Source organism: Pseudomonas syringae group sp. 243L2 (assembly GCF_032587875.1).
Classification (GTDB): Bacteria; Pseudomonadota; Gammaproteobacteria; order Pseudomonadales; family Pseudomonadaceae; genus Aquipseudomonas; species Aquipseudomonas amygdali.
The window spans coordinates 225,813-269,906 of sequence record NZ_JAWHPL010000017.1; the positions used below are offsets into that span (position 1 = coordinate 225,813).

The window sequence follows — 44,094 nt, forward strand, 5'->3', positions numbered from 1 at the left end:
CGGCTTGCGGCGAATACGACGAGCTGGCGTTGGCCACCAGCGCCTGCCAGGCAGGACTGGTTTCCGGGCCTAGCTCATCAAGGAAAATCTGTTTGGCGCTTTCCTGCAGAAACAGCTCGTACAGCGCAGCGTCAGCCGACGTTGCGCTGAGCTTGCCATCAAATGCCATCAGGCGCGTGAACGCTTCGCGGGCCTTGTTGCGATCCGCTTCCGGCAGGGCGTCGATAGCCTGCTTGAGCGGCTTGCTCATGCCCGGTGCCTGGAACATGGTCTTGAGTTTGGCCGCGAATGTCGTGGTCTGGTCGTACTGCATGGCGACGGTGCTGCGCAGGTCCTGCTTGCCGCTGTTGGCCAGCTCGGCAATGCGCTCGGCGCGCTCCGGGTAGCCCCACGAGTTGGAGAGCTGCATGCCGTAGCCTTTCGGAATGGTGCGCTGGTTGGCCGCCGCGAGCCAGCCCTGGCGCGGGTCCTGGTCGTAAGGATGGAGCATTGAGTCGGCGAAACCGTCCCAGTCATATTTGCCATCCCAGCCCGGCGAAGGCAGCAGGCCCTGGCCTTCACGGCGGTTCGGGAAGCGGCCGGTGACCTGCCAGCCAATATTCGAGGTATCGGCGAAGATCATGTTCAGGGTAATCGCACGAATCTCGCGGCTGGTATCGAACGCCTTCTCGACGTTGGGTGCACGGGACAGATCAAAGAACGCATCCAGGCTCTTGTCGTCCTTGAAGTTGGGCACTTGCAGCGCCAGGCTCAAGCCATTGCCGGGCGGCGTTGCGCTGGCATTGAGCAATGCACCATGACGCGTCTCGTAAACTGTTTCACGAATTGGGCTGCCGCCTTTGACCAGAAAGGTTTCCTGGTGAGAGGCTGCCGGCACCCACTTGCCATCCGCCATATAAGAGACGCGGTTGCCTTCGCGCTTGATTTTCTCCAGAAACAGGTCCTGGTTGTCGCCCTTGACGTTGCTCATGCTCCACGCCAGCTTGCCGTTGAAACCGCTCAGGACCAGCGGCAAGCCTGCGATGGAAACACCGGACACCTGATATTTCGGTGCCCGGATCTGCACGAAGCTCCAGGCGGAGTTGAGCCCGGCAGGCAGTTGCATGTCGCTGGCCAGCAGGCTCTTGCCGCTTCGGCTGCGTTGCGGCGCGATGGCCCAGTTGCTGGAGGCTGCAACACCAAGCATGTTCAGGTCCGAGAGCTGCAAGGCGATCTTGTTCAGGTCGCTCAGGTCGTTGACCTGATTATTCAGGTTCAGGCCCTTGAGCTTGTCGGCTTCGGCAAATGGCAGTTCTTCGTCAGGGTAGGTCGGCAGCAGCCAGGCAAGTTTGTCTGCCCCGACTTTCTGCGCCAGCACCAGTGCCGAAAGCTCTTCCTGCAGGTTCACCGACAGGCTGAAATTGAGCAGGCTGAAGATCAGCGCCGAGTCTTCCGGTTTCCAGTATTCCGGCTTGTAGCCCGAACTGGCGACATCGGCCGGCAGCTTGTCGCGGTAGCGGAACAGGTAAGCGTTAACGCCGCGCGCATAAACGTCGAAGAAGCGCTTCAAGCGAGGCGAGGCGGCGTTATACAGGTCGCTGGCGTTTTGCTTGAGGTTGACCGAGCGCATCAAACGGTCGACTTCCAGCGCGTCCGCCCCGGCCATTTCCGACAAACGGCCCTGCGCAAGCAGGCGCATTCCGAGCATCTGACCGATGCGATCACCGGCATGGATGTATCCGAGGGTGAACAGCGCATCGTGGTACGTACTGCTTTCTATCAGCGGCATGCCCATGTTGTTGCGGCGCACGGAAACGTTTTGCGCCAGCCCTTTGAGCGGGAACGTCCCGGAAGCAGGCAGTACGGTCTCGGGATCACCGCCGCCCAACTGGCAGCCGGCAAGGCTCAGGAAACTCGCCGCAGCGGCGGCAGCGCCGAATCGGGGTAGAAAATGACGAAGGGCTGGCGAGGCCATGGGCAAGCTCCTGGAGGGGTAACGTACAAAAGTCGCTACGTTAGAGAGCAGGCCGTCAGCGCGCAAGCGGGGAGGGCGAGTTTATTTCAGGATTTTGCAGAAGCTGGCCACACGCCTCTTGTTCCGCCGCGTTTGAAGATGCGCGCAAATGAAAACGGCCTGCTTATGCAGGCCGTCACGAAGAACGCTCAACGCTTTACGCGCCGTGGCACTTCTTGAATTTCTTGTCGCTGCCGCACGGGCAAGGATCGTTGCGACCCACATCTTTCAGGGTGTTGCGCACCGGTTCCTGGTGGGCGTGCCCGCAGTTCGGACCGTGCACATGGCCATGCTGGTGGTCGTGATGATCGTGGTCATGGTCGTGGTTGCAATCGGGGCCATGAACATGGGCTTGCTGGTTCATCGGTTTTACTCCGCAAATAAATCTGGCGAGCATTATCCAGCAAATCGGGACGAAGCAGTATCGGCATATTTCGATTCACATATGATTGCAAATTTAAGTATGCTTATTTTTTTCGGGCGTTTTTCAGCGTCTTTGTATTCTCATGCGCAGAGCCAACCTTATGACCCGACAAGAGCGTATTGCCAAGGCAATTGCCGCCAGCGGCATGAAGAAAGGGGAAATTGCCGCACAGTGCGGCGTTGCCAATTCTGCCGTCACTCAATGGATCAGCGGCGAAAGCAAAAGCCTGCGGCCAGAAAACCTCTATGCACTGGCGCGGGCCACGGGCTTTCGTGCCGAATGGCTGGCGATTGGCGAAGGGCCTGAAAAGGAAGCCCCCTTTGACGCCAACGTTGCTCTGATCGATCAACCCAACATGTCCTTTCGTTATCCGGTAATCAGCTGGGTGTCGGCAGGTTCCTGGGAGGAAGCCGTCGAGCCTTACCCCGACGGTTTTTCCGATCGCTATGAAATCTCCGATTACGACTCCAAGGGCCCGGCGTTCTGGCTGGAGGTCAAGGGTGACTCGATGACTGCGCCCACTGGCGTCAGCGTGCCAGAGGGGATGATGATTCTGGTTGATACAGAAGCCGATGTGCAGCCCGGCAAGCTCGTTATCGCCAAGCTGCCCGCCAGCAACGAGGCGACCTTCAAGAAGCTGGTCGAGGACGGCGGCACGCGTTACCTGAAGCCCTTGAATCCTGCGTACAAAATGATCGAGTGCGGTGCCGACTGTCGCATCATTGGCGTGGCCGTGAGAATGACCGCCAGGCTATGAGCCTTGTTGTACAAGGCTTGCGGACGTTATCCGTCGCGACGTGAAGCGGAGCGCGTCCTACGAAGTGCTTGCGCAGGTCTTGCAGCTGGAATACTGTATTTATATACAGTTATTTCCGGGAGGCAGTCATGACTGGCACTCGTAATGGGCCGACGGGCGCGTCGTCTTATGAACAGATCGGCAAGCGTATTCAACGGCTGGTATCTGCGCCGAATGTTCAAAAGACCCAGTGGGTCATCGTAGCCCGACGCGACGATGAACCTGAGGACAGCTGGAACGTGGTGCTCCGGGAAATCCAAGAAACCGAAGGTATCGAGGTCGATCCTCAGCCAGACGGTTCGGTAAGGATCGGCTGGCAGCGCTATATCGATAACTGAGCGTTTATAAGGTGCTGCTCCACGTTTGATGGCAAGCGTTTCACTTTATTTTTAAGCATGCTTAATTTTTAGGTTCCAGTTTCATATACCGCCGCCGCATCGACCCGCAATACGCGCAAGGAAGCGATCAAGGGCAGGGCGGGCCCGAACGTCAACCAGGATGACCCTCATCAACCCGTTCCCTGCCATTCGAATGGCAGGCTCTCAGCGTCTGAATTTCTGTGTTCGTGAACGGCTGTATCTCTTGAGCGGAGTAAGGTCCGATGGATATCTTGAATGGTTTGGCAGACAGGGGCGAATGGCTGGTCGCCGGTCTGGTGGGTGCAATCATCTCTGGCTGGTGGCATAAGGCAGGCTTGCTCGACTGGCGTGCCTGGCTGGTTTTCTTGATCACTGGCGTGGCCTGTGCGGTGTTTCTCACCGGCATTGCCAGTGATTATCTTGGAGTGGCCGACCCTCGCAACACCACAGGCGTTGGCTTTCTGCTGGGCTCGTTTGGTGGAGCGCTGATCAGCGCAATCAATCGCGCATTGTGGGCGGCGGATATCTGGAAGTTTCTGTTGGAGCTGATCAAGGGCAAGCTGGGCGGTTAGGCCGCCTGCTTATTTGCGTTGAATCAGCTCCTCTGGTGCCACATCGCCGGTTTTGCCGATCCGTACGTTGTGCCTGAACAGCATGCCGGTCTTGAGCTTGCCTTCAAGCCGGTAATGGATCAGCTCATCAGGTTTTTTCAGCAGTTGAGCGATGTATTTCGCGTACCGCCAAAGGTTGGTACGAACAGGCACCACAAAGGTTTTCCGGCTATGCGCATCGACGAAAAACCAATCACTGAATTGGTCGTCTGCGAGCACAACGTCATTGAGCGAGATCTTGTAGTTCAGGCCGCGCACGAACAGGTCCGAGTCGTTGGGGTTATCGACCTCGAAATACAGCTTGAAATCCTGTTGTGTCAGCCTTGCCTTGACCACCTGGACTTTGAGCAAATGCACTTCCGGATCCTGGACGCTGTCAAAGCTCAGTAACGAGCATCCGCTGAGACCGAACATGACCAGCGCGAGGCTAATGATTCTTGTAATGTGCGCCTGAAAAAACATGGATGTGCTCCGTTTGACGCCTGAGTCTACCAACTCGACGGTCAAGGGTAACGCGCTTGTTGCGCTGTCTGACGCTACGCCATACTTTTTATTGACGTGCTTACCGGTGTCTCCATGAGTGTCTACGAAATTGTCTTCAGTGCCGAACTGGTCGCCGGAGCCCAGCCCGAGAAGGTCAGGGCCAACCTTGGCAAGCTATTCAATGCCGATGCCGAGCGTCTGGAGCTTCTGTTCTCCGGGCGCCGACTGGTCCTGAAAAACAACCTCGACGCGGCAACCGCTGAAAAATACCGCGCAACGCTGGAGCGTGCAGGCGCACGGGTCCATGTGCTGGAAATGAATACCCCGCTGCCCATGGAAGAGGTCGAACTGGCACCGCCGCCCGACGCTCCTACCTGGTTGCGTAAATCCCAGGCCACCCCGCAGTCGGGTACGGGCCGTCTGCAGATCAAACCGCGTGACGCGTATATGGCTGCTTTCGAAAGTGTCGATGCGCCGAATTATTCGGTGGCCGAAGCGGGGGTCGACCTGCTGCCTGCCAAACCTCAGCCCGCTGCGCCGCTGCTGGATCTTTCCCGATTTAGCCTGGCACCGGTGGGCAGCGACATGGGCCATGTCGAAAGGCCCGAGTCACAAGCTGCTCCCGATACTTCTCACCTGAAGGTCATTGCGGAGTAATGCCGCAGGCCAACTGAATCCTGAAACGGAATTATTTTCAATCAGCTCTGTTACTTTCGAACTTTCGCTCGGCTAACAGGCATTGAGAAATATTCCATCAGGAGTTGCCCGATGTCCCGTTCGTTAGACACCCTTCTGCGTCCCAGTCTGTTGGCCGTGGCGATTGCACTGTGCACGCCTCTGGTCAGCCCGCTGCTGATGGCCGCGCAGCAGGCCAGCGTGGTTGCCTATGACCTGCCTGCAGGCCCTCTGGCGACCACGCTGAACCAGATTTCCAGCCAGGGTGGTCTGGCATTGAGCCTCGATCCTGCGCTGGTTGCTGGCAAAACAAGCGCGGCGGTAAAGGGGCATTTCGACGCTGCGACAGCCTTGCGTGAGGCGTTGCGTGGCAGCGGCCTGCAACTGGTGCAGAGCAGCGCCGGGACCTACACGCTGATGGTCATGGAACAAAACGCCTTGAACCTGTCGGATGTGAACATCAATGCCAACAGCGCGCCCGCCGAAGGTTCGGAAGCAGCCGGTTATCGCAGCGAGAACATCAGCAGCGTCGGTGCACTGGGCGGCATGAAACTGCAGGACGCGCCTTATTCCATCAGCGTGACGCCTCAGGCTCTACTGAAAAACATTCAGGCCACCTCGCTGGACGATGTCATCAAGCACAACCCATTCACCCAGATGTACTCGCCGACCAGCGCCGGTTATGCCAGCGCCGTCAACATTCGTGGTTTCAGCAGCGCGGGCAGCCTGAACATCGCCAATGACGGCTTGCGCTTTACCAATGGTGCTGATGGCAGCAACTACATTGAAGAGATGGAACAGCTGGAAGTCATCACCGGCCTGACCGGTTTCCTGTATGGCCCGGCCTCGCCAGGCGGGCTGGTCAACTACGTCATCAAGCGCCCCACTTACGAACGCTATAACAGCGTCACGCTGGGCAATGCCGGTGGCGAAAACTACTACCTGCATGGCGATTTCGGCGGGCCGATCGACAGCGAAGGCAAGTTTGCCTATCGCCTGAACGTGTTGACTCAGGATGGCGAAACCGCTGTCGACATGAACAAGCGTCGTCGCGAAATGATTTCCCTGGCGCTGGACTGGAACGTCTCCGACGACCTGCTGGTGCAGTTCGACGCTTCACACAAAAAGACCGAAATTCGCGGCCTGACCAGCTATTGGTACTTTGGTGATCAGTCGTTACGCCCAAGCGCAGCCTCGCTGGACAACGACAAACTCTACAGCCAGAAGTGGTCGTTTTCCGATTATGAATCCGACAAGGCGGGCGTACGCGCCAAATGGCGCTTGAACGATACATTCACCTTGCGCGCGGCCTTTGCAGCCCAGCAGTACACTTCGGAAAACACCTACACCGGGCCGACGGTTTACAGCGCGGGTCTGTATTCGCAACCGTTATACGCCTTCGCACCGATCGAAACCGAAGAAAAGACCGGCTCGCTGTTTCTGGATGCAGCATTCGATACCGGTTTTCTCGGCCACAAAGTCACGATGGGGTACCAGGGCAACACATCTCGCCAGAAGCAGTACGAAGACCACATCCCGTACACGCCTGGTCAGCCTGGTCCGCAATACACCTCGCCAGTCGGCACGATACCGCTCGACCAGACACCTCAGGTCGGCAAACCGTCGTACTCGATTGGCCACGGCAACCAGCGTCTGGCCAATAGCTCGGAGAGCAACAACTTCCTGATCGGCGACATCATCACCTTCAACGAGCAATGGTCGGCAATTCTTGGCGTGACCAACACGCAGATCAAGACTTACGCCAACGAGTTCGTTTACGCCAAGGCTTTCGGCTCCGCAGAGACCGAGACCAAATACAACGAAAGCAAGACCTCGCCGAATATCTCGCTGGTCTACAAGCCACTGCCGTGGCTGACCACTTACGCCACCTATATAGAAGGTCTGCAATCCGGAGGTGTCGCCCCGAGCGGCGCAGCCAATGCCGGCCAGGCATTCGCACCGGAAGTCAGCGAGCAATACGAGATCGGTGCGAAGGCGACGTTGGGTGAAACCCTGTTTACCCTGGCGCTGTTCAACATCGAGAAGCCCAACGGCTACACCACGGCCTCGAATATTTACGTGGTGGACGGACGTCAGGAAAACAATGGCCTGGAGTTCAGCGTGACCGGCAAAGTCGTTCCGGAGCTGACACTGGTCGGCGGCTTTACCTTGCTGGACCCGAAGATCAAGAAAACCGGCATTGCCGCGGATGAAGGCAACGCACCGACCAACGTCGCCAAGCAACTGGCCAAGGTCTATGCCGAGTACGACATCAACCCTGTGCCTGGGCTGGCAGTAACCGGTGGAGCGTTTTATACCGGCAAGCAATACACCGACCAAAGCAACGAAAACGACCTGCCGTCCTTTACCACCTTCGACGCCGGTGCCCGCTACCGCATGCGCGTCTCGGAAAACGACCTGACCCTGCGGGTCAACGTCAGCAACCTGGCCAACAAGGAATACTGGCTCAACAGCAGCTACCTGGGCGACCCGCGTACTGTAGCGTTCTCGGCGCAATTGGAGTTCTAGGTCGACTTGTGTCCACCGGAGCGTGACCTTGACTATCGTGCGACGCTCCGCGTCGTCATGCCGTTCTGGACGCTCTGCGTCCTATCTTGACTGTGCGGTGCGGCGCAGATCTGTGACGCGGAGCGTCACGCACGGCATTCCCACGCTGGAGCGTGAGGAACGATAATCTCAACTATCGTGCGACGCTCCGCGTCGCATGCCGTTCTGGACGCTCTGCGTCCGGTCTTGAGCGTGACGGTGCGGCGCAGGGCGTCACCCACGGCATTCCCACTCTGGAGCGTGCGGAACGATCATCTCGACTATCTCAAACCACGTAAGGCGAGCAGCATTTCTTGAATTTCTGTTCGCTGCCACACGGACACGCGTCATTGCGGCCGGCCTTGAGCGGGACCGTGGAATCGATGAAATACCAGCGGCCCTGATTCTGCACGAACGACGAGCGTTCCTTGTGGCTGTTTTCACCGTTACCGTCGTGCCAGCGGGCAGTGAAGGTCACAAAAGCATGCTCGGGCTTGCCGCCGAATACCTCAGAACTTTCTACCTCCAGCCCCAGCCATGTGCTCTGCGCGCTCCACTGGGCGATGGCTTCACGGTTCAACCCGCTTTGCTGAACAGGCAACGTCGTCTGGACCAGATAATCAGTCAGCCCCAGCACGTAGGCGCTGTAGCGCGAGCGCATCAGCTTTTCCGCGCAGGGCGCAGGCTGACCTGCGTGATAGCGACCGCAGCAGGCCAGCAACAGATCGCCGCTGCCGCACGGGCAAATAGCACTACTCATAGGTCACCACCAATACTTTCCAAAATTCTCCGGGTTGGCCCAATACTTCGCGTTCAGCCAGTCGGGCACCTGTTTGTATTCGCGCAGGTCGTAGGTGAACAGGTTCAGCACTTGTTCGTCGCGGGTGAAGCGTTCGCTGGATTGCAGGGCCAGCGAGAAAAAGTCGGTCTCCTGCCAGCCGCAGGCCTGCAAGTCGGCCAGCACCGCAATGCGGCTGGCGTTAAGGTTGCGGATACCGCCCAGCAGCTCCAGACCGGTGCGCTTGGGGATGTGCTCCAGGCAATCGACCACCAGCGCCAGGTCGAAACGTTGCGCCGCCAGATTTGCGGGCAGGGGGCCGGGTTCGGCCAGCGCCACCTCGGTCTGCGGGTGTGCTTCCTGAAAGGCTTGCAACGCAGGGAACGCCTGAGCGCCGATCAACAGCAGACGCTGGGGGGCGTAACGGTCGAGCAGGGCCGCCAGCGCTTGCTGCGGCGTGCGGGATGAGTAGCCGACGGTCATCGAAAGTCCTCTGGTTGACTGACAAGACTAGCCTGCCGGACCCGCTCTGAACAGCCGTCAGTATCAGGCGAACGCCCACAGACTGACGACAACGATCTATGCTTGATCTTTTTCAATACACTGCTGGCATATTCGGCGTACAGCACGTCTACTGTGCGGCGACGAAAAGCGCGCGCAGACTGCGCTTTCGTAACGGATCATGACAAGGGGGGCAGGCGATGAAGGTGTTTTGGGGGCTGGGAAAAATCTTGATGCTGGGCTTCTGGCTGGTAGTCCTGGCCAATGCGATTATTGAAGCGCCCAGCCCGTTTGGCGTGATGATCGACATGGCCGGTGCCGTACTGTTGTTGACTCACTTGCTCGAACTGATCCTGTTCAACGGCAGCCTGCGCGGTCGCAGGCATCCCTGGCGCGACCGGGGCAAAATCATCCTGTTCGGCATTTTTCATGTTCAATCCATCGGCCGTTCGGCCACAGGGCACTCTCATGCGTAAGCTCGTTCTGCTGGCAGCACTGTTCAGCCCTCTGGCCATGGCTCAGGCGATTATTGTCGCGCCACACTCGCTCATGCGTCTGCCTGGCAACAGCAGCGTTCTGCAGGTCGAGCGCCTTGAAGTGGCCGACTACGGCACCCTGCTGATCCCGGCCGGTATCGATGACGTGAAGATCGGCGAACTGGTGCTAGGGCACGAAGCGCGGATTGCCATCGTCCCCGGTGTACAGGCGTTCAACCTCGTCGTGGTGCATGGTGAATTCGGCACCGGCAGCCAGATCACTGCGCGAGGCGCTCCGGGTACCTTCGAGAAGCCGGCACTGCCGGGGCGCAACCTGACCCTGCGTCTACAGAGCCTGAATGCCGAACAACTGTCGATCGATGCACGCGGCGGCGCGGGCAGTCCAGGCTACGCCGGGCTCGATGGCGGCACGGGCGAAGAGCCAGGCTGTACCTGGGGCCAGGCTGGGCGTGGTTACAACGGCGATAGTGGCGGCAACGGCCACGACGGCGCAGCAGGTGCGCAGGTTCGTCTGGAGCTGCCACAGAGCTTTCCGGCCGAACGTATCAAGGTGAATGTTGCGGGTGGCGCGGCAGGCAAGGGCGGTGAAGGCGGCAAGGCAGGCAAGGGCGGCGCTTCGAAGGGCTGCATCGTCTACCGCGCGGACGGCGGCAAGCCAGGCAGACCGGGCGAACCCGGCCTGCCTGGTGTTGCAGGGCCCGCGGGCAGTTTGATTCTGCAGCGCCTGTAATCTTCAACAGCTGTCATTCTTGAGAGGCAGCCCGGATCAGGCGCAAGGCCACGATCCGGGCAGTCATTACGGCAGCGCGCTTACTGCGGTACGCCTTTTTCCCAGTTCTTCCAGTCGCCGACAATGGCCTGCACCAGCGGATTACCGGTGCGGTACAGGTTTTCCAGTGCCGGTACGAAGGCACCCTGGTCGGCATACTTGAGCAAATTGTCCACTTCGCTGTAACCCGGATACGGACGGTCGAAATCGGAACCTGCGCGCACCACGGCCAGCCGGTTGACGTCTACCTTGCCTGCCTTGCTGGCTCGCAACAGGGCTTCGTACGTAGAGTTGTCCTCCTGCTGGGTGGTGCAATACACGCCTTTGCCGTCGGTCAGCAGCTTGGTCCAGACTTCCGCCCGCTCACTCAGACGCGTTCCGGAAAACCACGTGTTGCCCGCCAGCGTATCGCACTGCGTCACCTGCGGCGGCTGATTGGCCGGGGCGTAAGGGTACTTGACGCGCCAGGCGGCGGATTCCTTGCTCTCGCTGAGCGTCACTTTTTGCGACAGGGCGAAGGCCTTGGCCTGAAGTTTGGGGTTCAGCTCGAAGACTTCAGTCTTGTAGTCCAGCGGCGGCTTTTCGTTCGGACCTTTGGTGTTGATACCCAGGTAACCGGTCGGCCAGTCCTTGGGCACGTCGCGCGAATCGATTTCCCACTGCGTGCCGAACTCCACCAGATAATGCGCCCACGCAGTGGTGCCGAGCGTGCCGTGGTGCGGGTTGATGCCGGCAATGCCAGCAACGATGAAGTAGGTCTTGCGCAGATCGAATTGCGGCGACAGGGCCAGGGCCAGAGTCGATGCTGCGGCATTGGTCTGACCCATGCCGGTGACCATCAGGCAGACGTCCTGAGCGTTGCAGCGGATGGCCGGATACTCGGCGGCAAGGCCGGGCACCTGGATCTCCTTGGTCAGATGCAGCCGGTCGATCCAGTTCTGCGCTTCGGGCGCAAACATGGCGACCAGCATGACCTTGGGCGTGACTGGCGCGGTGGCTGCCCAGAGGGCAGGGCTAAGCAGGGCCAGTGTGGCGCCAAGTGTGTTGCGGGTGATGTGTTTCATGAAAACTCCTGTCGTCATAATCAGTTTCAGAACTGGTAACCCACGCCTGCGTAATATCCCCAGCCGTCGGAGCGCGCACGGAAGTTGCCTTCGCCGAAGTTCAGCTCGCTGCCGTCCTGCCAGTTGCCGCCGTTGTGGAAGTAACGACCCACCAGGGTGAAGCGCAGGTGCGTGAAGGCGTAAAGCAGCACGTTGGTGGCGACTGTGGAGTTGCCGGTGCGTGCCGGATCGTTCTTGAGGTCCGAGCCGAAATCGAAGTTGGTGAAGCCGATGTACGTCAGCGAAGCGCCGTTGTCGAATTTGCTGATCGGTACGATGTATTTGAGCTGGGCGCGATAACCATCCCATGAATATTCGTTGCTGGCACCGTAGTTCTCCCACTGGTAGCGGCCATAGAAGTTGGCCGACAGATTGACCCGCGAGTGGGTGTCGATGTCAGTGCCAAGGCCGCTGTACAGGGTGTTGGCACGGTTGGCCGAGTTGCTGCCGTGGTCGTAGATCCAGTCAAAGGCGACGTACCATTCCTTGAACGGCCCGACGGCCAGACTGCGCCCGGCCAGATAGTCGATGGAGATACGTGGCTCATGCTCCATGAACAATGGCGAGCCATGATCCCAGACGCCTTTGTCATTATCATTGCCGATGCCGAGGATCTTCGGCACGTCGACATAGCCATAGAGCTCAAACGGCCCCTTGCGGCCGAAGTACTCGTACTCCAGATAAATGTCATCGTTGGGCTTGGGGCCGAAGCTGATGTCCTTGCTGCCGATCAGCGTCAGGTCCTGGTTGAACCAGTCTGAAAAGTACGCGCCTTTGCCTTCCTTGGGCGAGGCGGGCGGGCTGAGTGCTTCGCCTTGAGCCGAGTCTTCGGCAGCGGGCTGTGCCAGGACGCTGGTGCATGGCAACGCCGCAGCGGCGGCGAACAACAGAGGCATGAGGAATCTTGAGGGCGTTGCGGATCGAGTGAATGGCGGCTGTGGCATTGAAGCTCCTTTTCGTGGGCGCGTACTGCTGATCGCAAACGTTTGCACAGCCCATGCCAAAGTGTTTCAAGATGTTGAATGGCTTGGATATCAGGCACAGAAGATGACCGATCGGGCAGGAAACTGCCCGCAAGCTGTGCGCAGTGTCACCGCCAGTGCCCCGCGATGTTCCGTTTTGCCTCAAAGGCCCGGACGGGCGGCTGCCAATATCACCACTGCCAGGCCGATAATCAGGTTGATTCCGACCAGCCGGCGAATGTGACCGAGTGCTGCTGCGCCTTCGGCCCATTGTTCGGCGTCCACGGCGCGACGCAACTCCGGCAACTGCAATGAATGGATACGCAGGAACAGCGCAACCATCACCACGTACAGGCCCATCATGATCTGCACATAGCGCGGCGCAGTTTCAAAGCCGGTGAAGTTCAACTGGATCATGCCGATGCCGGTAATCGGCAGCAGCACCACGGCTGCCCAGACCCAGACGAAGAAGCGTCGAAACACCTGGACCCACACTTTCAAGCGAGAAGGGCCTTCAAGTGCTGCAATGACTGCTGGACGCAAGACCATCCAGGCGAAAAACATCCCGCCAACCCACACCAGGGCAGCCAGCAGATGCAGCGTGTAGACAGTAGAAAAAGCGGTCATCGGACACTCCGTTCTGCGCGGATGGATTTAGCACGCTATGATAGCGCCCACTCAGAACTACTGAAAATTTATCCAGCCTTTTTAGCCGTGCCCCCGAACCGAAGCCAATGATCAGTACCGAACTCAAAACCCAGATCCAGGGCGCCTACTCGCGTTTCCTCGAAGCCAAGAGCCTCAAGCCACGCTATGGCCAGCGATTGATGATCGCTGAAGTTGCCAAGGTGCTGGGGGACATTGACACCGATGAAGAGGGCCGTCGTTCGGGCGATCCTGCGGTAGTGGCCGTCGAGGCCGGGACGGGCACCGGCAAGACCGTGGCGTATGCCATCGCGTCGATCCCCACCGCCAAGGCGGCAGGCAAGCGGCTGGTGATCGCCACCGCGACCGTCGCCTTGCAGGAGCAGATCGTCTACAAGGACCTGCCGGACCTGATGCGCAACAGTGGTCTGAATTTTACCTTCGCGCTTGCCAAGGGCCGCGGCCGTTACATGTGCCTGTCGAAACTCGACGCGTTGCTGCAGGAGAGCGACGCGACCAACGCGACTGCGCAGCTTTTCGAGGAAGAAGGCTTCAAGATCGAGGTCGATGAAGCCAGTCAGAAGCTGTTCACCAGCATGCTGCAGAAGCTGGCGGGCAATAAGTGGGACGGTGATCGCGACAGCTGGCCTCAGGAACTCGCCGATCAGGACTGGGCGCGGCTGACCACCGATCACAGCCAGTGCACCAACCGGCATTGCCCGAACTTTCAGCAGTGCGCTTTCTATAAGGCGCGCGAAGGCATGGGCAAGGTTGACGTGATTGTCACCAACCATGACATGGTGTTGGCGGACCTCGCGCTGGGCGGCGGCGCCGTGCTGCCCGACCCGCGTGACACGCTGTACGTGTTCGACGAAGGCCATCACCTGCCCGACAAGGCCATCGGCCACTTCGCTCATTACACCCGACTGAAGTCCACCGCTGACTGGCTTGAACAGACAGCCAAGAACCTCGCCAAGCTGCTGGCCCAACACCCGCTGCCCGGCGATCTGGGCAAGCTGATCGAGCAGGTGCCGGAGCTGGCCCGCGAGATCAAGGGGCATCAGCAGTTCATGTTCGGTGCCTGCGAGCAACTGGCAGATTTCCGCGCCGGTGAAGACATGCAGGGTCGCGAGCGGCCCCGTCACCGCTTTGTCGGCGGTGTGATCCCCGAGCACATCCGCGAGATGGGCATCGAGCTCAAGAAGGGCTTTGCGCGCCTGGACGACCTGTTCACGCGCCTGACCGAGCTGCTCAAGGAAGGCATGGATGGCGAAGTCAACATCGGTATCGCCAGCCATCAGGCTGAAGAGTGGTACCCGCTGTTCGGCAGCCTGCTGGCCCGCGCCCACGGTAACTGGGAACTGTGGACCGCCTTTACCGCCGAAGACCCGGAAGACAGCCCGCCCATGGCGCGCTGGCTGACCCTGGCCGACAGCGGTGCAATGTTCGATATCGAGGTCAATGCCAGCCCGATCCTGGCGGCGGAAATGCTGCGTCGCAACTTGTGGAACATCGCCTATGGGGCGCTGGTGACTTCTGCGACACTGACCGCGCTGGGCAAATTCGACCGCTATCGCATGCGTGCGGGTCTGCCCAAAGGGGCTGTTACCGCCGTGGTGCCAAGCCCGTTCCATCACGCCGACGCTGGTGTGCTGCGCGTGCCGGACCTCAAGGCCGACCCGCGTGACTCGGTGGCCCATACCGCAGCGATCATTCGCGACCTGCCCGGGCTGGTGGAAGGTTCGCGAGGCACGCTGGTGCTGTATTCGTCGCGCAAGCAGATGCAGGACGTTTTCGACGGCCTGGACCGTGACTGGCGCAAGCAGGTGTTCATCCAGGGCAACCTGTCCAAACAGGAAACCCTCAACAAGCACAAGGCCCGCGTCGACAGCGGCGAGTCCAGCGTACTGTTCGGACTGGCCAGCTTCGCCGAGGGTGTGGACTTGCCCGGTGCGTACTGCGAGCACGTGGTCATCGCCAAGATTCCGTTCGCGGTGCCGGATGACCCGGTCGAGGCCGCTCTGGCCGAGTGGATCGAAGCGCGTGGTGGCAACCCGTTCATGGAGATCGCCGTGCCGGATGCCTCTTTGCGTCTGGTACAGGCCTGTGGCCGCTTGCTGCGTACCGAAGAGGACCGCGGCACTATCACGTTGCTGGACCGACGTGTCGTCACCCAGCGTTACGGCAAGGCGATTCTCAACGCATTGCCGCCGTTTCGCCGCGAGATTTCCTGAATAACAGCTGTCGGTTGACTCGGGTCTGTTCCCAAAGCGCCCGATCGCTGGAACAATATGCGCCCATTCGGCCTGTCATCAGGCCCAGTACCGTCAGTCAGGAGTCAGCCGTTGCAGATCCAGGGTCATTACGAACTTCAATTCGAAGCAGTACGTGAAGCCTTTGCGGCGCTCTTTGACGACCCTCAGGAGCGCGGCGCTGCCTTGTGCATTCAGGTCGGCGGCCAGACCGTCATTGATCTGTGGGCGGGCACGGCCGACAAGGACGGTGCCGAGGCGTGGCACACCGACACCATTCTCAACCTGTTCTCCTGCACCAAGACCTTTACCAGCGTGGCGGTATTGCAGCTGGTTGAAGAAGGCAAGTTGAAGCTGGACGAACCCGTCGCCAGGCTCTGGCCCGAATTCGCCGCGGCGGGCAAGGCATCGATCACTTTGCGTCAGCTGCTCTGCCATCAGGCCGGTTTGCCTGCGCTGCGCGAGCAATTGCCTGCCGAAGCGCTTTACCAGTGGGACACCATGACGGCGGCGCTGGCGGCCGAAGAACCTTGGTGGACGCCGGGGCAGGGTCACGGTTACGCGGCAATCACCTATGGCTGGCTGGTAGGCGAGGTGCTGCGTCGGGCCGACGGTCGAGGCCCTGGGGAATCCATTGCCGCGCGTATTTCTCGCCCGCTGGGGCTGGATTTTCATGTGGGCCTGGCTGATGACCAGTTTCATCGTGTCGCCCATATCGCGCGCGGCAAAGGCAATGCCGGTGACGACGCTGCCCAGCGCGTGTTGCAGGCGACGATGCGTGAGCCGGCTTCGATCACTGCCAAGGCGTTCACCAACCCGCCGTCGATCATGACCAGCACCAACAAGCCGGAGTGGCGCCGCATGCAGCAGCCAGCGGCCAACGGCCACGGCAATGCGCGCAGTCTTGCCGGTTTCTATAACGGTTTGCTGGATGGCAGCCTGCTTGAAGCAGACATGCTCAACGAGCTGACCCGTGAGCACAGCCTCGGTCAGGACAAGACTCTGCTGACCTCGACCCGTCTGGGCCTGGGGTGCATGCTTGACCAGCCGACCGTTGCCAACGCGACCTATGGTCTTGGCCCCAAGGCGTTTGGCCATCCCGGGGCAGGCGGTTCGGTCGGGTTCGCCGATCCTGATTACGAGGTCGCTTTTGGCTTCGTTACCAACACCCTGGGGCCGTACATTCTGATGGACCCGCGTGCGCAGAAACTGGTCGGGATCCTGCGTGAGTGTTTGCAGTAAGTATCGGCCATAAGTGCTTGTTTCATACCGACTGTCAGTTAAATGGCTGTAACAGGAACCGTACGACGGTTTCTTTTTCCAACTGCATCTTTATGCATGTTATACCGGCGTAGTCACGTCCTTCTGTCTGATCAAAACCGTTGCGGGTTATCCATGTCGTCTAATAAAAGCCTCGTTCTCGCCCTGTGTATCGCCGTTACCGGCTGTGCTCAAACCCCTCAATCCGACTCTGCTGCAACCGGAGGCCATTGGTGGCAGTTCGGTTCAGGCAGCGAGTCTGCTGATGCAGGTACTGCTGCAAAGGCTCCGGCACCAAGCCCGGCACCTGCTCCGGGCGCCAAGGCCGCTGCGGCACCAGCAGCACCTGCCGCTGGCGCTGAAAACAGCGCGCCTTGGTACTGGCCGTTCGGCTCGAAAGATAACGCGCAGGCCAAACCTGATGCCGTGGCCGACAAGCCTGCCGACAAGCCGGCTGCGCCTGCCTTGGTAGCCAAGTCGGAAACCGACAGCAAGTGGTGGTGGCCGTTCGGTAGCGAGGGCAAGAAGGACGAGCCTAAAGCGCTGCCGATGCCTGATCCGAAAGTGACCCAGGCCTGGCTGGACGAGTACGAGCCGCGTCTGCGCGCTGCAATCAAGGACAGCCCGTTCCAGCTGGAGCGTCGCGAAGACCTGCTGGCAATCACTGCACCGGTCGACAGCTCGTTCAACCCTGACCGTCCTGCGATGCTGCTGCCCAACACGCTGGGCCCGATCACGCGACTGGCCAAGGTGGTCGAAGGCGATCAGAAAACTGCCGTGCTGATTCTCGGTCATGCCGACACATCGGGGCCTACCGAAGCCAACCAGAAGATCAGCCAGGAACGCGCGCAGTCTGTTGCCGCGATTTTCCGTCTCAGTGGCCTGGAGCGTAATCGTCTGAGCCAGCGTGGGATGGGTGCCGTGATGCCACGTGCCGCCAACGACAGCCTGCAAGGCCGTGCACTCAACCGTCGTGTTGAAATCCTCATGACGCCGCAGGACACCATGCGCGCGCTGATGGCCCGTTATGCGTTGCCGCCGGTTGCTCCAGTCATGGTTGCCACCCAGGACGTCAAGCCAGTAGCGCCAGCACCTGCTGCCGCGCCTGCCAAGAAAGCCGCCGTGGCGAAGAAAGACACTGCCAAGAAAGCGCCGGCCAAGGCCAGCACTGCCAAAAAGGCCGCGCCTGCCAAGACCACTGCAGCAGCTAAAAAACCGGCAGCGACCAAGGCCCCGGCCAAGGCGCCCGCCAAGAAAGATGACAGCCAGGCCAGTAACTGAGGCCTGGTTACCTCACGACTTTCGTCTTCACGCTCCGCGCTTTGCGTTGTGCACAAGTCCTGAATAGCCCGAAAAACAAGGCTTTCAGGCTTCTGCCCGGAGGGCGTGGGAGCGAACTTGTTCGCGAAAAGGTCGGTACAGTCTCCGAAACGTATCGTCTGAATCACCGTCTTCGCGAACAAGTTCGCTCCCACGGCCTTCGGCCAGAATCAAAAACGAATGTGTGATAACGGCGAGCGCTGAGCCTCGTAACGAGAGTTAGCTAACGTTCATGATATCTGCGCAGGAATGAAACCATGACTCAGACCCTGGCCGACATGCGCCGTGATTACACCCGCGACGGGTTGACCGAAGCGCAATCACCGGACGAGCCCTTCGCGCTCTTCCATACCTGGTTTGACGACGCTGTAAAGACCGAACAACCACCTGTCGAGGCCAATGCCATGACCCTGGCAACGGTTGATGAGCAAGGACGTCCGCATTGCCGTGTCTTGCTGCTCAAGGGGCTGGACACGCAGGGTTTCACGTTCTTCACTAACTACGAAAGCGCCAAGGGCCAGCAACTGGCTGCACGTCCATTCGCGGCCATGACGTTCTTCTGGCCAACGCTGGAGCGTCAGGTGCGTATCGAAGGCCGGGTCGAGAAAGTCAGCGCGCAGGAGTCCGATGCTTATTACCAGGTGCGTCCTCTGGGCAGCCGTTTGGGGGCTTGGGCCTCACCCCAAAGTCGCGTGATCGCAGATCGTGACGAGCTGGAAGGTCTGATCAGACAGACGGAACAACGCTTCGCAGACACCCAGCCACACTGCCCCGAGCACTGGGGGGGCTACCGCCTTTTGCCTGAGCGAATCGAGTTTTGGCAGGGTCGCTCCAGTCGACTTCACGACCGTTTGAACTATCGTTCGGTAGACGGCAGGTGGACGCGCGAGCGCCTTGCGCCCTGATTGAATTATTCGTCCGGGCCATCGTCTGAGCGTTATGCAGGTGGGCCGCTGTATGCCGCCTGAATGAACTTAAATTGCAGGATCGGGGCCGTGACAGCACCTTTGTCAGGTAGTCTAATGGCCACTGATTCCTCTGGAGATTCCCTTATGCGCAAGTCCGCTCTTCTGGTTGCTTCGTTCACTGCCATGGCATTGATGCTGGGCGGCTGTGCCTCAAACCTGACCGGTGATTCCTATTCCCGCGATGAGGCCAGGACCGTACAGACCGTCCGTATGGGCACTATCGAATCCTTGCGTCCGGTTAAAATCGAAGGCACCAAGACGCCGATTGGCGGGGCTGCGGGTGCGGTCGTCGGCGGCGTAGGTGGCAGCGCCATCGGTGGCGGTCGCGGCAGCATCGTGGCTGCGGTAATCGGCGCGGTGGCCGGTGGTCTGCTGGGTTCAGCGACCGAAGAGGGCCTGACCCGTACGCAGGGTGTTGAAATCACCGTGCGTGAAGACGACGGCAGCATGCGTGCCTATGTGCAGCAGGTTCAGGAAAACGAGATTTTCCGTGTCGGCGAGCGCGTACGCATCATGAGTGTCAACGGCACAAGCCGCGTCACTCACTGATTTGCAGCACCGCACAGCAAAACCCCGAGCCGCAATGCTCGGGGTTTTTTATTGCCAGGCGTGAATATCGTGCCAATGCTCACGAATACGATGTATCGAACGCCCTATTTCTTGGGGGTGTCGCGGCCTCTTCGCGAGCAAGCTTGCTCCCACAAGACTTATGTATAACGATGGTCATTCTGAGGTCAGCCCTCAATCCCCAGCATGTCCCGCACCAATGCTTCGGCAACCCGAATGCCGTCTACGCCAGCCGAGAGAATCCCGCCCGCATAGCCAGCGCCTTCACCGGCTGGGTAAAGGCCTTTGGTGTTCAGGCTTTGCAGGGTCGGTCCGCGGGTAATGCGCAGCGGGGCCGAGGTACGGGTTTCGATGCCGGTCAGCACCGCATCGTGCAGCGAGAAGCCTTTGATCTGCTTGTCGAACGCAGGCAATGCTTCACGAATGGCTTCAATGGCAAAGGCGGGCAGGGCGTCGGCCAGGTCCACCAGTTTCACGCCCGGCTTGTATGAGGGCTCAACGCTGCCCAGTGCTGTCGAGGCCCTGCCAGCGATAAAGTCGCCGACCAACTGCGCCGGCGCTTCATAACTGCTGCCGCCGAGCAGATACGCATGAGACTCCAGGCGTTCCTGCAACTCGATACCGGCCAGCGGGCTGCCGGGGAAATCCTGTTCCGGAGAAATACCGACCACAATGCCCGAGTTGGCATTACGCTCGTTGCGCGAATACTGGCTCATGCCATTGGTGACCACGCGCCCCGGCTCTGAAGTGGCGGCTACGACAGTGCCACCAGGGCACATGCAGAAACTGTAGACCGAGCGACCGTTGCTGGCGTGGTGCACCAGTTTGTAGTCAGCTGCGCCCAGCTTCGGGTGCCCGGCGTATTTGCCCAGCCGCGCGCGGTCGATCAGCGACTGCGGGTGCTCGATACGGAAACCCACCGAAAACGGCTTGGCTTCCATGAACACGCCACGGCCATGCAGCATGCGGAAGGTGTCGCGGGCACTGTGGCCCAGCGCCAGAATGACGTGCCGGGATTCGATCTGCTCGCCACTGTCGAGCTGGACGCCCAGCAATTGGCCGTCCTCGATCATCAGGTCGGTCACGCGCTGCTGAAAGCGCACTTCGCCGCCCAGCGCTTCTATCTGATGGCGCATGTTCTCGACCACGCCAGTCAGGCGGAACGTGCCGATATGCGGCTTGCTGACGTAGAGGATTTCTTCCGGTGCACCGGCTTTCACGAACTCGTGCAGCACCTTGCGGCCAATAAACTTCGGGTCCTTGATCTGGCTGTAAAGCTTGCCGTCAGAAAAGGTCCCGGCACCGCCTTCACCGAACTGCACGTTGGACTCGGGGTTGAGCACGTTTTTGCGCCACAGCGCCCAGGTATCCTTGGTGCGCTGGCGCACCTCGGTACCACGCTCAAGGATGATCGGCTTAAAGCCCATCTGCGCCAGCAGCAGCCCGGCAAAGATACCGCATGGGCCGAAACCCACGACGATCGGGCGCTCTGTCAGCCCCTCGGGAGCGTGACCGACCACTTTATAGCTGACATCAGGTGCCGGGCCGACGTGGCGGTCATTGGCCAGTTTGCGCAGCAGTGCCTGTTCATCACTGACCTGAAAGTCGATGGTGTAGATAAAGCACAGCTCGGATGACTTTTTGCGCGCGTCGTAACTGCGTTTGAAGAGGGTAAAGTCCAGCAGTTCGCTGCTGTCGATGCCCAGGCGCTGCAAGAGTGCAACGCGCAGGTCTTCTTCCGGGTGATCGATCGGCAGCTTGAGTTCGGTGATTCGTAACATTAAGGGGTCCAGTTTTCGGGCCGCAGATTCAGCCCGACAGCACTACAAGACCGGCGATTATAAGCGCTGAACCCCTTTGGCGGCGAGCCTGCCTGATCACTCGTCGCGCGAACCGCCATAATAACCGCAGCCACGCTGGGCCTGGCCGTTGATACGCAGTTCGGCCGTCAGGTGTTGTACCGAGCCATTGACGCTGTCAACGCAGCGTTGTGGCGCCACCCAGATCTCGATGCGCTGGTTGTTGGCTTCGCTGCTGACGCTGAAGCTGCCGTCGGGCAGTTTCTCTTCCACGTAAGGCAAGGCAAGCGGTGCAAGACCTTCGCGCTCCAGCACCATGCCCTTGCCACTGACGTTGACGTTCCAGGCGGGTTTATTGCCATTGACGTGCAAGGTCAGACGTTTGAAATTGGCGTCTTCACAGGCCTGGCCGGGACGCTCGACGCGGTACAGCTGATGCAGGTCCAGCTGACCATCGCTGTTGGCCGCTTTGCTCGCAGCAAAGTTACCGCGCAGATCGGCGAATACCGTGCCCTTGCTGTCTGCCAGTGAAGCAGCTTCCTGCAAGATGCCGGTATTGCCGCGATCCTTGACCACATAGCGCCGCTGCTCGTTGCACGGTTTGAACAGCAACTGGCCATTGCTGCCCGTCAGGTCGCCCTGCATACGGAGCATGCCTGCCGTGGAAACCTTGGGTTCCTCGGTCTGTTTGCCGAGCAGTTGGCACCCGGCGAACAGTGGCAGAAGGGCAAATACGAGGACGGAACGGGCAGCAAACATGGTGTGGTCTCCAGACAAGTGTCGCCACGTTACTCAGACTGGAGGTGCATCACAAGGGGGAACGGCCAGACCTGCGCCGCAGTGTGACGCGGAGCGTCACGAAAGGCATTACCACGCAGAGCGTGGTAATGAGAATCATCGTGGCCCATCCTGGTTCTGAACGTTAATGCGCTTCGCAGCGCTTACCCGCCCAGATACGCATCCCGCACTTTCGGATCGACCAGCAATTCTTCGCCGGTGCCTTGCATCACCACACGACCGTTTTCCAGTACATAAGCGCGGTCGGCGACTTTCAGCGCCTGATTGGCGTTCTGTTCGACCAGAAACACCGTCACACCATCGCGACGCAACTGTTCAACGATCTCGAAAATCTGCTGGATGATGATCGGAGCCAAGCCCAGCGAAGGCTCGTCGAGCAACAGCAGCTTGGGCTTGCTCATCAACGCACGACCGATGGCCAGCATCTGCTGTTCGCCACCGGACATGGTGCCACCGCGCTGATTGAAGCGTTCCTTGAGGCGCGGAAAGAGCTGCAGGACCTTGTCCATCTGCTCCTGATAATCAGCCTTTTCCGTGAAGAAACCGCCCATCGCCAGGTTCTCTTCAACGGTCAGGCGCGCGAACACGCGACGGCCTTCCGGTACTACGGCGATACTCTTGCGCATGATGATCGACGACTCCAGCCCGACCAGTTCTTCGCCCATGTAGCGAATACTGCCGCTGTGCGCTCGTGGTGAGCCGCACAGGGTCATCAGCAGCGTGGACTTGCCTGCGCCGTTGGCGCCGATCAGGGTGACGATTTCGCCTTGACGTACTTCAACGTTGACGCTGTGCAGCGCCTGGATCTTGCCGTAGAAAGTGGAAACGTTTTCGAACTGCAGCATTTACGCTTCCCCCAGATAGGCTTTGATCACATCAGGATTGTCACGAATCTGTTCCGGCGTTCCGTCTGCCAGAGGCGTGCCCTGATTGATCACCACAATGTGGTCGGAAATGCTCATCACCAGTTTCATGTCGTGCTCGATCAACAGGACCGTAGCGTTGTGCTCGCTGCGCAACACGCCGATCAGGGCTTTCAGGTCGTCGGTTTCTCTGGGGTTCAGCCCGGCTGCCGGTTCGTCGAGCATCAGAATGCGCGGGCGCGTCATCATGCAGCGGGCGATTTCCAGACGGCGTTGCTGACCGTAGGCCAGTGTACCGGCAGGGCGGTTAGCGAATTCCTTGAGGTTGACGGCTTCCAGCCAGTGCTCGGCGTAGTCCATGGCTTCGCGTTCGCTGCGACGGAACGCCGGGGTTTTGAACAAACCGGCGAGGAAGTTGGTATTCAAATGCCGATGCTGGGCAACCAGCAGGTTCTCTACAGCGGTCATTTCCTTGAACAGGCGCACGTTCTGGAACGTACGCACCACGCCCTTGCGAGCAATCTGGTGACCGGCCAGGCCTTGGATGGGCTCGCCGTCCAGCAGAATAGTGCCTGCGCTTGGCCGGTAGAAACCGGTCAGGCAATTGAAAACGGTGGTCTTGCCCGCGCCGTTGGGGCCGATCATCGACACGACCTGCCCTTGATTGACGGTCAGGGCAACGCCATTGACCGCCAACAGGCCGCCAAAACGCATGCTCAAGCCGGTGGCTTGCAGTAATGGGCGGCTCATTTCGGCAGCTCCGTTTTCAATTTCATTTCAGGCCGTTGCATTGGCAGGAAGCCTTGAGGGCGCCAGATCATCATCAGCACCATCAGCGCGCCGAACATCAACATGCGGTAGTCGCTGAACTCGCGCATCAGTTCAGGCAGCAGAATCATCACGATGGCGGCCAGGATCACGCCCAGCTGCGAGCCCATACCGCCGAGCACGACGATGGCGAGGATAATTGCCGATTCGATGAAGGTGAACGATTCCGGGGTGATCAGACCCTGACGTGCGGCAAAGAAGCTGCCTGCGAAACCGGCGAACGCAGCGCCAAGGGTGAACGCCGAGAGCTTGATCACGGTCGGATTCAGCCCCAGCGCGCGACAGGCGATCTCGTCTTCACGCAGCGCCTCCCAGGCCCGGCCGATCGGCATGCGCAGCAGGCGGTTGATGACGAACAGTGCCGCCAGCGCCAGCAGCAGGGCGATCAGGTAAAGGAAGACGACCTTGTTGATCGAGTTGTAAGGCAGGCCGAAGAACTCGTGGAAGGTCTGCATGCCCTCGGCAGCCTTGCGCTCGAACGTCAGACCGAAGAAGGTCGGTTTGTCGATGTTGCTGATGCCGTTCGGGCCACCGGTCAGCTCGGTGAGGTTGCGCAGGAAGATGCGGATGATCTCGCCGAACCCCAGCGTCACGATGGCCAGATAGTCACCGCGCAGGCGTAGCACCGGGAACCCCAGCAAGAACCCGAACAGCGCCGCCATCAGGCCCGCAATCGGCAGGCAGATCCAGAAGCCGAGCCCATAGTAGTGGGACAGCAAGGCGTAGCTGTAGGCACCGACTGCATAGAAACCGACATAGCCCAGGTCCAGCAGACCGGCCAGACCGACCACGATGTTCAGGCCCAGGCCGAGCATGACGTAGATCAGGATCAGCGTGGCGATGTCCACCGCACCGCGCGACCCGAAGAATGGCCAGATGAACGCCAGCACGATCAATGCGGCCAGGCCCCAGCGTTGGGTTTTCGGCTGAGTCAGGAAATCGCTGGTCTTCTGCGAGATCAACGGCTTTTCGGTACCGCGGCGCATGCTGCCGATCTGTTCTGCGAACAGTACGCGCAAGAACAGCATGACCGAACAGAAGGCAATAATGGTCAGGGTCAGCGGGCTGGCGTTCTGCACTTGCAGGGTGACGCCGGAAAAGGCCAGTTTCAGGCCGAACACCGGGTAGGCCACGGCCCAGACCAGTGCGGCGCTGAACAGCGCCTGTTTGAAAGACTTGCTCATACTTTCTCAACCTCCGGACGACCCAGGATGCCGGTCGGTCGGAACAGCAGCACCAGAACCAGCAGGCCGAAGGCCACGACGTCCTTGTACTGATCACCAAAAATGTCGGCACCGAAGGCTTCGGCGACGCCCAGTACCAGGCCACCGAGCACAGCGCCCGGGATCGAACCGATACCGCCCAGTACGGCAGCAGTGAACGCTTTCAGGCCGACCAGAAAGCCGGCGCTCGGGTTGATCACGCCGTACTGCATGCTCAGCAGCATCGCCGCGACGGCAGCCAGTGCAGCACCGACCACGAAGGTCAGGGCAATGATGTTGTTGGTGTTGATCCCCAGCAGGTTGGCCATTTTCATGTCCTCGGCACAGGCACGGCAGGCGCGGCCCATGCGTGAGCGGGAGATGAACAGGGTCAGGCCGGTCATGGCCAGCAGGGTGACGACAAAGACCACGATCTGCATGTAGGAGATCAGCACTTCCTGAGCGCCACCGGGCCCGAACGACAGGCTGCCGGGCAGCAGGTTGGGGATGGCGAAGTTGCCGGAGCCCTGAGAAAGCTGAACCGAGTTCTGCAGGAAGATCGACATGCCGATTGCAGAAATCAGTGGAATCAGACGGTTGCTATTGCGCAACGGACGGTAGGCCACACGCTCGATGCTGTATCCGTAGGCACTGGTTACGACGATGGCTGCGGCGAAACCGGCAATCATCAGCAACGGCAGGCTGTGAATACCCAGCATCGCCAGACCGGCGAGCGCCATGAAAGCTACATAGGAACCGATCATGTACACCTCGCCATGGGCGAAGTTGATCATTCCGATGATGCCGTACACCATCGTGTAGCCGATGGCGATCAATGCATACGTACTGCCAATGGTCAGGCCATTGACCAGCTGCTGCATGTAGTGGAATAACTCGGGCATTTACCGCGCTCCTAAAAACCTGATCTGCATTTCTCTGACCTGCGCCGGGGTGGCATTCTGTCGATGCGTAGCCTGTTGCGCTGTCAGGGAACCGCTGTTGACGGTTTTAAGATTTTCAGGGGGCCTCGTGCATGCAGTTCGGGTCGCCGAAATGTGCGTACGGGCCTGGATTCGTAAAACAAAGCCCACTGCGCTGGCAGTGGGCTTTGAGGGTTAACGCAAGCAGCTTATTTGGCGGCTTCGGTCTTCGGTTTGCCGAAGTGCCACTCGTAAACCACGAACTGGAAGTTCTTCAGATCGCCTTTGTCGTCGTAGCTCAGCTCGCCCATCGGGGTCTTGAAGGTGCCAGCATGGATGGCAGCAGCCACCTTGGCGGTGTCTTCGGACTTGGCGGCGGCGATGCCATCAGCAATGACCTGAACGGCGGAGTAGGACGGGTAGACGAACGGGCCGCTCGGGTCTTGTTTCTTGGCCTTGAAGGCTTCGGTCAGAGCCTGGTTGGCCGGGTCCTGGTCGAAGGATTTTGGCAGGGTGACCAGCAGGCCTTCCGAAGCATCGCCGGCGATCTGCGAGATGGACTCGTTGCCGACGCCTTCAGGGCCCATGAACTTCGCGTTCAGGCCTTTTTCCTTGGACTGGCGCAGGATCTGACCCAGCTCCGGGTGGTAGCCGCCGTAGTAGACGAAGTCGACGTTGGCTTGCTTGAGTTTGGCAATCAGCGACGAGAAGTCCTTGTCACCTGCGTTGATACCTTCGAACAGAGCAACCTTGACGCCTTTTTTCTCCAGCGTCTGCTTGACTGCTGTCGCGATACCTTCGCCGTACTGCTGCTTGTCGTGAATCACAGCAACGATTTTCGGCTTGGCGACGTCGGCAATGTAGTTGCCTGCGGCCGGGCCCTGGGCGCTGTCGAGACCGATGGTGCGGAATACCAGTTTGTAGCCGCGTGCGGTGATTTCCGGGCTGGTGGCAGCCGGGGTCACCATGATGATGCCTTCGTCTTCGTAAACGTCGGACGCTGGCTGGGCGGAGCTGGAGCACAGGTGACCGACCACGTATTTCACGCCGTCGTTGACCACCTTGTTGGCGACCGCAACGGCCTGTTTCGGATCGCAGGCGTCATCGTATTCGACGGCTTCAAGCTTTTTGCCATCCACGCCGCCTTTGGCGTTGATCTGCTCGATGGCCATTTTGGCACCGTTGAACTGCATGGTGCCGTATTCGGCAACCGGGCCGGTCTTGGGACCGGCGATGCCGATCTTGATGGTGTCAGCTGCGAACGAATGGCTGGCAACCCCCGCCATAACCAGTGCGGCAAACAGCCTTGAAAGCTTATTGGTACCCTTAGTCATGATGCTCCACTCTTGCGTTGTAGTTTTTATAATCCTGATGGCCAAGGCTCCAGGACCGGATTCGATCACCGGTTCTCCCACGCCGCCAACTGTACCGGAACAGTTTAGAGTGCCGCTTGTTGGCTTGGAAAGCCGGGCGTTTGGGGACAAACCGATGCGTGTCGCTTAATCGAAAGAAAGTTACAGAATCAAACCGCCTGAGGCCCTGAAATCGCTTCAGATCCATAAGGTTATCTGCACTTTCCCGCGATAAATCACCTGCTTCTGGGCTTGCCGATGGGAAAGTCGGCGCTATCATTGCGCCGATTTTCTTTCTGGTGAAACCCATGACGCAAGAACCTAGCACCCTCTATGCCAAACTGCTTGGCGAAACCGCATCAATCACCTGGACTGAATTGCAACCATTCTTTGCCAAGGGTGCCCTGTTGTGGGTCGAACTGCCTCTGGATTTGATCGAAGTTGCCGAGGCCGTGGCCGAAAATGATGCAGTGAGGGTGTCTGCATGGCTGGCTGAAGGACAGGTCGGCAAGGTCTCGGAAAGCAAGGCGCTTGAGCTGGTGGAGACCGATCCTTCGCTCTGGGCTGTAGTGGTGGCACCTTGGGTTCTGATTCAAAACAGAGCGCAGGATTGATTTGCGCACCATTTAGGTGCCTGACGATTTGCCGGAGTGAGTTGGAAGGTAACTGTCCCGGCGTCGACGTAGCGTAAAACCACACCTGCCGACCAGTGACTACAGAGCGTAGCGTCAGGTACGGACGGGCCTGTGACTGGCAAATTCGTCATTGTCGGTCAGGTCGGCAAACACATCGGCAGGTTCTGCAACGTCAATGTCCGGGCCGTGCATGTGCGGTGGTGGCAGGGCAGACCAACGGGTAGTCGGTTCGCGCTCGTTCATCTGTCTGGCAAGGGGCAGGATTCGCTCCAGTGGCTGAGGCTTGCTGAACAGATAGCCTTGTACGTAATCACTGCCGAATCGGCTGAGAAACTCAAGTTGAGCCGGGGTTTCCACGCCTTCCGTGACGACTTTCAGGTGCAGGGTATGAGCCATGACGAGAATCGCCTGGACGATTTCCATATCCTGTGGAGATTGGGGAATATCAATGATGAATGATCGATCGATCTTCAGCGTGTCCAGTGGCAGCCGCTTGAGATAGGCAAGCGATGAGTAGCCGGTGCCGAAGTCGTCAATCGACAGGGAGACCCCCAGGCTGCGAATGTGCTTGAGCATCAGAATGGTATTGCTGATATTGCCCATCAACGCATTTTCCGTCACCTCCAGTTCCAGTCGGCCAGGTGCAACGTCGGCGTCGGCCAGTGCCTGCTCGACCTCTTCGACCAGTTCGTCGCGGCCCAGCGTGAGTGCCGAGCAGTTGACCGTGATGATCAGCTGTTCCAGCCCTTCCTGACGCAGTGTGCGCAGGTCGTGACAGGCGCGGCGCAGCACCCAGTTATCCAGCTCGGCGATCAGACCGTTGGCCTCGGCAATGCCGATGAAGCGCCCGGGAGCCAGCAAACCGTGTTGCGGGTGATTCCAGCGCACCAGTGCCTCCAGCTTGGCAACGTGGCCAGTATGCATGTCGACGATAGGCTGATAGTAGACCTGCAGGCCGGTCTCTTCGCGCAGGGCATTGCGCAGTTCCTCCTCCAGATGCAGTTCCAGGCTGGCCCTGGTCTTGAGCGCGGGGCTGAAGAAATTGACCCTGTTGCGTCCGTTGCCCTTGGACTGGTAAAGCGCGAGGTCTGCGTGTTTGAGCAGTTCATCACAGGTCGAACCGTCGCGCGGGAACACGGCGATACCAATACTGGTCGTCATGACCATGCGCCTTCCTGCCAGCGCGATGGTCTCCTTCATTTTTTGCATGACCCGATAGGCCAAGTGTCGTGCCTCCTCGTAGTCCGGAATGCTCAGCAGTATGCAGAATTCATCGCCCCCGAAACGGGAGACCACGTCTTGCACACGGGTGGCGCTGCGGATGCGTTCGGCAATCACCTTGAGCAGTTCGTCACCGGCGTCATGGCCCAGACTGTCGTTAATGCGCTTGAAGTGGTCGATGTCCAGAAACATCACTGCAAGCATGCCGTTGTTGTAGGTGTGCTCCTGCAGCTTTTCGGCGAATATCTGATTGAAGCCCCGGCGGTTGATCAGGTTGGTCAACGGGTCGTAATGGGCCACCTGCTGAAGCGAGACGCGGGCCTGATCCAGCTGGCTGAGCAGCGCGTTGACGCGTTGCAGGTCGTGCTCCTTGCCTTGCAGTTTCTTGTCGGCCATTGCCGCGCTGATGCTGCCGGCGATGATAAGCAGGGTGATGGCGGCAATGGTAAGCCCAAGCTGCTGGCTGTTTTCGGTGCCGGGGATGTGCAGCGCAGCGCCTTCGGGCATGACCAGTCGCAGTGCCCTCATGCCCATCAGGTGCATGGTCAGCAAACCCGCACCCAGCAGAAGACTCACCCCGTAGCGGAACATCTGATGAAACATGCCGTTGTACTGACGCAGATGCCGGGACAGTGTCAGCAGAGCAATGCTGGAAAGGACGGCAACCACGATCGACAGCGCGAACATCCGTGGTTCGTAGTACTGCGTGGCAGCGGAGCGCATCGCCGACATGCCCAGATAGTGCATGACACTGATGCCGGTCCCCATGACCAGCGAACTGATCAGACAGCGCCTGAGCGTCAGCTCAGGGATGGTCAGGGCTCTCATGGCCACCAGTGCAGTGATCAGCACGATCAGCAGGGAAGCCAGCGTGACTGTCAGGTCGTAAGAGATTTTCAGCGGGGCCTCAAACGCCAGCATGCTGATGAAATGCATCGCCCACACGCCGCCCGCCAGGCATAACGCGCCCAGTGCTTTCCACAGGCGACGGCTCTTGATGGCGTCGACCTGAATGACGCGGTCGGCAATATCCAGCGTGGCGAAGGATGCGGCGCAAGCCACACCGTAAGCCAGCGCTACCAGAAACAGGTTATGACTGCAGTCGATCAATAATTGCCCGTCCGCTGGGAGGCCAGCGAATACGTTCAAACCCAGCCACTCCATAGCGCGCCCTATTCTCACTACAAGAGCGCCAAGCCTCAGGACCTGGCGATTTGAGCTGAGTATAGAAGCTGTTTACAACCTGCCACCCCTGCGAGCGGCCATTTTGATATCGACTCAATAACGAATAGTTATAAAAGGCCATCATGTCCTATGCGTAGTTACGAATGTTTACAGACAGACAGCGCTTCTGCTTCTAGATTGAAGTGACTGAGAGTCAAGGGATGGATGCCTTATGAACACGCTCCAGGCTGAAAACGCTACTCAGGCTGCCAATGCCTGGCGCGTGCTGTTCCTGCTTTTTCTGGCCAATCTGTTCAACTTCTTTGATCGCACCATCCCGGCGATTATCGTCGAGCCCATTCGTCTGGAATGGCATTTGAGTGACTTTCAACTGGGGTTGCTGGGGACCGCATTCACGCTGGTCTACGCTTTCGCTGGTCTGCCATTGGGGCGCATGGCCGACAACGGGTCGCGCAAGAAGCTCATGGGCTGCGGTCTGGCGGTCTGGAGCGGGTTGACTGCGGTCAATGGCATGGTGGGCAGTTTCTGGACCTTCCTGCTGGTGCGCATGGGCGTCGGCATAGGTGAGGCCAGCTACGCGCCTGCTGCCAACTCACTGATCGGTGATCTGTTTCCAGCCCATCGGCGTGCGCGGGCCATGGGGCTTTTCATGCTGGGTCTGCCTTTGGGTCTGCTACTGGCGTTCTTTACCATCGGCGCTATGGTCAAGGCGTTTGACAGCTGGCGCGCACCGTTCTTTATCGCTGCGGTTCCTGGTCTGTTGCTGGCCGTGTTCATCTTTTTCATCAAGGAGCCCAGGCGCGGCGCGGCTGAAAGCGTGCGGATGTCAGAGGCGAAGATTCAAAAGCCGATCCGCTGTGTGCTGTCGATTCCGACCTTTCGTTGGCTGGTGCTGGGTGGTCTGACCTTCAACTTTGCGACTTACGCCTGCAATTCATTCATGGTGCCGATGCTGCAGCGCTATTTTCTGCTGCCCTTGCAGGAAGCTGCAGTGGCGACCGGGGTTATTGTCGGCGTAACCGGGCTGATCGGTCTGACGCTTGGGGGCTGGATAGCCGACAAACTGCACCAGCGCTTTTCCAATGGACGGCTGTTGTTTGCGACCATCAGCATGTTGATCGCCGCACTGGCCACAGGCTATGCGCTGCATGCAGGGCAGATCGGGATCGGTGTGTTCGTGGGGGTGTTCAGTCTGGGCTGGCTGTTCGCTTACAACTTCTATACCTGCGTTTACACCGCTATTCAGGACGTAATCGAACCGCGCCTGCGGGCCACGGCCATGGCGCTGTTCTTTGCCGGGCTTTATTTGCTGGGTGGAGGGCTGGGGCCGGTGGTGGTCGGTTTGCTGTCTGATCACTTTGCCCATGCTGCGATGGGCGTTGCAGGTGTCGAGGTGATGAGCGAAAGCTTTAAAGCCATCGGTTTGCACGATGCCATGTACCTGATCCCGGCAGCGCTGTTTCTGACCTTGCTGTTCCTGTATCAGGCTTCGCGCTGTTTCAGCCGGGATGCCGAGCGGATGAAGGCGAGAATGGCGGCTGACGAGCCGGTGGAGGAGTTGGCGCAGGGAATTGTGGTGGCCAGGCAGTGATCGCGCTGATGCAAGAACGGACGCAGAGCGTCGCACGATAGTTGGATTATCGTTCCTCACGCTCCCGCGTGGGAATGCCGTGCGTGACGCTCTGCGTCACAAATCTGCGCCGCACCGCACACGCAAGATCGGACGCAGAGCGTCCAGAAAGGCATGCGACGCGGAGCGTCGCACGATAGTTAAGGTCATCGTTCCGCACGCTCCAGCGTGGGAATGCCTTGCGTGACGCTCTGCATCACAAATCTGCGCCGCACTGCACACGCAAGATCGGACGCAGAGCGTTCAGAACGGCATGCGACGCAGAGCGTCGCACGATAGTTAAGGTCATCGTTCCTCACGCTCCAGCGTGGGAATGCCGTGCGTGACACTCTGTATCACAAATCTGCGCCGCACCGCACACTCAAGACCGGACGCGGAGCGTCCAGAAAGGCATGCGACGCAGAGCGTCGCACGATAGTTGGATTATCGTTCCGCACGCTCCCGCGTGGGAATGCCGTGCGTGACGCTCTGCGTCACAAATCTGCGCCGCACCGCAAACGCAGGATTGGACGCGGAGCGTCCAGAACGGCATGCGACGCAGAGCGTCGCACGATAGTTAAGGTCATCGTTCCGCACGCTCCCGCGTGGGAATGCCGTGCGTTATGCTCTGCGTCACAAATCTGCGCCGCGCCGCAAACACAGGATTGGACGCAGAGCGTCCAGAAAGGCATGCGACGCGGAGCGTCGCACGATAGTTGAGATTATCGTTCCGCACGCTCCAGCGTGGGAATGCCTTGCGTGACGCTCTGCGTCACAAATCTGCGCCACGCCGCAAACGCAAGATCGGACGCGGAGCGTCCAGAACGGCGTACCGACGCAGAGCGTCGGCACGATAGTCATCTAAAGACTTATGGATAACGCGGAGCGTATCAAGGCTTCAACCCGCTACCAGTACCCGGATCGCTTCCAGGCGCAGGGCTGCTTTTTCAAGCATCGCCAGGCCTTGTTCGCGCTGGCTGCGCAGGGCGACCAGTTCACTGTCGCGCACGGTCGGGTTGACCGCTTGCAATGCCGTCAGGCGAGCCAGTTCCTCTTCAGTGTCGGCTGCCAGACGACGCTGTGCTTCGGCGACGCGTTCTGCGTGTCTTGGGGTGATTTTCTCTTCGCCCGCATTGATTCTCGGGGTCAACTGGTCACGTTGCGCCTGGATGAACTTGTTGGCGCTGGCACGAGGCACGCTTTCGAGCTGATCATTGAGGGTGTTGAACGACACACGGCTCGACAGATCGTTGCCATTGGCGTCGAGCAGGCAACGCAGCGCGGCAGGAGGCAGGTAGCGCCCCAGCTGCAACGAGCGAGGAGCAACCACTTCGCTGACGTAGATCAGTTCCAGCAGGACAGTGCCCGGCTTGAGCGCCTTGTTCTTGATCAGTGCCACGGCGGTGTTGCCCATCGAGCCGGACAGCACGAGGTCCATACCGCCCTGAACCATCGGGTGCTCCCAGGTGATGAACTGCATGTCTTCGCGAGACAGCGCCTGGTTGCGGTCGTAGGTGATGGTCACGCCTTCGTCGTCGCCGAGCGGGAAGCTGGCGTCGAGCATTTTCTCGCTTGGCTTGAGGATCAGGGCGTTTTCCGAATGGTCTTCGCTGTCGATGCCAAAGGCGTCGAACAGGGTTTCCATGTAGATCGGCAGGCTGAACTGATCGTCCTGTTCCAGAATGGCTTCAACCAGCGCTTCGCCTTCGCCGGCGCCGCCGGAATTGAGTTCCAGCAAGCGGTCGCGACCGGTGTGCAGTTCGCTTTCCAGGCGTTCGCGCTCGGTGCGGGCTTCGTCGATCAGACTTTGCCACTCGTCGTCGTCACCGCTTTCCAGCAGCGGCAGCAGGCGCGGGCCGAACTGATGCTGCAGGGCGTTACCGGTCGGGCAGGTATTGAGGAACGCATTGAGCGCCTCGTGATACCACTGGAACAGGCGTGCCTGCGGGCTGGTTTCCAGGAAAGGTACGTGCAGCTCGATGGTGTGCTTCTGGCCGATCCGGTCAAGACGCCCGATACGCTGCTCCAGCAGGTCCGGGTGCGACGGCAGGTCAAACAGCACCAGATGGTGAGAGAACTGGAAGTTGCGGCCTTCGCTGCCGATTTCCGAGCAGATCAGGACCTGAGCGCCGAATTCTTCGTCTGCAAAATAGGCCGCTGCGCGGTCGCGCTCAAGGATGTTCATACCCTCGTGGAAGACCGTGGCTGGAATGCCGGAACGTACGCGCAGCGCGTCTTCCAGGTCCATGGCGGTTTCGGCGTGGGCACAGATGACCAGCACCTTGACGCGCTTGAGCATTTTAAGCGTGTCGATCAGCCAGTCGACGCGTGGGTCGAAGCGCCACCAGCGCTCTTCTTCGCTGACTTCTGACTGCGACTGAAAGCTGACTTCCGGGTAAAGATCGGCGTGTTCGCCAACCGGCAACTCAAGGTATTCCACAGGGCAGGGCAGCGGGTATTGATGCAGCTTGCGCTCCGGGAAGCCCTGCACCGCGGCACGGGTGTTGCGGAACAGCACGCGGCCGGTGCCGTGACGGTCCAGCAGTTCGCGAATCAGGCGCGCCTTGGCTTCGTCGTCGCCGGTATTCACGGCCGCCAGCAGTGAATCGCCCTCGGCACCCAGGAAGCCATGAATGGTTTTCTGAGCCGCAGCGGACAGCTTGCCCTTGTCGAGCAACTCCTGAACGGCCTGAGCCACCGGACGGTAGTTCTCGCTTTCGGCGCGGAAGGCCTTGAGGTCGTGGAAGCGGTTCGGGTCCAGCAGGCGCAGGCGGGCGAAGTGGCTGTCCTGACCCAGTTGCTCCGGGGTTGCGGTCAGCAGCAGTACGCCGGCAATGACTTCGGCCAGTTGCTCGACCAGCGAGTATTCGCGGCTGGCCTTGTCTTCGTGCCAGACCAGATGGTGCGCTTCGTCGACTACCATCAGGTCCCAGCCTGCCGCAAACAGGGCGTCCTGGGCTTTTTCGTCTTCGACCAGCCATTCCAGGGCAACCAATGCAAGCTGGGTGTCTTCGAACGGGTTGCCTGCATCGCTTTCCATGAAGCGCTCGGCGTCGAACAGCGCGACCTGCAGGTTGAAGCGGCGACGCATTTCCACCAGCCACTGGTGCTGGAGGTTTTCCGGGACCAGAATCAGCACGCGGCTGGCGCGGCCCGACAGCAGTTGGCGATGGATCACCAGACCGGCTTCGATGGTTTTGCCCAGACCCACTTCGTCGGCCAGCAGAACGCGCGGCGCGATACGGTCCGCGACTTCGCGAGCGATGTGCAACTGGTGGGCGATAGGCTGTGCCCGCACGCCACCCAGGCCCCACAGCGAGGACTGCAATTGGCGGCTGGTGTGCTCCAGCGTGTTGTAGCGCAACGAAAACCAGGACAACTGGTCGATCTGGCCAGCGAACAGACGGTCGGTAGCCAGGCGGAACTGGATGAAGTTCGACAGCTGGGTTTCCGGCAGTGTCACCACTTCGTTCTGCGCGTTCAGGCCGTGGTAGACCAGCAGGCCATCGACATCGTCGACTTCGCGTACGGTCATCTTCCAGTTTTCGAAATGTGTGATCACATCGCCTGGGGAGAAGCGCACGCGGGTCAGCGGCGCATTACGCAGTGCGTACTGACGTGTTTCGCCAGTGGCCGGATAGAGCACGGTCAACAAGCGGCCGTCCTGTGCCAGAACGGTGCCTAAACCCAGCTCGGCTTCGCTGTCACTAATCCAGCGTTGCCCCGGTTGATACTGCTGCGCCATGCTGCCTGTCTCCCGCTTGAAAAAGCTGAGTATGTTAACGGAACGCGCACCGAAGGCCAAAGGCAGCGTGAAAAAACTCATCTTCAGCGCTGATAACCCATCGAATTTTTAGTTCCATGACACTAATTTCACTGTCAGCGGTCGAAAAAGATCTTATAAACATTTGCTGACTATTTTAGCCCGGTTCAAGTTGCCTCGTGCACGGCCGACACCCCGGTAAGAGGAGATAAAACCATGCTGCAACCTATGCTTCCGCTAAGTGTGGTGCCTGTGACATCACAGATGGACCCGGCCAAACGCATGCCGGACATCCCGCCTGTCGCACCGGTGCAGCAAAGCTCCAACGAGACCTCCATCGACCTGCGCAACGAAGATACCGAACGCAGCGCGTTGCTGTTGCGCGAAGAACAGCAGCGTCAGCAACAGCAGCAGGGTCGAACCTCTGAAGAGGCCGAGGAATATCAGGGGTTGGTCGTTCCAGGGGATTCTCTGAACGCTGACAACACCGTTCCTGTCGTACCGCTCATCGACGACGAGCCGCGTCAGGGTCTCTGGGTGGATATTCAGATCTGATAAGCGGGAAAGCCCGGTTCTTCGCTGGTCATGGCCGCTGCGATTAAGCATTATTGGCATTGATTTCCAGTGTTCGAGAGCGGCAAGCCATGAGCGACGATGAAAAATTGATCGACCTGGGCGCAGAGCGCGCCAGACGCGTTCACGATTTGAACGACAAACGCCTCAACGAAGTGCGCAATGCCTTCGAACAGGCGATGCCTTTAGGCAGCAAAAAGCCAAAGAAAAAGCCTAAAAAACGCTGATAACTCCTTTCTGCATCATTGATCTGGATCAAGGTGCCTTCGTGCAGCTGCGTTTAACCTGATGCCATCAAATACGGCGCAACACGACGACCAGCCAGTCGTCGCCAGCGCAGTATCGGCGGCATAAAAAAGAACGACTGGCCAGGGCCAGTCATTCTGTCAGTGAGCACGCAAGGCATTTCGGGCGACCCAGGTCGCCCTTTTTTTCGTCCGTATTTCAGCCCAGGCCTTTAGGCCACTGTTTTTGCGCCGGCATGAGTCAGGTTGTAGGCTCTGGCCTCTTCGGCTGTTTTCACGTCCCGGTTATAGCTCGGTGACCAGGCGGTCAGCGGTGATTTCTGAGTGAAACTGACGTTACTGCCGATGTCTTTGAAGTGGGCGTCGCCGTAGTCATCCAGCACGCCGGAGTTACTTGCCTTGTTGGAGACATCCACGCCTTTTGCGAAATAGTTGGACTGCGACAGAATCGTTGCATCCCCCGTCGCAGTGAAGCCGAGGTGGAATTTGTCGATGGAGTTATTGAACACGTCAAATTGCCCGTGACGCATCAGGCCGGGGGCCCGGACATCCAGGTTGCTGAAGACGTTGTTGGCAATGGTCATTTGCGGATAACCCTTGTAGGCGGCTTTGGCCGCCGCAGAATCATCGGGCTGGCCCAGAATCACCCCATATTCGTTGTTCTGAAACTTTGAATTGGTCAGGCTGACATTATCTGCCGTCCCGCCAACGTAGAGCAGCTTATCCAGCCCTTTGGGGTTCTGATCCTTGGTGCCTGTGTAAGTGTTCTGATCGATCCAGTACTTCTTGCCGCTGCTGATGAACATCTGCATGTCACCGTTTTCACGGTAACGGCTGTCATGGTTGAAGTTGAGGTTCTGGAAAATATCATTGCTCGCGGTTTTGCCACTGGCCAGATAGATATTGTGCAGGGTGTTGCCCTTATCGGTGCCCAACAGGGTTTTGTTGGCTCCGAAATTGATGGTCACTTTGCTGTCGGCAGACAGGTTGGCTCCCAGACGCACCGTACGAGCCGTGTCGTCTTCCATGTTTTTCTTGAGTTCCGCCACGGTATTCACAGTGACCACTTGACCGCCGTTACCGCCGGTCGTGCCAGCGTCTTTGGCGAAACCCACGATGCCCGACATGTCTGCGCCCTGGCCGTGCGCAGCCGGTGTGGCGGGTTTTGCTGCTTTAACCGTGTTATCCGGTGTGGCGGTGGTGGAGGTCGAGGTTTTCGGCAACGCAGGTTCATGGACCACTGCTGGTTTTACCGCATCGGGCCTGGTCGGTGTCTCTGGAGGAGCACTGCTTCGCTCGGCGGTGCGGGGGGCAGTGTGTGACGGTGGTGTTTGTGAAGGTGCTATTTGTGAAGGTGCTATTTGTGAAGGTGCGGTGGGCGTCGACTCTGTATTTTTTTGCAGTGATACAGGTTTTTCTGAAGGGTGATCGTTCTGCACTACAAAGGGTTTTTCTGCGTTGCCCTGAGGCGTCGAAGGCGACGATGACGATGAGGAAGAGGGCGATTGAGCGAGCGTCGGCGCCTGTTCGTGTTGAGTCTGTGCAGGCGGCGTAACGTCCTGTTGCTGATTGCCGCGCAAGAGAGAGAACAGTTCCTTGAGGAAGTTACGAATGGCTTCCACAAGTTTGTTCAGTACTTGCTCACTGTTACCGCCCAGCATGTTTGAAGACGCGCTTGTATCAGTCGGCTGGACTCTGGAGCTTAGTGTGTTCAGCGAGGAGTGCGGACCATTGGCCTGTTGTGTCAGGCCGAAGTCGATCAGGTTGCTATTGTGGCCCGGCTTGATGCCTTGGCCTTGCGACTGCGCTTGATCGGTCTGTGCAGTGGCATCCTGCGCAGGAATCCCGGAGACGGGGTAATAGTTTCTGTTGATCATATTCATGGCTGATTTCCCCGCCTGTAGGATGAACAATTCTTGATCCGGATAGAGAGTGCCGCTGGTTTCCTGAGTGGAAAGCGCAGCAAAGCAGTTCCGGATGCATCATGAATTTTTTTGTTCAGGCCACTGGCGAGTCTGGCGTGCGCATTATGTGGCGCACGCCCATGCGCGGTATCAGCCGAAGGTGATCTCGGGCAATACGGTCAGGTCGACGGTCTGCTGCTTGCGCGGGGCGAGGATCTCGGCTTCGCCGTCTACAACCAGCTCATCGTTCTGATTGAAAACGCGGGTTGCGATGCGCACTCGGAACTTTGGCAGTTTTTCCAGGATTTCCAGGCGCACAGTCAGAGTGTCGCCCAGTTTTACCGGTTTCTGGAAAGTCATCTGCTGACCGATGTAAATAGTGCCCGGCCCAGGCAGCTCGCACGCAACGGCCGCACTGATCAACGCACCACTGAACATGCCGTGAGCGATGCGCTCCTTGAACATGGTCTTGGCGGCATATTCGGCGTCCAGGTGAACCGGGTTGTGGTCGCCGGACATGGCGGCGAACAGTTGAATGTCACGTTCTTCCACTGTCTTGCTATAGCTGGCGGTCTGACCGACTTCAAGGGCTTCGTAAGGCGTGTTGGTGACTTGAGTCATGTGGCTGTCCTGACAATAAAAATGGATTGAAGCGGGCCGGTTCGTGCAATCCGACTTAGCCTTGATTTGTAACACTTGATGACCTGCCGCCGCCATTGCGCGGACAAGATCATTCAGACGCTTGCCGGGGCTGCCCGGATCACATTCAAGGCAAATAATAAGCGAATGTCATGAGAATACTGCTGTTGCGGTATCGAGAGTCTGTTGATTAGCAGGCCATCTGCAATTGGAAGTGTATCGTCGTCGGCAGATTTCAGTCTGAACGGAGGCAAGATTCATGCAGCTGATGACGCTCGGCCGATTATTTGCCTGAGACGTTTTAACTGCTAACGTCGGGCCAGGCCTACGCAGGGAAGAGGATAAAAATAATGCAAAGTGATTTCTGGGATGACAAGCGTCCGGCAGGTGTCGACTCCGAGGTGGACTTACAGACCTATCAGTCGGTCATTGAAGTATTTGAGCGCTGCTGCAGAAAGTTTGCAGACCGACCTGCATTCAGCAATATGGGCGTCACCCTGACCTACGCCGACCTTGAGCGTCACTCTGCCGCTTTCGCAGGCTATCTGCAGCAGCATACACAACTGGTGCCGGGTGACCGTATTGCCGTACAGATGCCCAATATCCTGCAATACCCGATTGCCGTATTTGGTGCGATGCGTGCAGGTCTGATCGTGGTCAACACCAATCCGTTATACACCGCACGCGAGATGCGCCATCAATTCAAGGACTCTGGTGCCAGGGCGCTGGTGTACCTCAATTTGTTCGGCAAGCTGGTGCAGGAAGTGCTCCCCGACACTGCAATCGAACACCTGATCGAAGTGAAAATGGGCGACATGCAGTCACCTGCCAAGGGATGGCTGGTCAATACCATCGTCGACAAGGTCAAAAAGCTGGTCCCGTCATTCCATTTGCCTCAAGCCGTCGGCTTCAAGCGTGCGCTTCGCCTGGGGCGTGATAGCCGTATGCAGGTCGTACCACGAGGTCTGGACGACGTTGCCGTGCTGCAATACACCGGTGGCACCACGGGGTTGGCCAAGGGCGCGATGCTCACTCACGGCAATCTGGTCGCCAACATGCAGCAAGTCTATGCCTGCATGCGCCAGCAGCGTCCCGAAGGCGGCTCGCTGTTTGAAGAGGGCACAGAGGTGATGATCGCGCCGTTGCCGCTTTATCACATCTATGCATTCACGGCGAACTGCATGTGCATGATGATCAGCGGCAATCACAACATCCTGATTACCAACCCTCGCGATATCGGCGGTTTCATCAAGGAGCTGGGCAAGTGGAAGTTCACCGCCATGATCGGCCTCAACACACTGTTCGTGGCGCTCATGAATCATCCACAGTTCAGGAGTCTGGATTTCTCGGCGCTGAAAAGCACCAATTCCGGCGGTACTGCGCTGGTCAAGGCCACGGCCGAGCGCTGGGCGCAGATCACCGGCTGCACAATCGTCGAGGGTTATGGCCTGACCGAGACTTCGCCTGTCGCCAGTGCCAATCCTTACGGTGCTCTGGCTCGTCTGGGTACGGTCGGTATTCCGGTGCCGGGTACTGCGATGAAGGTTATTGACGACGACGGTGCCGAATTGCCCTTCGGCGAGCGAGGCGAGCTGTGTATCCAAGGGCCGCAGGTCATGAAGGGCTACTGGAACCAGCCGGCTGCCACCGCCGAGTCACTGGATGCGCAAGGCTGGTTCAAGACTGGTGACATTGCGGTGATTGGCACCGACGGATTCGTCAGTATTGTCGACCGCAAGAAAGACTTGATCATCGTGTCCGGCTTCAACGTTTACCCCAACGAAATCGAAGACGTGGTCATGGCCCACCCGAAAGTCGCCAACTGCGCCTGTATCGGCGTGCCGGACGAGCGTTCGGGGGAGGCCGTAAAACTGTTTGTGGTGGCGCGAGAGCCGGGGTTGAGCGTTGAAGAGCTCAAGGCCTTCTGCAAGGCGAATTTCACGGCGTACAAGGTACCCAGGCATATTGTCCTGCGGGAATCGTTGCCGATGACGCCGGTAGGCAAGATTCTGCGCCGGGAGCTTCGTGACATTGCCTGATTCCCCCTAATCGTCTCGAATTGTGTAAATGACCCCGTTTGCAGAGTGCTGCATGCGGGGTCTTTTTTTTGAAAAGCCGCTAATTATGAGGTTGACCGCTCTGTTCCGGTGCTTTCGAGGTGGTAATTAATATTCTTTTGATGTTTTAAAAATGACTGATTTATAGATTACGGTCTTTTTGGTGACTGTGTGGCCTTCTTATGCCTCTAGTCGACGTTTGGCAAAGCTGCTACTCTCGGCGCGCTTTTTGATCAGTCATAAAGCGAAAAAAGCGTCTACTGCATAATTCCAAGCACAAGAAAATCATCGCTTCAGGCGATGTGAAGAATTCGCTATCGCTACGGAGCCGACTGAATGATTGAAAACTTCTGGAAGGACAAATATCCGTCTGGTATCCCCGCCGATATCAATCCTGACGAGTATCCCAATGTCCAGGCTGTCCTGAAGCTGTCCTGCCAACGCTTCGCCGACAAACCGGCGTTCAGCAATCTGGGCAAGACCATCACCTACGGCGAACTGTATGAGCTGTCCGGCGCGTTCGCCGCCTGGATCCAGCAACATACCGACCTGCAGCCGGGTGATCGCATCGCTGTGCAGTTACCCAACCTGTTGCAGTACCCGATTGCCGTCTTCGGTGCCATTCGCGCCGGGCTGATCGTGGTCAACACCAACCCGCTGTACACCGCGCGGGAAATGGAACACCAGTTCAATGACTCCGGCGCCAAGGCGCTGGTGTGTCTGGCAAACATGGCGCACCTGGCCGAAAAGGTCGTGCCCAAAACGCAGATCAAGCATGTCATCGTCACTGAAGTGGCTGACATGCTGTCGCCGCTCAAGCGTTTGCTGATCAACAGCGTCATCAAGTACGTGAAGAAAATGGTCCCGGCCTATCACTTGCCTAAAGCCGTCAAATTCAACGATGTGCTCGGCAAGGGGCGTGGCCAGCCAGTGACCGACGTGTCGCCCGGCAGCGCCGATGTTGCTGTGCTGCAATACACCGGCGGCACCACCGGTGTGGCCAAGGGCGCAATGCTGACTCATCGCAACCTGATCGCCAACATGTTGCAGTGCCGGGCGCTGATGGCTTCAAACCTTGGCGACGGGTGTGAAATCATCATCACGCCCCTGCCGCTGTATCACATCTACGCCTTCACCTTTCATTGCATGGCGATGATGCTGCTCGGCAATCACAACATCCTGATCAGCAACCCGCGTGATCTGCCAGCGATGGTCAAGGAACTTTCGAAATGGAAGTTCAGCGGCTTTGTCGGCCTTAACACGCTGTTTGTGGCCTTGTGCAATAACGAGGGTTTCCGCAACCTCGACTTTTCGGCGTTGAAAGTTACCCTGTCCGGCGGCATGGCCCTGCAGCAGTCCGCTGCCGAACGCTGGAAGCAGGTCACTGGCTGCCAGGTCTGCGAAGGCTATGGCATGACCGAGACCAGCCCGGTGGCTACGGTCAATCCCGCTAAAGACGTGCAGATGGGCACTATCGGTATTCCTGTGCCGTCGACGCTGTGCAAGGTTATCGACGATGCTGGCAACGAGCTGGCGTTCGGTGAAACCGGCGAGTTGTGCATCAAGGGCCCTCAGGTCATGAAAGGCTACTGGCAGCGCCAGGAAGCCACCGATGAAATGCTCGACAGTGATGGCTGGCTCAAGACCGGTGACATCGCGATCATCCAGCCCGATGGCTACATCCGGATTGTCGATCGCAAGAAAGACATGATTCTGATCTCCGGTTTCAATGTATACCCCAACGAACTTGAAGACGTGCTGGCCACGCTCCCGGGTGTGTTGCAATGCGCGGCGATCGGCGTGCCGGACGAGAAGTCAGGCGAAACCATCAAGGTTTTCGTCGTGGCCAAACCGGGCGTTACCCTCACCAAGGAACAGGTCATGGAGCACATGCGCGCCAACCTGACCGGCTACAAGGTGCCGCGTAGCGTGGAATTCCGGGAGGTCCTGCCCACCACCAACGTCGGCAAGATCCTGCGTCGCGAGCTTCGTGATGAGGAATTGAAGAAGCTGGGCGTGAAGAAGTAGGGCGGAGCGCCGCACGATAGTTGAGATTATCGTTCCGCACGCTCCAGCGTGGGAACGCAGGTCTCGACGCTCTGCGTCGCAAGAGGACGCGGAGCGTCCGGAAAGGCATGCGACGCGGAGCGCCGCACGATAGTTGCGATTATCGTTCCGCACGCTCCAGCGTGGGAATGCAGGTCTCGACGCTCTGCGTCGTCAAGAGGACGCAGAGCGTCCAGAACGGCATGCGACGCGGAGCGTCGCACGATAGTTGGATTCTCGTTCCCACGCTCCAGCGTGGGAATACAGGTCTCGACGCTCTGCGTCGCAAGAGGACGCGCAGCGTCCGGAAAGGCATGCGACGCGGAGCGCCGCACGATAGTTGAGATTATCGTTCCCTACGCTCCAGCGTGGGAACGCAGGTCTCGACGCTCTGCGTCGCAATGAGGACGCGTAGCGTCCGGAAAGGCATGCGACTTGGAGCGCCGCACAATAGTTGAGATTATCGTTCCGCACGCTCCAGCGTGGGAATGCAGGTCTCGACGCTCTGCGTCGCAAGAGGACGCGGAGCGTCCGGAAAGGCATGCGACGCGGAGCGCCGCACGATAGTTGAGATTATCGTTCCACACGCTCCAGCGTGGGAATGCAGGTCTCGACGCTCTGCGTCGCAATGAGGACGCGGAGCGTCCATAAAGGCATACGACGCGGAGCGCCGCACGATAGTTGAGATTATCGTTCCGCACGCTCCAGCGTGGGAACGCAGGTCTCGACGCTTTGCGTCGCAATGAGGACGCGGAGCGTCCGGAAAGGCATGCGACGCAGAGCGCCGCACGATAGTTGAGATTATCGTTCCGCACGCTCCAGCGTGGGAATGCAGGTCTCGACGCTCTGCGTCGCAATGAGGACGCGGAGCGTCCATAAAGGCATACGACGCGGAGCGCCGCACGATAGTTGAGATTATCGTTCCGCACGCTCCAGCGTGAGACG

At 58.9% G+C, this 44,094-nt stretch carries 37 protein-coding genes and 1 pseudogene (1 of these 38 cut by a window edge); 18 read left to right on the forward strand and 20 right to left on the reverse strand.

Translation table 11 applies throughout. The features are described 5' to 3' along the window. Together RYB66_RS10105 and RYB66_RS10110 are read right to left on the reverse strand one after the other, a co-directional pair. Positions 1–1,954, reverse strand: the 5' portion of a protein-coding gene (locus RYB66_RS10105; protein ID WP_316894326.1) for a penicillin acylase family protein. The gene continues 521 nt to the left of window position 1, outside the view; the window shows 1,954 of its 2,475 coding nt (coding positions 1–1,954); its start codon is at positions 1,952–1,954; the stop codon falls past the left edge of the window. A 196-nt stretch (positions 1,955–2,150) separates the two neighbouring features. Next, positions 2,151–2,357, reverse strand: a complete 207-nt coding sequence (locus RYB66_RS10110) for an SEC-C metal-binding domain-containing protein (protein ID WP_002554826.1) — start codon at positions 2,355–2,357, stop codon at positions 2,151–2,153. 160 nt (positions 2,358–2,517) lie between these two features. Between RYB66_RS10110 and RYB66_RS10115 the strand changes: the two genes are divergently transcribed. The 3 genes from RYB66_RS10115 (at position 2,518) to RYB66_RS10125 (ending at position 4,144) form a co-directional block, all read left to right on the forward strand. After that, positions 2,518–3,174: a LexA family protein gene (locus RYB66_RS10115; protein ID WP_005743216.1), complete on the forward strand. Its 657-nt coding sequence runs from the start codon at positions 2,518–2,520 to the stop codon at positions 3,172–3,174. 128 nt (positions 3,175–3,302) lie between these two features. Then, positions 3,303–3,551 (forward strand): DUF1654 domain-containing protein, encoded by a 249-nt coding sequence (locus RYB66_RS10120; protein ID WP_005743217.1) that lies wholly within the window; start codon positions 3,303–3,305, stop codon positions 3,549–3,551. A 263-nt stretch (positions 3,552–3,814) separates the two neighbouring features. Continuing rightward, the gene (locus tag RYB66_RS10125; protein WP_002554823.1) at positions 3,815–4,144 is read left to right on the forward strand and encodes a hypothetical protein; all 330 of its coding nucleotides are present in this window, start codon (positions 3,815–3,817) and stop codon (positions 4,142–4,144) included. Between the two features lie 9 nt (positions 4,145–4,153). On the opposite strand, the gene RYB66_RS10130 is transcribed toward RYB66_RS10125, so the two are convergent. Further along, the gene (locus tag RYB66_RS10130) at positions 4,154–4,645 is read right to left on the reverse strand and encodes an LEA type 2 family protein (protein ID WP_005755521.1); all 492 of its coding nucleotides are present in this window, start codon (positions 4,643–4,645) and stop codon (positions 4,154–4,156) included. A gap of 114 nt (positions 4,646–4,759) precedes the next feature. Here RYB66_RS10130 and RYB66_RS10135 point away from each other — a divergent pair, with 114 nt between their 5' ends. Together RYB66_RS10135 and RYB66_RS10140 are read left to right on the forward strand one after the other, a co-directional pair. Beyond that, the gene (locus tag RYB66_RS10135) at positions 4,760–5,323 is read left to right on the forward strand and encodes a hypothetical protein (RefSeq protein WP_005779319.1); all 564 of its coding nucleotides are present in this window, start codon (positions 4,760–4,762) and stop codon (positions 5,321–5,323) included. Between the two features lie 111 nt (positions 5,324–5,434). Next, complete coding sequence (locus RYB66_RS10140; protein WP_316894330.1) at positions 5,435–7,870, forward strand: TonB-dependent receptor; 2,436 nt, start codon at positions 5,435–5,437, stop codon at positions 7,868–7,870. A gap of 304 nt (positions 7,871–8,174) precedes the next feature. On the opposite strand, the gene RYB66_RS10145 is transcribed toward RYB66_RS10140, so the two are convergent. Together RYB66_RS10145 and RYB66_RS10150 are read right to left on the reverse strand one after the other, a co-directional pair. Beyond that, positions 8,175–8,648 carry a YchJ family protein gene (locus RYB66_RS10145; protein WP_016982494.1) on the reverse strand — a complete coding sequence of 158 codons (474 nt, stop codon included), beginning with the start codon at positions 8,646–8,648 and terminating at the stop codon, positions 8,175–8,177. Positions 8,649–8,651: 3 nt separating this feature from the next. Beyond that, entirely contained in the window at positions 8,652–9,149 is a 498-nt protein-coding gene (locus tag RYB66_RS10150) for a DUF6231 family protein (protein WP_005732254.1), read from the reverse strand. 218 nt (positions 9,150–9,367) lie between these two features. Here RYB66_RS10150 and RYB66_RS10155 point away from each other — a divergent pair, with 218 nt between their 5' ends. Both RYB66_RS10155 and RYB66_RS10160 read left to right on the forward strand, forming a co-directional pair. Beyond that, on the forward strand, positions 9,368–9,643 hold the full coding sequence (locus RYB66_RS10155) for a DUF1145 domain-containing protein (protein WP_005743221.1): 276 nt from the start codon (positions 9,368–9,370) through the stop codon (positions 9,641–9,643). After that, a complete protein-coding gene (locus RYB66_RS10160; protein ID WP_002554817.1) occupies positions 9,636–10,394 on the forward strand; it encodes a hypothetical protein in 759 nt (252 codons plus the stop codon). The genes RYB66_RS10155 and RYB66_RS10160 overlap by 8 nt, the downstream gene beginning before the upstream one ends. An 80-nt stretch (positions 10,395–10,474) precedes the next feature. On the opposite strand, the gene RYB66_RS10165 is transcribed toward RYB66_RS10160, so the two are convergent. From RYB66_RS10165 to RYB66_RS10175, 3 genes are all read right to left on the reverse strand, one after another. Beyond that, the gene (locus tag RYB66_RS10165; RefSeq protein WP_010200990.1) at positions 10,475–11,497 is read right to left on the reverse strand and encodes a purine-nucleoside phosphorylase; all 1,023 of its coding nucleotides are present in this window, start codon (positions 11,495–11,497) and stop codon (positions 10,475–10,477) included. Positions 11,498–11,523: 26 nt separating this feature from the next. Further along, on the reverse strand, positions 11,524–12,432 hold the full coding sequence (locus RYB66_RS10170) for a nucleoside-specific channel-forming protein Tsx (RefSeq protein ID WP_369812041.1): 909 nt from the start codon (positions 12,430–12,432) through the stop codon (positions 11,524–11,526). 228 nt (positions 12,433–12,660) lie between these two features. Next, positions 12,661–13,125, reverse strand: coding sequence for a CopD family protein (locus RYB66_RS10175; RefSeq protein WP_316892299.1), 465 nt, complete (start codon positions 13,123–13,125; stop codon positions 12,661–12,663). Positions 13,126–13,232: 107 nt separating this feature from the next. Here RYB66_RS10175 and dinG point away from each other — a divergent pair, with 107 nt between their 5' ends. From dinG to RYB66_RS10200, 5 genes are all read left to right on the forward strand, one after another. Continuing rightward, entirely contained in the window at positions 13,233–15,377 is a 2,145-nt protein-coding gene (gene dinG, locus RYB66_RS10180; RefSeq protein WP_002554813.1) for an ATP-dependent DNA helicase DinG, read from the forward strand. Positions 15,378–15,488: 111 nt separating this feature from the next. Next, positions 15,489–16,637 carry a serine hydrolase domain-containing protein gene (locus tag RYB66_RS10185; RefSeq protein ID WP_316894336.1) on the forward strand — a complete coding sequence of 383 codons (1,149 nt, stop codon included), beginning with the start codon at positions 15,489–15,491 and terminating at the stop codon, positions 16,635–16,637. Between the two features lie 153 nt (positions 16,638–16,790). Then, complete coding sequence (locus RYB66_RS10190) at positions 16,791–17,936, forward strand: OmpA family protein (protein ID WP_316894338.1); 1,146 nt, start codon at positions 16,791–16,793, stop codon at positions 17,934–17,936. Between the two features lie 296 nt (positions 17,937–18,232). Beyond that, positions 18,233–18,880 carry a pyridoxamine 5'-phosphate oxidase gene (gene pdxH, locus RYB66_RS10195; protein WP_004657510.1) on the forward strand — a complete coding sequence of 216 codons (648 nt, stop codon included), beginning with the start codon at positions 18,233–18,235 and terminating at the stop codon, positions 18,878–18,880. Between the two features lie 147 nt (positions 18,881–19,027). Next, a complete protein-coding gene (locus RYB66_RS10200; protein ID WP_004657512.1) occupies positions 19,028–19,492 on the forward strand; it encodes a glycine zipper 2TM domain-containing protein in 465 nt (154 codons plus the stop codon). Positions 19,493–19,677: 185 nt separating this feature from the next. Here RYB66_RS10200 and RYB66_RS10205 read toward each other — a convergent pair whose 3' ends face one another. The 8 genes and pseudogenes from RYB66_RS10205 to RYB66_RS10240 all read right to left on the reverse strand — a co-directional run. Then, a complete protein-coding gene (locus RYB66_RS10205) occupies positions 19,678–21,291 on the reverse strand; it encodes an NAD(P)/FAD-dependent oxidoreductase (protein WP_005779327.1) in 1,614 nt (537 codons plus the stop codon). Positions 21,292–21,387: 96 nt separating this feature from the next. Then, positions 21,388–22,068, reverse strand: a complete 681-nt coding sequence (locus RYB66_RS10210; RefSeq protein WP_002554808.1) for a COG3650 family protein — start codon at positions 22,066–22,068, stop codon at positions 21,388–21,390. Positions 22,069–22,250: 182 nt separating this feature from the next. Then, entirely contained in the window at positions 22,251–22,952 is a 702-nt protein-coding gene (locus tag RYB66_RS10215; RefSeq protein WP_002554807.1) for an ABC transporter ATP-binding protein, read from the reverse strand. Then, positions 22,953–23,720, reverse strand: a complete 768-nt coding sequence (livG, locus tag RYB66_RS10220) for a high-affinity branched-chain amino acid ABC transporter ATP-binding protein LivG (protein WP_002554806.1) — start codon at positions 23,718–23,720, stop codon at positions 22,953–22,955. Next, on the reverse strand, positions 23,717–24,982 hold the full coding sequence (locus RYB66_RS10225; protein ID WP_002554805.1) for a high-affinity branched-chain amino acid ABC transporter permease LivM: 1,266 nt from the start codon (positions 24,980–24,982) through the stop codon (positions 23,717–23,719). The genes livG and RYB66_RS10225 overlap by 4 nt, the downstream gene beginning before the upstream one ends. Then, positions 24,979–25,902: a high-affinity branched-chain amino acid ABC transporter permease LivH gene (livH, locus tag RYB66_RS10230; RefSeq protein ID WP_002554804.1), complete on the reverse strand. Its 924-nt coding sequence runs from the start codon at positions 25,900–25,902 to the stop codon at positions 24,979–24,981. Before livH ends, RYB66_RS10225 begins: the two co-directional genes overlap by 4 nt. A 227-nt stretch (positions 25,903–26,129) precedes the next feature. Continuing rightward, the gene (locus RYB66_RS10235; protein WP_057402932.1) at positions 26,130–27,254 is read right to left on the reverse strand and encodes a branched-chain amino acid ABC transporter substrate-binding protein; all 1,125 of its coding nucleotides are present in this window, start codon (positions 27,252–27,254) and stop codon (positions 26,130–26,132) included. A gap of 76 nt (positions 27,255–27,330) precedes the next feature. Next, positions 27,331–27,582, reverse strand: a pseudogene (locus tag RYB66_RS10240) (hypothetical protein); the annotation flags it as partial. On the opposite strand from RYB66_RS10240, the gene RYB66_RS10245 reads away from it, so the two are divergent. Then, the gene (locus RYB66_RS10245) at positions 27,581–27,886 is read left to right on the forward strand and encodes a DUF2288 domain-containing protein (protein WP_002554802.1); all 306 of its coding nucleotides are present in this window, start codon (positions 27,581–27,583) and stop codon (positions 27,884–27,886) included. The pseudogene RYB66_RS10240 and the gene RYB66_RS10245 overlap by 2 nt on opposite strands. 114 nt (positions 27,887–28,000) lie before the next feature. On the opposite strand, the gene RYB66_RS10250 is transcribed toward RYB66_RS10245, so the two are convergent. Further along, positions 28,001–30,292 (reverse strand): putative bifunctional diguanylate cyclase/phosphodiesterase, encoded by a 2,292-nt coding sequence (locus RYB66_RS10250; protein WP_005779332.1) that lies wholly within the window; start codon positions 30,290–30,292, stop codon positions 28,001–28,003. A gap of 232 nt (positions 30,293–30,524) precedes the next feature. Between RYB66_RS10250 and RYB66_RS10255 the strand changes: the two genes are divergently transcribed. Continuing rightward, on the forward strand, positions 30,525–31,904 hold the full coding sequence (locus RYB66_RS10255; RefSeq protein WP_316894341.1) for an MFS transporter: 1,380 nt from the start codon (positions 30,525–30,527) through the stop codon (positions 31,902–31,904). Between the two features lie 916 nt (positions 31,905–32,820). On the opposite strand, the gene rapA is transcribed toward RYB66_RS10255, so the two are convergent. Further along, entirely contained in the window at positions 32,821–35,667 is a 2,847-nt protein-coding gene (gene rapA, locus RYB66_RS10260) for an RNA polymerase-associated protein RapA (RefSeq protein ID WP_005732270.1), read from the reverse strand. Between the two features lie 234 nt (positions 35,668–35,901). Here rapA and RYB66_RS10265 point away from each other — a divergent pair, with 234 nt between their 5' ends. After that, positions 35,902–36,240, forward strand: coding sequence for a hypothetical protein (locus RYB66_RS10265; protein ID WP_005743241.1), 339 nt, complete (start codon positions 35,902–35,904; stop codon positions 36,238–36,240). Positions 36,241–36,329: 89 nt separating this feature from the next. After that, positions 36,330–36,485: a hypothetical protein gene (locus tag RYB66_RS10270; RefSeq protein ID WP_005779338.1), complete on the forward strand. Its 156-nt coding sequence runs from the start codon at positions 36,330–36,332 to the stop codon at positions 36,483–36,485. 230 nt (positions 36,486–36,715) lie between these two features. On the opposite strand, the gene RYB66_RS10275 is transcribed toward RYB66_RS10270, so the two are convergent. Beyond that, positions 36,716–38,386: a type III helper protein HopAK1 gene (locus tag RYB66_RS10275; RefSeq protein WP_010201010.1), complete on the reverse strand. Its 1,671-nt coding sequence runs from the start codon at positions 38,384–38,386 to the stop codon at positions 36,716–36,718. A gap of 171 nt (positions 38,387–38,557) precedes the next feature. Then, complete coding sequence (locus RYB66_RS10280; RefSeq protein ID WP_005743244.1) at positions 38,558–39,028, reverse strand: MaoC family dehydratase; 471 nt, start codon at positions 39,026–39,028, stop codon at positions 38,558–38,560. Between the two features lie 368 nt (positions 39,029–39,396). On the opposite strand from RYB66_RS10280, the gene fadD2 reads away from it, so the two are divergent. After that, positions 39,397–41,085, forward strand: a complete 1,689-nt coding sequence (gene fadD2, locus RYB66_RS10285; RefSeq protein ID WP_316894344.1) for a long-chain-fatty-acid--CoA ligase FadD2 — start codon at positions 39,397–39,399, stop codon at positions 41,083–41,085. 354 nt (positions 41,086–41,439) lie between these two features. Further along, the gene (gene fadD1 / locus RYB66_RS10290; protein ID WP_004657538.1) at positions 41,440–43,131 is read left to right on the forward strand and encodes a long-chain-fatty-acid--CoA ligase FadD1; all 1,692 of its coding nucleotides are present in this window, start codon (positions 41,440–41,442) and stop codon (positions 43,129–43,131) included. Positions 43,132–44,094: the final 963 nt, after the last annotated feature.

Bases quoted from the DNA above. Each gene is read 5' to 3' on its own strand.
- RYB66_RS10265 (WP_005743241.1), top strand. From the start codon at position 35,902: ATGCTGCAACCTATGCTTCCGCTAAGTGTGGTGCCTGTGACATCACAG.
- livH (WP_002554804.1), bottom strand. From the start codon at position 25,902: ATGCCCGAGTTATTCCACTACATGCAGCAGCTGGTCAATGGCCTGACC.
- RYB66_RS10225 (WP_002554805.1), bottom strand. From the start codon at position 24,982: ATGAGCAAGTCTTTCAAACAGGCGCTGTTCAGCGCCGCACTGGTCTGG.
- RYB66_RS10160 (WP_002554817.1), top strand. From the start codon at position 9,636: ATGCGTAAGCTCGTTCTGCTGGCAGCACTGTTCAGCCCTCTGGCCATG.
- RYB66_RS10280 (WP_005743244.1), bottom strand. From the start codon at position 39,028: ATGACTCAAGTCACCAACACGCCTTACGAAGCCCTTGAAGTCGGTCAG.
- RYB66_RS10255 (WP_316894341.1), top strand. From the start codon at position 30,525: ATGAACACGCTCCAGGCTGAAAACGCTACTCAGGCTGCCAATGCCTGG.
- RYB66_RS10150 (WP_005732254.1), bottom strand. From the start codon at position 9,149: ATGACCGTCGGCTACTCATCCCGCACGCCGCAGCAAGCGCTGGCGGCC.
- RYB66_RS10140 (WP_316894330.1), top strand. From the start codon at position 5,435: ATGTCCCGTTCGTTAGACACCCTTCTGCGTCCCAGTCTGTTGGCCGTG.
- dinG (WP_002554813.1), top strand. From the start codon at position 13,233: ATGATCAGTACCGAACTCAAAACCCAGATCCAGGGCGCCTACTCGCGT.
- RYB66_RS10250 (WP_005779332.1), bottom strand. From the start codon at position 30,292: ATGGAGTGGCTGGGTTTGAACGTATTCGCTGGCCTCCCAGCGGACGGG.
- RYB66_RS10110 (WP_002554826.1), bottom strand. From the start codon at position 2,357: ATGAACCAGCAAGCCCATGTTCATGGCCCCGATTGCAACCACGACCAT.
- rapA (WP_005732270.1), bottom strand. From the start codon at position 35,667: ATGGCGCAGCAGTATCAACCGGGGCAACGCTGGATTAGTGACAGCGAA.
- RYB66_RS10245 (WP_002554802.1), top strand. From the start codon at position 27,581: ATGACGCAAGAACCTAGCACCCTCTATGCCAAACTGCTTGGCGAAACC.
- RYB66_RS10210 (WP_002554808.1), bottom strand. From the start codon at position 22,068: ATGTTTGCTGCCCGTTCCGTCCTCGTATTTGCCCTTCTGCCACTGTTC.
- RYB66_RS10275 (WP_010201010.1), bottom strand. From the start codon at position 38,386: ATGAATATGATCAACAGAAACTATTACCCCGTCTCCGGGATTCCTGCG.
- fadD1 (WP_004657538.1), top strand. From the start codon at position 41,440: ATGATTGAAAACTTCTGGAAGGACAAATATCCGTCTGGTATCCCCGCC.
- RYB66_RS10170 (WP_369812041.1), bottom strand. From the start codon at position 12,432: ATGCCTCTGTTGTTCGCCGCCGCTGCGGCGTTGCCATGCACCAGCGTC.
- RYB66_RS10125 (WP_002554823.1), top strand. From the start codon at position 3,815: ATGGATATCTTGAATGGTTTGGCAGACAGGGGCGAATGGCTGGTCGCC.
- RYB66_RS10190 (WP_316894338.1), top strand. From the start codon at position 16,791: ATGTCGTCTAATAAAAGCCTCGTTCTCGCCCTGTGTATCGCCGTTACC.
- RYB66_RS10215 (WP_002554807.1), bottom strand. From the start codon at position 22,952: ATGCTGCAGTTCGAAAACGTTTCCACTTTCTACGGCAAGATCCAGGCG.
- RYB66_RS10135 (WP_005779319.1), top strand. From the start codon at position 4,760: ATGAGTGTCTACGAAATTGTCTTCAGTGCCGAACTGGTCGCCGGAGCC.
- RYB66_RS10205 (WP_005779327.1), bottom strand. From the start codon at position 21,291: ATGTTACGAATCACCGAACTCAAGCTGCCGATCGATCACCCGGAAGAA.
- RYB66_RS10235 (WP_057402932.1), bottom strand. From the start codon at position 27,254: ATGACTAAGGGTACCAATAAGCTTTCAAGGCTGTTTGCCGCACTGGTT.
- RYB66_RS10155 (WP_005743221.1), top strand. From the start codon at position 9,368: ATGAAGGTGTTTTGGGGGCTGGGAAAAATCTTGATGCTGGGCTTCTGG.
- RYB66_RS10175 (WP_316892299.1), bottom strand. From the start codon at position 13,125: ATGACCGCTTTTTCTACTGTCTACACGCTGCATCTGCTGGCTGCCCTG.
- RYB66_RS10130 (WP_005755521.1), bottom strand. From the start codon at position 4,645: ATGTTTTTTCAGGCGCACATTACAAGAATCATTAGCCTCGCGCTGGTC.
- pdxH (WP_004657510.1), top strand. From the start codon at position 18,233: ATGACTCAGACCCTGGCCGACATGCGCCGTGATTACACCCGCGACGGG.
- RYB66_RS10120 (WP_005743217.1), top strand. From the start codon at position 3,303: ATGACTGGCACTCGTAATGGGCCGACGGGCGCGTCGTCTTATGAACAG.
- RYB66_RS10200 (WP_004657512.1), top strand. From the start codon at position 19,028: ATGCGCAAGTCCGCTCTTCTGGTTGCTTCGTTCACTGCCATGGCATTG.
- fadD2 (WP_316894344.1), top strand. From the start codon at position 39,397: ATGCAAAGTGATTTCTGGGATGACAAGCGTCCGGCAGGTGTCGACTCC.
- RYB66_RS10165 (WP_010200990.1), bottom strand. From the start codon at position 11,497: ATGAAACACATCACCCGCAACACACTTGGCGCCACACTGGCCCTGCTT.
- livG (WP_002554806.1), bottom strand. From the start codon at position 23,720: ATGAGCCGCCCATTACTGCAAGCCACCGGCTTGAGCATGCGTTTTGGC.
- RYB66_RS10270 (WP_005779338.1), top strand. From the start codon at position 36,330: ATGAGCGACGATGAAAAATTGATCGACCTGGGCGCAGAGCGCGCCAGA.
- RYB66_RS10115 (WP_005743216.1), top strand. From the start codon at position 2,518: ATGACCCGACAAGAGCGTATTGCCAAGGCAATTGCCGCCAGCGGCATG.
- RYB66_RS10145 (WP_016982494.1), bottom strand. From the start codon at position 8,648: ATGAGTAGTGCTATTTGCCCGTGCGGCAGCGGCGATCTGTTGCTGGCC.